This window comes from Micromonospora sp. NPDC005087, from assembly GCF_042872965.1.
Taxonomy (GTDB): Bacteria; Actinomycetota; Actinomycetes; order Mycobacteriales; family Micromonosporaceae; genus Micromonospora.
Window position 1 is genome coordinate 73,769 of record NZ_JBIALB010000006.1, and the last position, 56,874, is coordinate 130,642.

47 protein-coding genes and 1 pseudogene (1 of these 48 running past the window's edge) are annotated in these 56,874 nt (G+C 72.8%); 27 read left to right on the plus strand and 21 right to left on the minus strand.

The window, feature by feature from the left end:
• Positions 1–152 precede the first annotated feature (152 nt).
• Entirely contained in the window at positions 153–1,289 is a 1,137-nt protein-coding gene (locus tag ACFYPS_RS16300) for an 8-amino-7-oxononanoate synthase (protein WP_354963307.1), read from the minus strand.
• A 243-nt stretch (positions 1,290–1,532) separates the two neighbouring features.
• Between ACFYPS_RS16300 and bioB the strand changes: the two genes are divergently transcribed.
• From bioB to ACFYPS_RS16320, 4 genes are all read left to right on the plus strand, one after another.
• Entirely contained in the window at positions 1,533–2,528 is a 996-nt protein-coding gene (gene bioB, locus ACFYPS_RS16305; protein WP_074318140.1) for a biotin synthase BioB, read from the plus strand.
• Between the two features lie 5 nt (positions 2,529–2,533).
• Positions 2,534–2,728, plus strand: coding sequence for a hypothetical protein (locus tag ACFYPS_RS16310; protein WP_354963043.1), 195 nt, complete (start codon positions 2,534–2,536; stop codon positions 2,726–2,728).
• A 4-nt stretch (positions 2,729–2,732) separates the two neighbouring features.
• On the plus strand, positions 2,733–3,239 hold the full coding sequence (locus ACFYPS_RS16315) for a GNAT family protein (RefSeq protein ID WP_354963044.1): 507 nt from the start codon (positions 2,733–2,735) through the stop codon (positions 3,237–3,239).
• A 135-nt stretch (positions 3,240–3,374) separates the two neighbouring features.
• A complete protein-coding gene (locus ACFYPS_RS16320; RefSeq protein WP_354963045.1) occupies positions 3,375–4,595 on the plus strand; it encodes a YbfB/YjiJ family MFS transporter in 1,221 nt (406 codons plus the stop codon).
• A 45-nt stretch (positions 4,596–4,640) separates the two neighbouring features.
• Here the strand turns inward: ACFYPS_RS16320 and ACFYPS_RS16325 are convergent, their stop codons facing one another.
• From ACFYPS_RS16325 to ACFYPS_RS16335, 3 genes and pseudogenes are all read right to left on the minus strand, one after another.
• Entirely contained in the window at positions 4,641–5,627 is a 987-nt protein-coding gene (locus ACFYPS_RS16325) for a DJ-1/PfpI family protein (protein WP_354963046.1), read from the minus strand.
• A 60-nt stretch (positions 5,628–5,687) separates the two neighbouring features.
• Positions 5,688–6,215 carry a DUF488 domain-containing protein gene (locus ACFYPS_RS16330; RefSeq protein ID WP_354963047.1) on the minus strand — a complete coding sequence of 176 codons (528 nt, stop codon included), beginning with the start codon at positions 6,213–6,215 and terminating at the stop codon, positions 5,688–5,690.
• A gap of 51 nt (positions 6,216–6,266) precedes the next feature.
• Positions 6,267–8,888 (minus strand): annotated as a pseudogene (locus ACFYPS_RS16335) (glycoside hydrolase family 9 protein).
• A gap of 290 nt (positions 8,889–9,178) precedes the next feature.
• Here ACFYPS_RS16335 and ACFYPS_RS16340 point away from each other — a divergent pair.
• From ACFYPS_RS16340 to ACFYPS_RS16350, 3 genes are all read left to right on the plus strand, one after another.
• Positions 9,179–9,991, plus strand: coding sequence for an LPXTG cell wall anchor domain-containing protein (locus tag ACFYPS_RS16340; protein ID WP_354963048.1), 813 nt, complete (start codon positions 9,179–9,181; stop codon positions 9,989–9,991).
• Between the two features lie 337 nt (positions 9,992–10,328).
• Positions 10,329–11,894, plus strand: a complete 1,566-nt coding sequence (locus tag ACFYPS_RS16345) for an aldehyde dehydrogenase family protein (protein WP_354963049.1) — start codon at positions 10,329–10,331, stop codon at positions 11,892–11,894.
• An 89-nt stretch (positions 11,895–11,983) separates the two neighbouring features.
• Positions 11,984–12,382, plus strand: a complete 399-nt coding sequence (locus ACFYPS_RS16350; RefSeq protein WP_354963050.1) for a VOC family protein — start codon at positions 11,984–11,986, stop codon at positions 12,380–12,382.
• Between the two features lie 65 nt (positions 12,383–12,447).
• On the opposite strand, the gene ACFYPS_RS16355 is transcribed toward ACFYPS_RS16350, so the two are convergent.
• Both ACFYPS_RS16355 and ACFYPS_RS16360 read right to left on the minus strand, forming a co-directional pair.
• Positions 12,448–13,509 carry a GNAT family N-acetyltransferase gene (locus ACFYPS_RS16355; protein WP_354963051.1) on the minus strand — a complete coding sequence of 354 codons (1,062 nt, stop codon included), beginning with the start codon at positions 13,507–13,509 and terminating at the stop codon, positions 12,448–12,450.
• Between the two features lie 92 nt (positions 13,510–13,601).
• The gene (locus tag ACFYPS_RS16360) at positions 13,602–14,306 is read right to left on the minus strand and encodes an amino acid-binding protein (RefSeq protein ID WP_354963052.1); all 705 of its coding nucleotides are present in this window, start codon (positions 14,304–14,306) and stop codon (positions 13,602–13,604) included.
• Between the two features lie 141 nt (positions 14,307–14,447).
• Between ACFYPS_RS16360 and ACFYPS_RS16365 the strand changes: the two genes are divergently transcribed.
• Both ACFYPS_RS16365 and ACFYPS_RS16370 read left to right on the plus strand, forming a co-directional pair.
• On the plus strand, positions 14,448–15,527 hold the full coding sequence (locus tag ACFYPS_RS16365) for a phosphotransferase family protein (protein WP_354963053.1): 1,080 nt from the start codon (positions 14,448–14,450) through the stop codon (positions 15,525–15,527).
• Complete coding sequence (locus ACFYPS_RS16370; RefSeq protein WP_354963054.1) at positions 15,527–16,747, plus strand: acyl-CoA dehydrogenase family protein; 1,221 nt, start codon at positions 15,527–15,529, stop codon at positions 16,745–16,747. Before ACFYPS_RS16365 ends, ACFYPS_RS16370 begins: the two co-directional genes overlap by 1 nt.
• A 98-nt stretch (positions 16,748–16,845) precedes the next feature.
• On the opposite strand, the gene ACFYPS_RS16375 is transcribed toward ACFYPS_RS16370, so the two are convergent.
• From ACFYPS_RS16375 to ACFYPS_RS16400, 6 genes are all read right to left on the minus strand, one after another.
• The gene (locus ACFYPS_RS16375) at positions 16,846–17,892 is read right to left on the minus strand and encodes a LacI family DNA-binding transcriptional regulator (protein ID WP_354963055.1); all 1,047 of its coding nucleotides are present in this window, start codon (positions 17,890–17,892) and stop codon (positions 16,846–16,848) included.
• 82 nt (positions 17,893–17,974) lie between these two features.
• Positions 17,975–19,408: a GH1 family beta-glucosidase gene (locus ACFYPS_RS16380; RefSeq protein ID WP_354963056.1), complete on the minus strand. Its 1,434-nt coding sequence runs from the start codon at positions 19,406–19,408 to the stop codon at positions 17,975–17,977.
• Entirely contained in the window at positions 19,405–20,247 is an 843-nt protein-coding gene (locus ACFYPS_RS16385; RefSeq protein ID WP_354963057.1) for a carbohydrate ABC transporter permease, read from the minus strand. Before ACFYPS_RS16385 ends, ACFYPS_RS16380 begins: the two co-directional genes overlap by 4 nt.
• A gap of 10 nt (positions 20,248–20,257) precedes the next feature.
• Positions 20,258–21,229, minus strand: a complete 972-nt coding sequence (locus ACFYPS_RS16390) for a sugar ABC transporter permease (RefSeq protein WP_354963058.1) — start codon at positions 21,227–21,229, stop codon at positions 20,258–20,260.
• A 109-nt stretch (positions 21,230–21,338) separates the two neighbouring features.
• On the minus strand, positions 21,339–22,625 hold the full coding sequence (locus tag ACFYPS_RS16395; RefSeq protein ID WP_354963059.1) for an extracellular solute-binding protein: 1,287 nt from the start codon (positions 22,623–22,625) through the stop codon (positions 21,339–21,341).
• A gap of 298 nt (positions 22,626–22,923) precedes the next feature.
• A complete protein-coding gene (locus ACFYPS_RS16400; protein ID WP_354963060.1) occupies positions 22,924–23,487 on the minus strand; it encodes a plasmid pRiA4b ORF-3 family protein in 564 nt (187 codons plus the stop codon).
• 150 nt (positions 23,488–23,637) lie between these two features.
• Here ACFYPS_RS16400 and ACFYPS_RS16405 point away from each other — a divergent pair, with 150 nt between their 5' ends.
• The 13 genes from ACFYPS_RS16405 (at position 23,638) to ACFYPS_RS16465 (ending at position 42,536) form a co-directional block, all read left to right on the plus strand.
• Complete coding sequence (locus ACFYPS_RS16405) at positions 23,638–24,384, plus strand: pyrimidine reductase family protein (RefSeq protein WP_354963061.1); 747 nt, start codon at positions 23,638–23,640, stop codon at positions 24,382–24,384.
• Between the two features lie 162 nt (positions 24,385–24,546).
• The gene (locus tag ACFYPS_RS16410) at positions 24,547–26,298 is read left to right on the plus strand and encodes an ATP-binding protein (protein ID WP_089017047.1); all 1,752 of its coding nucleotides are present in this window, start codon (positions 24,547–24,549) and stop codon (positions 26,296–26,298) included.
• A gap of 16 nt (positions 26,299–26,314) precedes the next feature.
• A complete protein-coding gene (locus tag ACFYPS_RS16415; protein ID WP_354963062.1) occupies positions 26,315–27,463 on the plus strand; it encodes an exonuclease SbcCD subunit D in 1,149 nt (382 codons plus the stop codon).
• On the plus strand, positions 27,463–29,937 hold the full coding sequence (locus ACFYPS_RS16420) for an SMC family ATPase (RefSeq protein ID WP_354963063.1): 2,475 nt from the start codon (positions 27,463–27,465) through the stop codon (positions 29,935–29,937). The genes ACFYPS_RS16415 and ACFYPS_RS16420 overlap by 1 nt, the downstream gene beginning before the upstream one ends.
• Before the next feature lie 55 nt (positions 29,938–29,992).
• On the plus strand, positions 29,993–30,952 hold the full coding sequence (locus ACFYPS_RS16425; protein ID WP_354963064.1) for a hypothetical protein: 960 nt from the start codon (positions 29,993–29,995) through the stop codon (positions 30,950–30,952).
• 18 nt (positions 30,953–30,970) lie between these two features.
• Positions 30,971–31,828: a fused MFS/spermidine synthase gene (locus ACFYPS_RS16430; protein ID WP_354963065.1), complete on the plus strand. Its 858-nt coding sequence runs from the start codon at positions 30,971–30,973 to the stop codon at positions 31,826–31,828.
• 126 nt (positions 31,829–31,954) lie between these two features.
• Complete coding sequence (locus ACFYPS_RS16435) at positions 31,955–32,647, plus strand: sigma-70 family RNA polymerase sigma factor (RefSeq protein ID WP_354963066.1); 693 nt, start codon at positions 31,955–31,957, stop codon at positions 32,645–32,647.
• Positions 32,644–33,426: an anti-sigma factor family protein gene (locus ACFYPS_RS16440; RefSeq protein ID WP_387325262.1), complete on the plus strand. Its 783-nt coding sequence runs from the start codon at positions 32,644–32,646 to the stop codon at positions 33,424–33,426. Before ACFYPS_RS16435 ends, ACFYPS_RS16440 begins: the two co-directional genes overlap by 4 nt.
• A gap of 204 nt (positions 33,427–33,630) precedes the next feature.
• Entirely contained in the window at positions 33,631–34,278 is a 648-nt protein-coding gene (locus tag ACFYPS_RS16445) for a hypothetical protein (RefSeq protein ID WP_354963068.1), read from the plus strand.
• A 223-nt stretch (positions 34,279–34,501) separates the two neighbouring features.
• The gene (locus ACFYPS_RS16450; protein ID WP_354963069.1) at positions 34,502–36,565 is read left to right on the plus strand and encodes a DUF6541 family protein; all 2,064 of its coding nucleotides are present in this window, start codon (positions 34,502–34,504) and stop codon (positions 36,563–36,565) included.
• 348 nt (positions 36,566–36,913) lie between these two features.
• The gene (locus ACFYPS_RS16455; protein ID WP_354963070.1) at positions 36,914–38,719 is read left to right on the plus strand and encodes a stealth family protein; all 1,806 of its coding nucleotides are present in this window, start codon (positions 36,914–36,916) and stop codon (positions 38,717–38,719) included.
• Positions 38,716–39,702 (plus strand): hypothetical protein, encoded by a 987-nt coding sequence (locus ACFYPS_RS16460; RefSeq protein WP_387325265.1) that lies wholly within the window; start codon positions 38,716–38,718, stop codon positions 39,700–39,702. The genes ACFYPS_RS16455 and ACFYPS_RS16460 overlap by 4 nt, the downstream gene beginning before the upstream one ends.
• A complete protein-coding gene (locus ACFYPS_RS16465; RefSeq protein ID WP_354963072.1) occupies positions 39,699–42,536 on the plus strand; it encodes a stealth conserved region 3 domain-containing protein in 2,838 nt (945 codons plus the stop codon). Before ACFYPS_RS16460 ends, ACFYPS_RS16465 begins: the two co-directional genes overlap by 4 nt.
• 21 nt (positions 42,537–42,557) lie before the next feature.
• Here ACFYPS_RS16465 and ACFYPS_RS16470 read toward each other — a convergent pair whose 3' ends face one another.
• Positions 42,558–44,471, minus strand: coding sequence for a stealth family protein (locus tag ACFYPS_RS16470; RefSeq protein ID WP_354963073.1), 1,914 nt, complete (start codon positions 44,469–44,471; stop codon positions 42,558–42,560).
• A gap of 508 nt (positions 44,472–44,979) precedes the next feature.
• Here ACFYPS_RS16470 and ACFYPS_RS16475 point away from each other — a divergent pair.
• Positions 44,980–45,900: a DNA-3-methyladenine glycosylase 2 family protein gene (locus tag ACFYPS_RS16475; RefSeq protein WP_354963074.1), complete on the plus strand. Its 921-nt coding sequence runs from the start codon at positions 44,980–44,982 to the stop codon at positions 45,898–45,900.
• Between the two features lie 10 nt (positions 45,901–45,910).
• On the opposite strand, the gene ACFYPS_RS16480 is transcribed toward ACFYPS_RS16475, so the two are convergent.
• Positions 45,911–46,414, minus strand: coding sequence for a DUF1990 domain-containing protein (locus tag ACFYPS_RS16480; protein ID WP_354963075.1), 504 nt, complete (start codon positions 46,412–46,414; stop codon positions 45,911–45,913).
• Positions 46,415–46,511: 97 nt separating this feature from the next.
• Between ACFYPS_RS16480 and ACFYPS_RS16485 the strand changes: the two genes are divergently transcribed.
• Complete coding sequence (locus ACFYPS_RS16485; RefSeq protein ID WP_354963076.1) at positions 46,512–47,006, plus strand: GNAT family N-acetyltransferase; 495 nt, start codon at positions 46,512–46,514, stop codon at positions 47,004–47,006.
• Here ACFYPS_RS16485 and ACFYPS_RS16490 read toward each other — a convergent pair.
• Positions 46,981–47,403 (minus strand): SRPBCC family protein, encoded by a 423-nt coding sequence (locus ACFYPS_RS16490; protein WP_354963077.1) that lies wholly within the window; start codon positions 47,401–47,403, stop codon positions 46,981–46,983. The genes ACFYPS_RS16485 and ACFYPS_RS16490 overlap by 26 nt on opposite strands.
• Positions 47,404–47,518: 115 nt before the next feature.
• Entirely contained in the window at positions 47,519–47,731 is a 213-nt protein-coding gene (locus ACFYPS_RS16495) for a hypothetical protein (RefSeq protein WP_151490326.1), read from the minus strand.
• A gap of 135 nt (positions 47,732–47,866) precedes the next feature.
• On the opposite strand from ACFYPS_RS16495, the gene ACFYPS_RS16500 reads away from it, so the two are divergent.
• Both ACFYPS_RS16500 and ACFYPS_RS16505 read left to right on the plus strand, forming a co-directional pair.
• Positions 47,867–48,982, plus strand: coding sequence for an ATP-dependent DNA ligase (locus tag ACFYPS_RS16500; RefSeq protein WP_387325269.1), 1,116 nt, complete (start codon positions 47,867–47,869; stop codon positions 48,980–48,982).
• Between the two features lie 58 nt (positions 48,983–49,040).
• The gene (locus tag ACFYPS_RS16505) at positions 49,041–50,612 is read left to right on the plus strand and encodes an alpha/beta hydrolase (RefSeq protein WP_354963308.1); all 1,572 of its coding nucleotides are present in this window, start codon (positions 49,041–49,043) and stop codon (positions 50,610–50,612) included.
• On the opposite strand, the gene ACFYPS_RS16510 is transcribed toward ACFYPS_RS16505, so the two are convergent.
• Positions 50,539–51,051 (minus strand): potassium channel family protein, encoded by a 513-nt coding sequence (locus ACFYPS_RS16510; protein WP_354963079.1) that lies wholly within the window; start codon positions 51,049–51,051, stop codon positions 50,539–50,541. The two genes, ACFYPS_RS16505 and ACFYPS_RS16510, sit on opposite strands and share 74 nt — an antisense overlap.
• A gap of 73 nt (positions 51,052–51,124) precedes the next feature.
• Here ACFYPS_RS16510 and ACFYPS_RS16515 point away from each other — a divergent pair, with 73 nt between their 5' ends.
• Positions 51,125–51,577: a GNAT family N-acetyltransferase gene (locus tag ACFYPS_RS16515; RefSeq protein WP_354963080.1), complete on the plus strand. Its 453-nt coding sequence runs from the start codon at positions 51,125–51,127 to the stop codon at positions 51,575–51,577.
• A 63-nt stretch (positions 51,578–51,640) separates the two neighbouring features.
• Here ACFYPS_RS16515 and ACFYPS_RS16520 read toward each other — a convergent pair whose 3' ends face one another.
• The 4 genes in view from ACFYPS_RS16520 to ACFYPS_RS16535 are tightly spaced (at most 1 nt apart) and all read right to left on the minus strand, a layout consistent with a single transcriptional unit that may run on beyond the window.
• A complete protein-coding gene (locus tag ACFYPS_RS16520) occupies positions 51,641–52,399 on the minus strand; it encodes an ABC transporter ATP-binding protein (RefSeq protein ID WP_354963081.1) in 759 nt (252 codons plus the stop codon).
• The gene (locus tag ACFYPS_RS16525; protein ID WP_354963082.1) at positions 52,396–53,391 is read right to left on the minus strand and encodes an ABC transporter ATP-binding protein; all 996 of its coding nucleotides are present in this window, start codon (positions 53,389–53,391) and stop codon (positions 52,396–52,398) included. The genes ACFYPS_RS16520 and ACFYPS_RS16525 overlap by 4 nt, the downstream gene beginning before the upstream one ends.
• A gap of 1 nt (position 53,392) precedes the next feature.
• Positions 53,393–56,098: an FtsX-like permease family protein gene (locus ACFYPS_RS16530; RefSeq protein ID WP_354963083.1), complete on the minus strand. Its 2,706-nt coding sequence runs from the start codon at positions 56,096–56,098 to the stop codon at positions 53,393–53,395.
• Positions 56,095–56,874 carry the end of an ABC transporter permease gene (locus ACFYPS_RS16535; RefSeq protein WP_354963084.1) on the minus strand. It continues 2,403 nt past the right edge of the window, so the window shows 780 of its 3,183 coding nt (coding positions 2,404–3,183); its start codon lies beyond the right edge, outside the window; it ends in the stop codon at positions 56,095–56,097. Before ACFYPS_RS16535 ends, ACFYPS_RS16530 begins: the two co-directional genes overlap by 4 nt.

The window sequence follows — 56,874 nt, forward strand, 5'->3', positions numbered from 1 at the left end:
TGCGGGGCTCGCAACACCGGCTCACTCCTCGCGCTCACGGGGCCATCTCGGTTCGCGACTGCGGGGCTCGCAACACCGGCTCACTCCTCGCGCTCACGGGGCCATCTCGGTTCGCGACTGCGGGGCTCGCAACACCGGCTCACTCCTCGCGCTCATGGCGCGCACTCGACGATGACGTCCAGTGCCCGCTCGAAGGCCGGCCGGGACACCCCGGCGCTGACGGTGAGGCGCAGCCGGGAGCGGTTGTCCGGGGTCGACGGCGGCCGGAAGCAGCCCACCGCGACACCCCGGTCCCGGCAGTCGGCGGCCCAGGTCGTCGCCGCCTCCGGCCCGGGGGCGGTCACCGAGATCACGGCCGCGTCCGGCGCGGAGACGGTCAACCCGGCCGTACGCAGCCGGTCGACCGCGAGGGCCACCCGCTCGGCCAGCTCGGTACGCAGGTCATCACCGGCCCGGGCCAGCCGCAGCGCGGCGTGCACCCCGGCGGCGACCGCCGGCGGCAGCGCGGTGTCGAAGATGAACGTGCGGCCGGTCTCGACCAGGTGCCGGACGAACTCGGCCGGGCCGGCGACCACCCCGCCCGCGCCACCGAGCGCCTTGGACAGGGTTGCGGTGACCACCACGTCCGGTTCGCCGGCGAGCCCGGCGGCGGCGACCGCCCCGGCGCCGGCCGGACCGGTCACGCCGAGCGCGTGCGCGTCGTCGACCAGCAGCAGCGCGCCGTAGCGGCGGGCCACCGCGTGCAGCCGGGCCAGCGGGGCGAGATCGCCGTCGACCGAGAAGACCGACTCGGTGACCACCACCGCCGGGCGGCCCGGGGCCACCGCGAGCGCGGCGGCCACCGCCGTCACGTCGGCGTGGGCGGTGACCACGGTCTCCGCGCCGGAGATCCGGCAGCCGTCGATCAGGGACGCGTGGTTGTGCGCGTCGGAGACGAGCAGCGTCCGGGGTTGGACGAGGGCACGCAACGCACCCAGGTTGGCCAGGTAGCCGGAGGAGAAGACGAGGGACCGGTCGGTGCCCAGCCACTGCGCCAGCTCGTCCTCCAGCGCCTGGTGCGCGTCGGTGGAGCCGCGCACGAGGCGCGACCCGGTGGCCCCCAGCCCGTACGCCGACAGCGCCGCCGCGGCGGCACCGGTGACCTCCGGGTGGGTGGCCAGGCCGAGGTAGTCGTTGCCGGCCAGGTCGATCATGCCGTCGGCGGCGGGACGCGGGTGCAGCCGCCGGGTCAGCCCGGCCTTCGCCCGCAGATCCGCACGGCGGTCGAGCGCCGCCAGCCAGTCCGCCACCGTCACCCCTTCGCCACCGTCCGCGCCGGTCACGCCGACACCCGCCGGGCGAAATTACCACCCGCCACCACCGGCCCGACGGATCCACTCGGTACGCGAGGTCGACCGCACCGAACGTGAGCCTCGCGGCTGGGCCGATGCGACGGCTGCCGCGTACCGCTAGATCCCGACCACGCCGGCCGTCCCGCTCGCCCGGCCGGCGGGCCGTTCCGGCTGACCGGGGGGCCTTGTAGGGTACGAGCCATGCCAGAGATCCTCGACCAGGCCCGTACCCAGGTCCTGGGTGACGGCGTCGGCCTCGACGAGGCCGGCGTCCTCGCCGTGCTGAACCTGCCCGACGAGCACCTGCCCGCCGCCCTCCAGCTCGCGCACGACGTGCGGATGCGGTGGTGTGGTCCGGAGGTCGAGGTCGAGGGAATCGTCTCGCTGAAGACGGGCGGCTGCCCGGAGGACTGCCACTTCTGCTCCCAGTCCGGCCTGTTCACCTCCCCGGTGCGCTCGGTCTGGCTGGACATCCCGTCCCTCGTCGAGGCGGCGAAGCAGACCGCGAAGACCGGGGCGACGGAGTTCTGCATCGTGGCCGCCGTCCGCGGCCCGGACGCCCGGCTAATGAAGCAGATGCGCGAGGGCGTCGCCGCCATCAAGGCCGAGGTCGACATCCAGGTCGCCGCGTCGCTGGGCATGCTCTCCCAGGAGCAGGTCGACGACCTGGTCGACATGGGCGTGCACCGCTACAACCACAACCTGGAGACCTGCCGGTCGTACTTCCCCAACGTGGTCACCACGCACTCCTGGGAGGAGCGCTGGGAGACGCTGCGGATGGTCCGCGACTCCGGCATGGAGGTCTGCTGCGGTGGCATCCTCGGCCTCGGCGAGACCGTCGAGCAGCGGGCGGAGTTCGCCGCGCAGCTCGCCGAACTGAACCCGCACGAGGTGCCGCTGAACTTCCTCAACCCCCGGCCCGGCACCCCGCTGGGTGACCGCCCGGTGGTGGAGGGCAAGGACGCCCTGCGGGCCATCGCCGCGTTCCGGCTGGCCATGCCGCGCACCATCCTGCGGTACGCGGGCGGCCGGGAGATCACCCTCGGTGACCTCGGCACCCGCGACGGTCTGCTCGGCGGGATCAACGCGGTGATCGTCGGCAACTACCTGACCACGCTGGGCAGGCCGGCGACCGCCGACCTGGACCTGCTGGACGAGCTGAAGATGCCGGTCAAGGCCCTCTCCGCCACGCTGTGACGGTCATGACGACGACGGAGCTGTGGTGCGACCGGTGCGGTGAGCCGGTGGCGGCCGGCGGCGCCCACCCGGGCTGCGCGTCGGCCCGCCAGCTGGAGCCGCCGCGATACTGCCACCGCTGCCGCCGCCGGATGAAGGTGCAGGTGCTGCCGGTCGGCTGGTCGGCGGTCTGCGTCGAGCACGGCGAGATCCGGGGCTGAGCCGATGCTGCGGGGGCGGGCGGTGACTCTGCGACCGGCGACGGTCGCGGACGTGCCGGCCCTCGCGGCGATCCGCGCCGATCCTGAGGTGCGCCGGTGGTGGCGGGGCGGCGACGACCTGGTGGAAGCCGTTCGCGCCGACCTGGCCGACGACGAGCTGACCCTGTACGCCATCGAGCACGACGGCCGGGTGATCGGCGCGATCCAGTGGTACGCCGAGCCGGACCCGGACTACCGGCACGCCAGCCTGGACATCTTCCTCGACCCTGCGGTACGCGGCGCCGGGCTCGGCGTAGACGCCATCCGCACCCTGGCCCGACACCTCATCGAGGAGTACGGCCACCACCGGTTCACCATCGACCCGGCGGCGGCGAACAGCGCCGCCATCCGCGCGTACGCCAAGGTCGGTTTCCGGCCGGTCGGGGTGCTGCGCCGCTACGAGCGCGGCGAGGACGGGCGCTGGCACGACGGCCTGCTGATGGACCTGCTCGCCGACGACCTGGTGGAGTGAGCGGCGGCACCACCGCGTCCACCGCCGATGTCCCGATCCGAGGGTCACCGGTCCATCCGGCCGGCCACCGACCACCGGCAGTGCCGGGTTCCACCTGATCAGCGGGCCGACGAGCCCGCCGACCGAGGAGGAACCATGTCCCGATTCCCGTCCTGGCGGGAACCGCTGATCGCGCTCGGCCTGGCCGCCGGGCCGGTCGTGGCGCTCGGCTTCACCCGCTTCGCGTACGCCCTGCTGCTGCCCGCCATGCGCGGCGACCTGCACTGGACGTACGCCCAGGCCGGCGGCCTGAACACCGCGAACGCCGCCGGCTACCTGCTGGGCGCCGGCACGGCCGTGTTCTGGGCCCGCCGGTTCGGCGACCGGGCCGCGTTCCTGGGCACCCTCGCGGTGAGCGCGCTCATCCTGCTGCTCACCGCCGCGAGCGCGGACTACCCCGTGCTGGGCCTGCTGCGTTTCGTGGGCGGGGTGACCACGGCGGTCACCTTCGTGCTCGGCTCGGCGCTCGCCGCCCGGGTGTCCGCCGGGGGTGGGCAGCGGCGGGCCGCGACGATGGTGGCCCTCTACATGGCCGGGGTCGGCATCGGGGTGGTGCTCTCCGGTCTGCTGGTGCCGGCGGCGCTCGCGGTGGCCGGGGACGCCGGGTGGCGGGTCGGCTGGCTGCTGCTCGGCGGGGCCGCCGTGCTCGCGGTCGTCCCGGCTCTGCTCGCCGTCCGCCGAGTCGCGCCCGTGACCGGGGTCACCCGCGCCGGCATGCCCCGGGCGGACCTGGAGCGGCTCGCCCCGACCTTCGTCTGGTACGTGCTCTTCGGCGCCGGCTACGTGAGCTACCTGACCTTCGTGATCGCGCTGCTGCGCGACGAGGGGCTGCGCACGCCGGGGGTCGCCGCGTTCTTCGTGACGCTCGGCCTCGCGTCCGCGCTGGCCACGCTCACCGTGTGGGGGCGGCTGGTCAGCCGGCTGCCCGGTGGCCGGGCACCGGCGTTGGTGTCCCTGGTGGTGCTGCTCGGCGTGCTGCCGGTGCTGCTGCTGCCCGCCGGGCTGCCCGCGGCACTGCTCTCGGCGGTGGTGTTCGGCAGCGCGTTCATGGCCGGTCCGACGGCGGCCACGGTGCTGGCCCGCCGGGCCCTGCCGGTCGGCGGCTGGACCGCCGGCATCGCCCTGCTGACGGTGGCGTTCTCGCTCGGCCAGGCGGTCGGTCCGCTGGTCTCCGGCGTGCTGTCGGACTCCGGCGGGATCGCGGTCGGCCTCTGGCTGTCGGTGGCGCTGCTCGCCGTCGCCGCGCTGGTCGCCCTGCGGCAGTCTGATCCCGCGCCGGCGGTCGTCCCCGAACCCGAACTCGCCTCCGGCCGGTGATCCCGGTGGTCTCCGGTCGGGACGCCGGCCGGAGACCACCGCCGGTCACTGGTGGCCGGAGATGCCGGTGGTGCGGAAGCGGGACCGGTAGGCGCCGGGGTTGACACCGACGTACCGCACGAAGATCCGCCGCATCGTCTCCGGCGAGCCGAAACCGACTCGCCGGGCCACCACGTCCAGGGTGTCGTCGCCGCGCTCCAGCAGGCCGCGCGCCGCCTCCACCCGGATCCGGTCCAGGTACCCGGCCGGGGTGGTGCCCAGCTCGGCCCGGAACAGCCGGGCCAGGTGCCGGGGGCTCACGCCGCCGAGCGCCGCCATGCCGGCCAGGTCGTACGACCGGGCCGGGTCGCCGACCACCGCGTCCAGCACCCGGCGGAGCACGGCGTTGCGGGTGCCCTCCACGCTGGTCCGGACGCTGAACTGGGACTGCCCGCCCGGGCGTTGGATGAAGACCACCAGGTGCCGGGCGACCGCGCGGGCGATCTCCGGGCCGAGGTCCGCCTCGACCAGCGCCAGCGTGAGGTCGATGCCGGCGGTGATCCCGGCCGAGGTGATGATCCGGCCGTCGGTGATGAAGATCGGATCCGGGTCGACCGTGACCGCCGGGAAGTGCGCGGAGAGCTGGTCGGCCAGGTCCCAGTGGGTGGTCACCCGCCGCCCGTCGAGCAGGCCGGCCGCGGCGAGGGCGAACGCCCCGGCGCAGACCGACGCGGTCCGTCGCGCCCCGGCGGCGAGCCGGCAGATCTGGTCCAGCAGCGCCCGGTCCGCGGCCGCCGCCTGCCAGTCGGGCGCGCCCGGCACGACGAGGGTGCCCACCGGCGCGACGACGTCGGGCAGCGCAACGTCGGCGCCGAGCCGGGCGCCGGCGCTGCTGACCACGTCCCGGCCGTCGGGCGAGGCGAGCACCGACCGGTACGCCCCGCCGTGCTCGTTGGCGACGGTGAGGACCTCCAGTGGACCGGTGACGTCGAGCAGCCGCACCCCGTCGTAGACGACGAACAGCACCGTGTCATCGCGCTTCGGTGCCCGCACGGGTCGAGCCTAGCCAGCCGCCGGCACCCCGGTACGCCATCGGGTGCGACGGCCGGGCCCTCAACCGTCCCAGCACAGGTGCCCTTCGGGCAGCCGGCGGGCGCCTTCGGCCGTCCGGTGCGGGCTGAGCCGCCCGTCCGGCATCAGGTGCGCGACGGGCGTCCCGCGACCGAGCGCCGCGACGTCGGCGATGAGCCGGCGGTGGCAGCGCCACCAGAGGCTCTCGCTGCACATCACCGCGGTGGTCCGCGCGGCCGCGTCGGCCAGCACCTTGTCCAACGCCGCGTCGAACTCCGACGTGCGGGTGTACGCGGCGTACGCCCGGAACGCCGCGACCGTCCACCATGTGTCCGGCTCCGGCTCCCCGGCCGGAACGTGGCGGCGTCCGCCCAGGCGCGGCTCCCAGCGGTAGTCGATGCCGCACTCGGGCAGCCACCGCTCGAGTTCCTCCCGCCGGACGTCCGGGTTGGTGCGGCTGGCCGGGTACCGCCGCACGTCCACGACCAGGGCCACCCCGGCCCCGGTCAGCAGTTCCCCCAGCCGCACCCGGTCGGCTGTCCCGTGCCCGACGGTCAGCAATTCCCGCACAACGCTGGCTTGCCCCGAATCCCGCCGGGTTATCCCTCGTAGCGGTGGGCGTCAGGCGAGGGCGCAGGCGATCCCGTTGACGGTGAAGGCCGTCGGTCGAGGGTTGCTGCCGCTGTGCGTGCCGTTGAAGCCGAAGCTCACCGACGCCCCCGGGGCCACCGTGCCGTTGTAGGAGAGGCTGGTCGCGGTCACCGCCGCGCCGGTCTGGCTGACCGTCGCCGACCAGCCCTGGTTGTGACGTTGTCGGTCGACGCCGCCCAGCTCAGGGTGAGCCCCGTGGCGGTGACCGCCGAGGCGACCGGGGCGCCGGGCGGGCTGGGCGCGGTGGTGTCGGCGGTGTCTGCCGGCGGCGTGGTCACGCTGAGCATCGGCGAGGCTGCCGACGAGTTGCCCGCCGTCCCGGGCCACGACCGTGAACTGGTACGTCCGCTCCGGCAGCAGCGTCGAGACGGTCAGTGCGGTGCCGGTGACGGGCCGGATCACCAGCTCGTTGTCCACCGCCAGTGGATAACTACGGTCCGTCCTCCGCCGGTTACCCACCACGTCGTTGCCGACCAGGAACTCGCGAACCTCGTAGCCGGCCAGCCCGCTACCGCCGCTGTCGGTGGACGCCGCCCAGTTCAGGGTGACCGACCTCGGGGTCAGCTCGGACGCCACCGGCTTACCCGGCACGGTCGGAGCGGTGGTGTCCGGCACGGCCGGCCCCGGCTCGTCGCCCCAGATCCGGGTGCCGCCGGAGTAGAGCGGCACCTTCCGGTTCGGCCCGGCGGTGGCCTGGTACGACGGGTCGTTGGTCGGATCCCAGGTACCGCCCTCCGGCACCCCGATCTTGAACTGGACCTCCATCCGGTGCTGTGACTGCCCGGCCGGGGCGATGGTGTGCCCGGTGCAGTCCACCTCGACGTACCAGATGTCGCCGCTGAGCTGCCTCGCGCTGGTCGGGGACGGGCAGCCCTGGGTGTAGCCCGGGGTGACCTGCACCGGCCCGACGCCGTCCGGGCGGAAGTAGTAGCGGAACCGGGCGTCGGTCAGCGCCCGGGCCGGGTACGCGGACCTGTTGTAGATCATCGTTTTGAGACCGGTCGCCCGGGGCTCGGCCTGCATCACCGTGGTCTCCACGGTCACCTCGTCGAGGTCCGGCGTCTCGGCGACCGGGAAGCCGGCGAGCGGGGTGCCGCCGTACTCGGAGACCAGCCGGACCAGCGCGGAGGTGAAGCCGGCGTTGTAGTCGGTGGCCACCTCGTTCATCACGTAGTCCGACCGGCTGTCGGTGTACGCGTCGTTGGCCGCCGACGGCCCGCCGACCAGCGCGCCGTAGAGGGTGTGCCGGGTTTCGACGGGCACGGTCTGGCTGTCCCACCAGGAGCCGTGCGCGGTGCGGTGGTGCGGGTTGCGCGGCGAGTTGGCGCCGAACCCGATGACGTAGCTGGAGTTGCGCGGGTTGTCGCCGAGCGCGTAGTTGATCTGCCGGACGGCGAAGTCGTGGTAGCGCGCCTTGCGGGTGGTGTCGGTGGTCTTGTCGCTGTAGACCAGCGCGGCGAACGAGGTGTTGGCGGCGTAGCGCAGCGCGCCCCAGGAGTCGAGCACGGCCATGCCGCCCGGCGAGTACGGCACCCGCTGCCCGTCCACGCCGACGGTCCAGTAGTCCAGCCAACGGTTGGCGTCGTCGACGTACTTCTGCTTGCCGGTCAGGTTGGCCAGCAGCACGTACGCCCCGAACTGCTTGTTGTCCCAGGCGATGGTCCACTTGTAGGAGCGGGTGGTGGACTGGTTCTCGGTGCCGAGCTTGTCGTACTCGCTCTCGGCCTTGGCCAGGTAGCTGGCCTCGCCGGTGGCCCGGTGCAGCCAGATCGCGGCCCAGACCAGCTCGTCCTGCCAACCGCTCCACGAGCGGTAGAAGCTCGTCGCGTCGGTGATGCACTCGTGGTAGGACTTCCGCACCGTGTCGGCGAAGGTGTAGAGCTGCCGGGCGTGCCCGACCAGACGGTCGGCGTAGGCCGCGTCGGTGGGCCGGAACACCATCGAGGAGGCGGCCATCGCAGCCGCCGTCTCCCCCGCCAGGTCCGCGCCGCCACAGCTCGCATCGATCTTGTACGCGGGCCGCGCCATCGGCAGCACCTCGGCCGGGCCCCACCACTTGTGGTCGTCGTCGCCCTTGCCGACCTGTCCGTAGAGGACGTTGGCCGACGGGTGCGCCTTGATGAAGTAGTCGTTGACGAAGCGCAGGTTGTTCAGCAGGTGCGGCAGTTGCCCGGAGGCGGTGTAGCCGCTGCGGTATTCCACCGCGCCCCACGCCAGCATGGTGGCGCTGAACGCCATCGGGAAGCCGAACTTCACGTGGTCACCGGCGTCGTACCAGCCGCCGGTGAGGTCCAGCCCGACGTCGGCCCCGTCGGTGAGCGCGCTGTCGCCGCGCCAGGAGACCCGGTTCCAGTCGGGCAGCCGGCCGGACTGCTGCGCCTCGTAGAAGAGCAGCGACTTCTGCAACGCCTCCGCGTAGTCGAAGGCCGGTGCGGCGGACGCGGGCCCGGACGGCGGTGCGGCCACCGCCAGGGCGAGCCCGGTGAGCAGGGCGACGCCGGCGGCGAGCAGTCGCCGTGGCCAGGGTTGGTCGGCGACCGGTGATAGGGACCGGTCCGGGCGGCCGGGCGACGGCCGGGTGGGATGGGGCATGGCGGGCTCCTGTCGGTGGCGGAGTCACCACGGGGATCCACGGAAGCGCTCCCATGGATAGTCGACAATGTAATGTGAGCACTGCGGGTTGGGAAGCCCGCCGGAGCGCGCGGAGCGTCGCGGCGGCGGTACGTGTTACGGCGACACGCGCAGGAAAGCCGCAGAAGTTGGCCCGAATCCTGTTCCTGTCCGGCACGTCGTCCCAGCTCAGGCCGATCGACCGATGTCGCCAAAAGATCCCGTACATGGGATCATGTGCCGTCCCCTCGGCCAATCTCGGAGGAATACTCATGCCACAGCGTCGGCGCCTGGTGCGCGCGGCCGTCTGCACGGCCGCCGCCACGGCCGGTCTCGCTCTCGCCACCCCGGCTTGGGCATCGACCACCGTCACCAATCCCGTCCTGCACCAGGACGGCGAGCACATCCTGGCGGCGGACAACGGCTTCAACCAGGGCTTTGGCAAGTGCGCGGCAGGCCAGCAGGCCGACCAGGACGTCTGGGTCTTCATCTGGCCCGGCAAGGGCGTCGAGAGCGTCGACGCGGTGCGGATCGGCTGGGATACCGACAACAACGGCACCGCCGACACCTACAAGACCCTTGCGGACGGCCACTTCACCACCGACAACGGCGCCAAGAAGGTCTGGTTCGCCACGCCGTCCGGCTGGAAGCTGGAGAGCGGCGAGTCGACCATCCACGGGCAGGTTCCGCAGAACTTCTTCAACCTGACCCACACGTGCGCCGGCACCGGGGGCACCCAGTCCCCGAGCCCCACGCCGTCGAGCTCCGTCTCGCCGTCGACCTCGGCCTCGCCGTCGACCTCGGTCTCCCCGTCGGACTCGGTCTCGCCGTCGGACTCGGTCTCGCCGTCGGACTCGGTCTCGCCGTCGGACTCGGTCTCCCCGTCCGACTCGACCGCACCCGAGGGCTCCGTCTCGGCCTCGGCCAGCACGGGAGGCGGCGCGGGTGGCACCGACAATGGCGGCGGTCTGCCGCTGACCGGTGTGGCCGTGACCAGCCTCGCGCTGGGCGGCGTCGCCCTGATCGGCGGTGGCGCCCTGCTGATGATGCGGCGCCGTCGCGACCGGATCACCTTCACCAGCTGATCCCGCTCGGCCCCGCGGCCGGCCGCCGGACCCTGTCCGGCGGCCGGCCGCCGTCGTCGGTGGCGGTTGATCCGTTGCGGATGCCGATCCGTACCGACGGGTAACCCGGTCGACGGCGCCTGGAGATAGCTCACATCATCGACGGCAATAAATAGCTGGCAGACTTACCCGCAGTTCAGGCCGGTCAACGCCGCGCGCAACGTCCGACGAGCGCGCCTCGGGGCATCCAGCCAGACAAACGTACTGTTGCTGACCCGCTACCCGGCGCGGGACAGTACCGATCACCAGCGGTGCCATCGACGCCGCCGCTCCCCCGGTCAACCCTGAGGAGAACGCGATGGCACTACGACTCGCCGAGGGCACCGCATGGTCCGACGTACTCGCCCGCGCGGTGGCCGCCACCCCCGAGGCGTTCGGCGCCGAGGTGGACGGTGTCACCACCCTGCACAACCTGGTCGAGGGCGAGTGGCGGGCCGTCGGCCGCCCCGCCCCGGTCCGCACCCCGGTGGACAACACCGTGGTGATCAACCTCCCCCGGCTCGACGCCGACACCGCCCGCGCCGCCGTCGCGCACGCCGCCGCCGCGCACCGGGCCTGGGCCCAGACCCCGCTCGCCGACCGCAAGGCGCGGGTCATCGACGCGCTGGACGCGCTCACCGCCCACCGCGACCTGCTCGCGCTGCTGCTGGTCTGGGAAATCGGCAAGCCGTGGCGGCTGGCCTGCGCCGATGTGGACCGGGCATTGGACGGCGTCCGCTGGTACGCGGGCGAAATCGACCGGATGCTGGCCGACGGCCGCGAGCCGCTACCCGGCCCGGTCAGCAACATCGCCTCGTGGAACTACCCGATGAGCGTCCTCGTGCACGCCGAACTGGTCCAACTACTCGCCGGCAACGCGGTCATCGCCAAGACCCCGTCCCAGGGCGGCGCGGTCTGCCTGACCGTCGCGCACGCGCTGATGCGCCGGGCCGGACTGCCCGCCACGCTGGTCTCCGGCGGCGGCGAGGAACTGTCCGAAGTGCTGGTCCGGGCACCCGAGATCGGCGCGGTGGCGTTCGTCGGCGGGCGCTCCAACGGGGGCAAGGTGGCCGCCGCGCTGCTCGACAGCGACAAACGGCACTTCATCGAGCAGGAGGGCCTGAACGCCTGGGGCATCTGGAACTTCTCCCAGTGGGACATGCTCGCCGCGCACCTCAGGAAGGGCTTCGAGTACGGCAAGCAGCGCTGCACCGCGTACCCCCGGTTCGTCGTACAGCGTGACCTGGTCGACGAGTTCCTCGACATGTACCTGCCGGTGGTCTCCTCGATCCGATTCGGGCATCCCCTCGCGGTCGAGGAGACCTGGCGGCCCGGCGACCCGCTACCCGAGCTGGACTTCGGGCCGCTGATCAGCGCCGCCAAGGCCGAGGAACTGCGCCGGAAGGTCGACGAGGCGGTCCGCGGCGGCGCGGTGCCGCTGCACCGGGGCAAGCTGACCGGCGCGCCGTTCCTGCCCGGGCAGGACACCTCGGCGTACGTGGCGCCGTCGGTGCTGCTCGCCCCGCCCGGACGGTCCCGGCTGATGCACGCCGAACCGTTCGGGCCGGTCGACACGATCGTCGTGGTGGACACCACCGACGAGTTGCTGGCCGCCATGAACGCCTCCAACGGCGCACTCGTCGCGTCGCTGGCCTGCGACGACACCGACGAGGCCGGCAAGCTCGCGGTGGACCTCCAGGCGTTCAAGGTGGGCATCAACAAGCCGCGCTCGCGGGGCGATCGCGACGAGCCGTTCGGCGGGCGGGGCGCCTCCTGGAAGGGCGCGTTCGTCGGCGGTGACCTCCTCGTGCAGGCCGTCACCGTCGGCGGCGACAGCCGGCTCTACGGCAACTTCCCCGACTACAGCAGCTACCCCACCACCTGACCGAGATGTAAGGAAGGGCCCCTTGTTAACGCCTGGTGCATAGCAAGGGGCCCCTCTTAACACCGGGCCTGGCGGCGTACCGTAAAGAGATGGCGATCATCGCGCAGCTTTCCCTGGGCGTGTCCGACGCCGACCGGGCGGGAACGTTCTGGGCCGCGGCCCTCGGCTACCGTCGTCGGGCGCCCCGATTCGAGGGCGATGACTGGATCGTGCTGGAGCCACCGCCCGGGGCGCCGGGCTTGGCCATCGCGATGGACCTCAGCGAGAGCCCGGTGCAGGAGTTCCCTCGGTTCCACATGGACCTCGACGCCGGCGAGCGCAGCCTCGACGAGGAACTCGACCGGCTGCTCGCCCTCGGCGCCCGGCGGGTGGAGTGGGGGCACTACCCCACCGACCCGCATCCGACGGAGCCGCCGTACGTGGTGCTCGCCGACCCCGAGGGCAACCGGTTCTGCGTGTGCGGCCAGCGCGAACCGCCCGCGCGTTGACACGTCCGCGCTCCGTCCCCGGGTGAACCTCCGCGAGCTGCCTCGTTGTTAACAAGGGGCCCTTCCTATGCACCAGGCGTTAAGAAGGTGCCCTTCCTTTCCGCGGTGAGCGGGACGGTGAGACTGAGCAGGGTCCCGTCACGCTCGGCCGAGCTGGGCCGGTTCAGCCGGCGCAGGGTGCGCAGCATCGGGGTGTTCTCGGCCTGTACGTGCAGCACCAGCGCCGCGTACCCGGCCCGGTCGGCGTGCCGGGCCAGCCGGCGTAGCAACACCGAGCCGAGCCCACGCCGCTGCCAGTCGTCACGCACCAGCAGCGCCACCTCGGCCTCGTCGCCCTCACCGAGCAGGTTCGCCATCGCGACCACCGACTCCACGCCGCCGTCGTCGGTGGCCGTGGCGAGCAGGGTCAGCCCTCGGCTCGGCTCCAGCAGCCTGCGCAACCGGGCCTGCTGCGGCAGCGCCGCCCCGCTCAGGTAGCGCCGTTGCCGGGTGCGTGGCGAGCACCCCTCGTGCAGCTCCAGCACGCCGGGCAGGTCGTGCGCGCAGGCCGGTCGGACGGCCAGCTCGGCGCCGTCGGGCAGCACCACGGTGACCTGTTCGGCGGCCCGGCGCGTCACGGTGGCGGCCAGCTCGACCAGGGCCTGCGCCCGGGCGTACTCCGCCGGAGTGAAGGCCGGCGCGGCCCGGCGTAGCGCGAACGAGCCGCCCGCCGGGTCCGCCAGCAGCATCCTGGTGCCGATGATCCCCCGGTCGACGCTGGTCGACGCGGGCCGCCAGCTGACCGAGTCGGCGCCGAGCAGGGTGGACAGCGCCTCGCCGGTCGCGTCCGGGTCGCGCACCAGCCGGCTGGCCAGCCCGAGCACCCGGGTGGGCTGGTCGGCCAGGCCACGCGCCTCGCTGCGCGCCACCCAGCAGTCCCGGCCCCGCCCCCGCTCGACGGCGGCGAGCAACTCGGCCTCGTCGAGCGCGTCCGGCGCGTCGACGAGGAAATCGTCCACCGCGCCGTGCTCGGTGGGCTGCACCTGCACGGTGAGGATGTTGACTCCGCGCAGCGCGAGGCTCGCCGTGAGGACCGACAGGTAACCCGGCCGGTCGTCCACGGTCGCTCGGATCCGCCACAACGTCATGGTTGGCTCCCTTCCCCGGTACGAGCCTCGTCCCGGGCTGTTGCCACCCGGTTGCTCGCCGGTGACGGCTCGGGAACTCCTCGGGCCACCGCTCAGGGGCCGGCGATCACCGGGGGCGCGCCGACCAGGTCCAGCCGGTCGCCGAGGATCACCGCGCTGGCCCGGACGAGCTGGGTGAGCCGGTCCACCTCGGTGCTGTGGAACGCGGCGGCGGAGAGGGTCCCGCTCTGCTCGCGGGCCACCACCAGGACCAGGCCGGCCCGCCCGAACGGCGCGATCGCGTGGTGGGTGCCGTCGGGGGTGGTCATCGACCGGCCGCGCAGCGGGGTCACCTCCGGAAGTCGCGGCGGTACGGGGGCCCGCCAGCTGGCGTGCCCGATGGTCGCCCCACCGGTGCCTCCGGCCCGCGAGGCCCAGTCCACCGGCACCACGGCGGCGACGGCCCAGTCGGCCGCCAGCAGCCCGGGTACCGCGTCGACCAGCGTGGCCAGCCCGTCGGCCGGGTTCGCGGCGACCTGGGCCAGCAGCTCGGCGTCCTGACCGGTGGTGGTGGGCGCGCCGATCGCCCGCCACACGCCGTCGACCCGTACGCCCGGGATCGCCGCGAGCCCGGCCAGCAGCCGCTCCACCCGGGCCGCGCCCGGCCAGACCACCGTGAAGTCGTCCACCGCGCGCCCGCCGAGCCGCTCCAGGACGACCACCTGGACGATGTCCGCACCGGACACGCCCAACGTGCGGGCGACCTGGCCGAGGGTGCCCGGACGGTCCGGCAGGGTGACCCGAACTCGCAGCAACATGTCTGTCCCTCCGCTCGGCGGGCCGGCGCCGGCCGGCTGGTCACAGCCTGGGCGTTGACCATTTCGTCCCTGTTGCAGAGGCATGTCCCTAGGGGAAAATCTGACCTTGACAACGTGAGCGGGCTGCCATCAACTAGTCGGATGACCGATCCGGCCGTCGATGCGCTCCGGCCGGGGGCCCTTCCGGCGTCCCCCGCCGGTCTGGACCTGGACCGGCTCGCCGGCTATCTGGCGGAACACCACCCCGAGCTGGCCGTCGGGCCACTGCGGGCACAGCTGATCGCGGGCGGCAAGTCCAACCTCACCTACCTGCTGAGCCTCGGCGACCGCGAGGTCGTGCTGCGCCGGCCACCGCTGGGGCACGTGCTGGCGACCGCGCACGACATGGGCCGCGAGTTCCGGGTCATCTCGGCGCTGGCGCCGACCGAGGTGCCGGTGCCGGGTGCACTGCTGCTCTGCACCGAGCCGGAGGTGATCGGCGCGCCGTTCTACCTGATGGAGCGGATGCCCGGCGAGGTGTTCCGCACCCGCCGGCAGACCGATCCGCTGGGCGACGAGCGACGCCGCGCGCTGGCCATGGCGATGATGGACACTCTCGCGGCGCTGCACACCGTCGAACCGGCGGCGGTCGGGTTGGGCGACTTCGGCCGCCCGAAGGGCTACCTGGCCCGGCAGGTCCGCCGGTGGGCCGGGCAGCTCGACCGCTCACGCAGCCGCCCGCTGCCGGGCATCGACGAGTTGCGGGACCTGCTCGCCACCACCGCGCCGGAGGGCGCGAACGCCGGCCGCATCGTGCACGGCGACTACCGCCTGGACAATCTCCTCGCCTCGGCCGACCCGGTCGCCGTGCACGCGGTGCTGGACTGGGAGATGGCCACCCTCGGTGACCCGCTGGCCGACCTGGGGCTGCTGTTGACGTACTGGGACGTGCTGGGCGACAGCGAGACGGCCGCCGGCAACCCGGTGGCCGACGGGCTCGGCCCGCGTGCCGGCTTCCCCACCGGCGCCGAGCTGATCGACCGGTACGCGGGGCGCAGCGACGTCGACGTCGGGCCGCTGCACTGGCACGTGGCGCTCGGCTGTTTCAAGCTCGCGGTCATCTGCGAGGGCATCCACTACCGCCACTCGCTCGGGCAGACGCTCGGCGAGGGCTTCGACCGGATCGGCGAGATGGTGGCACCGCTGGTCGCGCACGGGCTGACCGCCGCCAGGGAGCGGTGATGGACTTCTCGTACGACACCCGGACCGAGGAGCTGCGCGACGAGCTGACCCGGTTCCTGACCGAGCACGTCTATCCGGCCGAGGCGGTGCACGCCGAGCAAGTGGCCGCCGGCGACCCGTGGTCGCGTACCCCGGTGCTGGCCGAGCTGAAGGCGGAGGCCCGCAAGCGCGGCCTGTGGAACCTCTTCCTGCCCGACCCGCGCTACGGCGCCGGCCTGACCAATCTCCAGTACGCTCCGCTCGCCGAGCTGACCGGGCGCAGCCCACACCTGGCGCCGGAGGCGGTCAACTGCGCGGCGCCGGACACCGGCAACATGGAGCTGCTGGCCGAGTTCGGTTCGCAGGCGCAGCGGGAGCGCTGGCTGATGCCGCTGCTGGAAGGCGAGATCCGGTCCGCGTTCTGCATGACCGAGCCGGACGTCGCGTCCTCCGACGCCACCAACATCGCCACCCGGATCGTCCGCGACGGCGACGAGCACGTCATCAACGGCCGCAAGTGGTGGTCGTCCGGTGCGATGGACCCGCGCTGCGAGATCTTCATCGTGATGGGCAAGACCGACCCCGGCGCCGACCGGCACCGCCAGCAGAGCATGGTGCTGGTCCCCCGGGACACCCCGGGCGTGACGGTGCGCCGGGGCATGACCGTCTTCGGCTACACCGACGGTTCACACGGCGGGCACGCCGAGATCGACTTCACCGACGTCCGGGTGCCGGCGGAGAACCTGATCGGCGCCGAGGGCACCGGCTTCGCCATCGCCCAGGCCCGGCTGGGTCCGGGCCGGATCCACCACTGCATGCGGCTCATCGGGATGGCCGAGCGGGCGTTGGAGCTGCTGTGCCGGCGGGCGAACGAGCGCGTCGCGTTCGGCCGGCCGCTGGCCGAGCAGGGCGTCGTCCGGGAGTGGATCGCCGAGTCGCGGGTGCGCATCGAGCAGTCCCGACTGCTGGTGCTCAAGACGGCCTGGCTGATGGACACCGTCGGCAACAAGGGCGCGCACACCGAGATCCAGGCGATCAAGATCGGCACCCCGGCGATGGCGGAGTGGGTGATCGACAAGGCCATCCAGGGGTACGGCGGCGCCGGCGTCAGCCAGGACACCCCGCTGGCCGCCCTGTGGGCGCAGACCCGCACCCTGCGCCTCGCCGACGGCCCCGACGAGGTCCACCGCTCCTCCCTCGCCAAGCGCGAACTCCGCCGCTGGACCCCCACCCCCGCCTGACGGCGCACCGCGCACCGCGCACCGCGAGATCGTGGCGGTGGCCGTGGGCCGGGGCCGGGGCCGGACTGGGCTGGGGACGGCGGGGACGGGGCCCAGGGCTAGGCGGAGGTGCGGTGGATCAGTTGGGTGTCCAGGAGGATGTGGGGGGCGGGGAGGTCGTCGCCGCGGATCCGGGCGACCAGCAGCCGGGCCATCTGCCGGCCCATCTCCTCCACCGGCTGGAAGACGGTGGTCAGTGGCGGGTCCGCCTGCCGGGCGATCGGCGCGTCGTCGAACCCGACCACCGCGACGTCCTCGGGCACCCGCCGGCCGGCCTCGCGCAGCGTCCGTAGCGCGCCGAACGCCATCAGGTCGGACGCGACGAAGACCGCGTCCAGGTCCGGGCAGGCGTCCAACAGCCGGCGCATGCCGGCCGCGCCGCTGCCCTCGCTGAAGTCGCCGTACGCGATCAGGTCGGGGTTGACGCCGGTCCCGCTGGCCTTGACCGCCTCGGTGTAGCCGGCCAGCCGGGCCAGGCCGGCGCCCATGTCTTGCGGGCCGGCGATGGTGGCGATGCGTCGCCGCCCCCGGCCGGCCAGGTACTCCACCGCCTGCCGGGCGCCGCCCACGTTGTCCACGTCGACGAACCAGGCCGGCTGGGCGCCGGGTTGCAGCATCCGGGCCGGCCGACCGCCGAGCACGGCGGGCAGCCCGCGCTCCTCCAGCAGGGTCGGCAGCGGGTCGGAGTCGTGCAACGACAGCAGCAGGACGCCGTCGACGTGCTGGTTGGTCAGGTGGTGCTCGACCCGCTCCCGCTCCACCGCCGACTGGGCCATGGCCAGCCAGAGCTGCATCGGGGTCTCCAGCAGGGCGGAGCTGATCCCCCGCACGATGCCGGCGAAGAACGGCTCGGTGAAGACCCGTTCGCCGGATTCGGACACCACCAGCGCGACGGAGTCGGTCCGCTGGGTGACGAGCGCGCGGGCGGCTCGGTTCGGCACGTACCCCAGCTCGGCGATGGCCTGCTGGACCGCGGCCCGGGCCTCCGGGCTGACCTGGGGCGAGCCGTTGACCACGCGGGAGACCGTGCCCCGACCGACGCCGGCGCGCGCCGCGACCGCGTCGAGGGTCGGGCGCCCGAGCGACCGGGTGCGCTGCGTTGTCATCGTCTGCTCCTCCGACGGCGGGCGGGCCCGGTGCCACCTGTGGGACGTGGACACCGGGACCGCCCTGATGGCTGGCCCGAGCCTATTGTGCGGCCAGACCGTTGCGTCGGATCACCGAGGCGTACCACCTGGCACTGGACTTGGGGATGCGGACCTGGGTTTCGTAGTCGACGTGGATCATGCCGAACCGCTTGGTGTAACCCCAGGCCCATTCGAAATTATCCATCAGCGACCAGGCGAAGTATCCCCGCAGGGGCACCCCGGCGCTGATCGCCTCGTGCGCGGCGCGCAGGTGGGCGTCGAAGTAGGCGAGCCGGTCGACGTCGTCGACCTCCCCGTCGACCACCGTGTCGACGAACGCCGAGCCGTTCTCGGTGACGTAGAGCGGCAGGTCGGTGTACTCGTCGTGCACCCGGCGCAGCGTCTCGACCAGGCCGGGGGCGTCGATTTCCCAGTTCATGTCCGTGACCGGGACGCCTCGGGTGACGAACCGGACGTCCTCGCTGCCCGGCCAGCAGGAGGGCGCCCGCCAGTACGGCTCCGGCTCGGCCCCCTCGACCGGGGCGGCGATCACGTGCCGGCTGTAGTAGTTGATCCCGACCAGGTCCAGCGGCGTGGAGATGGTGGCAAGGTCACCATCGCGTACGTGATCGAAGTCGGTCACCGCGCTCAGGTCGGCCACCAGGTCCTCCGGGTACGACCCGCGCAGCAGCGGGTCGAGGAAGAACCGGTTGGCCAGCCCGTCGATCCGCCGGGCGGCGTCGACGTCGCCGGGCGCGTCGCTGGCCGGGTCGACGGGGTAGAGGTTGACGGTCACCCCCACCTCGGAGCCGGGCCGGGCGGCCCGCAGCGCCTGCACGGCCAGGCCGTGCCCGAGCATCAGGTGGTGCCCGGCGCGGACCGCGTCCGCTCCGTTGGACCGGCCGGGGGCGTGCACCCCGGAGCCGTAGCCGAGGAACGCCGAGCACCACGGCTCGTTCAGCGTGGTCCAGTAGCGCACCCGGTCGCCGAGCGCGTCGGCGACCAGCGTGGTGTAGTCGGCGAAGCGGGCGGCGGTGTCCCGGGCCGGCCAGCCCCCGGCGTCCTCCAGCGGCTGCGGCAGGTCCCAGTGGTAGAGGGTGAGCCACGGCTCGATCCCGTGCGCCAGCAGCTCGTCGACGAGCCGGCGGTAGAAGTCCAGGCCCTGCGGGTTGGCCGCGCCGGCGCCGCCGGGCTGCACCCGGGGCCAGGAGACCGAGAAACGGTACGACTTGAGCCCCAGCTCCGCCATCAGCGCGACGTCGCCGCCGAGCCGGTGGTAGTGGTCGCAGGCCACGTCGCCGGTGTGCCCGGCGACCACCCGGCCGTCGGTGTGGCTGAAGGTGTCCCAGATCGACGGGGTACGGCCGTCCTCGGCCGCCGCCCCCTCGATCTGGTACGCCGCGGTCGCGGCCCCCCACAGGAAGCCGGGCGGAAAGGTCAGCCCGGGGCGCTCGTCGAGGACGCCGACGGCGGGCGGGCTGGCGGGGTTGCTCACGACTTGACGGCACCTTCCATGATCCCGCCGATGATCTGGCGGCCGAACACGATGAACACGATGACCAGCGGAACGGTACCGATGGCCGTGGCGGCGAACACCTGGGAGTAGTCGGTGTAGTAGGCGTACGAGAGGAAGGAGAGCGAGACCTGCAGGGTCGGGTTCTCCGGGGTGAGGATGGCGTACGGCCAGAGGAACGAGTTCCAGGTCTCCATGAAGGTCAGCAGACCGAGGACGCCGGCGGCGGGACGCAGCGCGGGCAGCACGATGCTCCAGTAGATCCGGAACGTGCTCGCCCCGTCGACGCGACCGGCCTCGATCAGCTCGTCGGAGATCGCCTGGCTGGCGTACTGCCGCATCATGAACACGCCGAAGGCGGTGACCAGGAATGGCACGGTGACCGCGTAGAGGGTGTCGTACCACCCCAGGTCCTGCATCATGCCCCAGAGCGGGATGAGCCCCATCTGGGTCGGGATCATCATGGTGACGATGATCGCCAGCAGGAGGGCGTTGCTGCCCTTGAACCGCAGCTTGGCGAAGGCGAACCCGGCCAGCGAACCGGTGAGCACCACCGACAGGGTGACCACCGAGGAGACGATGATCGAGTTCATCATGCCGGTGAGGAAGTTGGCGGCGTCGTTGTCGAGCACCCGCCCGAAGTTGTCACCGAACGCTCCGCCGGGGGTCAGCGGCGGCGGCACGTCGTTGATGGATTCCAGGCTGCGAGTGCCGATCACCATCATGTAGTAGAACGGGTAGATCGACAGCAGCGCCGCGAGGACGAGCGCCATGTAGGTCAGCGGGCTGGTGCGCCACAGGCGCTGGGAAGCCGAGATCATCGATCTCTCCTCACTTTGCCGAGCGGCGGACGAGTAGGAAGTTGAACACCGACACCACAACGATGATCATGAAGATGGCCCAGGCGACCGCGGCTCCGTAGCCGGCGGTGTTCAGGTTCACGATGCCCATCTCGTACATGTACATGGCCAGCGTCTGGAACTCCCGCTGGTTGCCGCCGATGATGTTGCCGTTGCCGAAGAGCAGGGGCTCGGTGAAGAGCTGCATGCCGCCGATCGTGGACAGGATGACCACGAAGATGAAGGTGGGCTTGAGCATGGGCAGGGTGATCTGCCAGAACTGCCGCCACTGGCTGGCGCCGTCGATCGCCGCGGCCTCGTAGAGGTCCTTCGGGATCGCCTGCATGCCGGCGAGCAGGATCAGGGTGTTGTACCCGGTCCACCGCCAGTTGACCATGGAGGAGATGGCCATCCAGGAACTCCAGCGGTGCCCGTCCCAGTCGACCGGGTCGACACCGACGAAGCCGAGCAGCCAGTTGAACAGGCCGAACTCCCGCTGGAACAGCATCCCGAAGACGATCGCGACCGCGGCCACCGACACCACGTTCGGCATGAAGATGGCCATCCGGAAGAAGGTCTTGGCGCGCAGGAAGGTCCGGTTGAGCAGGTTCGCCAGGAAGAGGGCGAGCAACAGCTGCGGGATGGTCGACAGGGCAAAGATGCCGAACGTGTTGACCAGCGCGTTCCAGAAGTACTCGTCGGACGCTAGCCGAGTGTAGTTGTCGAAGCCGATGAACGAGCGGTCGCCGATCATGTCCCAGTCGTGCAGCGACATCCAGGCGGTACGCAACATCGGGTACAACCCGAACGCGCCGAAGATCAGGAAGAAGGGGGCGATGTAGAGGTACGGCGAGTACTTGACATCGAGGCGGTTGAGAAACCTTCCCCGGCTACGTCGGGAAGAGACGTCGGGAGAAGGCGGTGCTGCTGGCGACGGCGGTGCGGTCGTGGCCGACAGGCTCATGCGAATTTCCTTTTCCGGCGAGGCCCGGGGGCCCTCGCGCAGGGAGCTACGCGGAGGGGACCGGCCGGTGGCGTCCGGGTACTCCCGAACGCCACCGGCAGGGAATCACTCAGAAGGCACCCTGAGTCTTTGCGTCCTTCGTGAACTGCTCCCAGGCCTTCGCCTTGTCGGCCTGCCCGTTCTCGAACGCCCGCAGGGCCGGCTCGAGCGCGTTCTCCTTCACCGCCTGGTGCTTCGGACCCAGGTGGATCGGCTGGATCTTGGCGACGCTCTCCCCGAAGATCTTGCCGGTCGGCGCGTTGCTGAAGTACTCGTTGGTGTAGCTGAGGAACGCGTCGTTCTTCAGCGCCTCCAGGTTGGTGGGCAGCGGGCCCTTGAGCTTGAAGGCGTCCACCTGGCTCTTCGCGTTGGTCAGGTACTCGGCGAGCTTCGCCGCCTCCTTCGGGTACTTGCTCTGCTCCGGAACCGCGAGCCACGAGCCGCCCCAGTTACCGCCGCCACCCGGCACGGCCGCGACATCCCACTTGCCCTTGTTGGCCGCACCGGAGTTGTCCGAGACGATGCCGAGCATCCAGGACGGGCAGAAGGTGGCCGCGAAGGTGCCCTGCTTGAAGCCACCCGACCACTCCGGCGACCAGGTCTGCGCCTTGGCGGAGATGTCCGCCATCGAGGTGGCGGTGTCCCAGGCGTTCTTCACCGCGGGGCTGGTGTCCGCGATGATGTTGTCGTCCTTGTCGTAGAACAGATCACCGTTGCCCTGGAAGAGCACGCCGTTGGAGACGGCGGTGATCGAGTCGATGAACGCCTTGCCGCCGCTGCCCTGCTTGTACTTCAGGCCGGCCTCGTGGAAGCCCTTCCAGTCCGTCCAGAGCGCCGACACCTGGTCGCGCTCGGTGGGCAGGCCGGCCGCCTGGAACAGGTCCTTGCGGTAGCAGACCGCGAGGCTGCCGACGTCGGTCGGCAGGCCGATCAGCCGGCCGTCCGATGCCTTGCCCAGCTCCCACTTCCAGGGCAGGTACTCCTTGGAGTGGTCGGCGACCAGCGGCGTGAGGTCGGCCCAGTTGCGCGGGTTGGGCTTGAACTCGTTGAGGATGCCCTCTTCCAGGGCGGTGACGTCCGCCGCGCCCTTGCCGGTGGCCAGGTAGCGGACCAGCTTCGGCCGGTACTCACCGAGCTGGGCGGTCTTGCGCAGCTCGACCTTGATTCCGGTGTCCTTCTCGTACTGCTTGACGATCTCGTCGTAGCCGAACTCGCCGAAGGTGTCGACGACCAGCTTGGCCGGCTTCTCGCCGGCCGCCGGCTCGTCGTCGTTGCCGCAGGCTGCGAGACCGCCGATTGCGGTGATCGCGGCCAGGGCAGCGGCCGCCAGGCGGGTACGCCGCGTGGTGACACTCATTCGCTGACCCCTCTTTCCGGTGGTGAGGCTGGGTGGTTTGTGGTGGGGGGTGCTTGCCGCGCCGGGTCGGCGCCGGCGGTGCCGGCGGCCGGATGGAGGAGCGTGGGTGACCCGCGCCACCTCCGGGAGCGCTCCCATGAGATTGCCGGCGGGTAACGGGGGTGTCAATAGGGCGATGGGAGCGTTCCCAGATCGTTACCGCCATCGACCCCGGTGGCAGGTCACCCGAAAACGCGAAAATCCCGGCACCTCGGCCGGCGACTCACCACGGTTGCCCACTGCGGCGGGCGACGCGGGGTCAGCAGAAGCGGCGCAGCAGAGTGCCGGCGCGGTCGACGTCGAAGCGGGCGGGGTCGAATGTGGAGCCCGCCCAGTCGAGCAGCAGGGCGTGCGCCGGGTCGGCGACGTCGGCCGGATCGCCCTGATCGCCCAGCGCCACCAGCAGCGCCCGGTAGCCCGACGGGCCGCCGATGCCCTCCGGCGGGCAGGCCCGCTCGCCGTCCAGGCAGACCGGGTACCGCTCCTCCGGGTCGGCGGTCAGCGCGTCCTCGACCACCAGGTCGTGCTCCCACCAGTCGCCGAAGTCGTAGGTGTAGGAGAACCGGCTGCCCTTGCCGAGCACCGCGTCGAGCCGCACGTCCAGCTCGTCGTGCAGCGCCAGCTCGCCGTCCGGGTCGGGCTCGCCGTACTGCACCGCGTCGATCTCGAACGAGTGCAGGTGGCAGTCCCGCCAACCCATCGCGTGCTGCACCACCCGGTGCAGCCGATCCAGCGTGTAGCCGGCCGGAACGAGCACCCGGCGCCAGACCGGCGGACGGACGCCGGCGAGGGACATCTTCAGCTGGAAGATCTGACGCGGCATGCTGTCCTGTCCTCCCGCGGCTTAGGCTGCCAGCATGATCTGCCGAGCGTGCCGGGCCCGGCGACACGACGACTGCCCGGGCCGGAACTGGTGCGACTGCCAGCACCGTACCGCCCGACCGACCCCTCCGGTCACCGGTCCGGCCAGCGAATGACCGTCGGAATCCCGATCCGGCGGCTCTGGCCCGAGCCGGCGGCGCAGCCGCTGGACGACGCCGCGCTCACCGCGCTCTACGGCCGCGCCGACCAGCCCCGCCTGCGAGTCAACTTCGTGGCCAGCCTGGACGGCGCGGTCACCGTGGACGGCTACTCCGCCGGGCTCTCCGGCGAGCCGGACAAGCGGGTGTTCGGCCTGCTGCGGATGCTCTGCGACGCGCTGGTGGTGGCCGCCGGCACACTGCGCCACGAGGGCTACCGGGCGGTCCGGCTCGACGAGCGCCGCCGCGCCTGGCGCCGCGAGCACGGGCTGGCCGAGTACCCGACGCTGGTCGTCGTCTCCGGTTCGCTCGACCTCGACCCGGCGCAGGCCGCGTTCGCCGACGCCCCGGTCCGCCCGGTGGTGCTCACCCACGCCGGCGCCGAACCGCAGCCCGGGCTGACCGACGTCGCCGACGTGCTGCGCTGCGGCACCGACCGGGTCGACCTGGCCGCCGGCCTCGACGAGCTGCACAAGCGTGGGCTGACCGAGCTGCTCTGTGAGGGCGGCCCGCAGCTGTTCGGCGCGCTCACCGCCGCCGACCTGGTGGACGAGCTGTGTCTCACCGTCGCGCCGTTGCTCGCCGGGCCGGGCCCGGGCCGGATCATCGCCGGCGACGCCGCGCCACCCCGGCAGCTGCCGCTGCGGCACGTGCTCGCCGCCGACGACGGCGTCCTCATGCTCCGCCACGCCCGCGAGTGAACCCCGGGTCGGCAACGGCCCGTCGCTGACCCGGCACCCAGCGTCGCGTGCCTGACTGGCGATGGTGTCGTCCGCCGCGTCGCGTGGCAACCTGTCGTACTCCTCGGGCAGGATGCACCTCATGCGCGCCGACCGTGATGCCCGACCGACCCGAGTCGCCCGATGACCGACGCCGGCCTCGACACCCCGGGCGAGCCGGTCGGCCGGGTGCTGGGCACCGCCGACGCCACCCCGTTGCAGTTCTGGACGGCCGTGGCCCCCGGCAGCTACCTCCAGCTCGACGACGTGGTGGTGACGCGGCGTGAGCTGCCCGACCGCGAGCCGGTGACGATCGCCGGGGTGGTCACCCAGGTCCGGGCCCGGCACGAGGGCGCCCAGTTCGACTCCGACGTCTTCGCCATCGCCGACGGCACGCTGCCCGCGCAGGTGCAGGAGGCGGCCGAGGTGACCACCACCCGGGTCGACCCGGAGTTCTACGTGCCGCCGACCCCGGGGGCGGTGGTGCACCGGGCCGAGGGCGACGCCCGCGCCCGGGCGCTGCACTTCGACCGGATGGAGCGGCGCATCCCGATGGGGATGGGTCGCGACGGGGTGCCGGTCTACCTCAACGCCGACTTCCTCGACGGCAGCCGGGGCGCGCACGTCTCCATCTCCGGCATCTCCGGCGTGGCCACCAAGACCAGCTTCGCCACCTTCCTGCTCTACTCGGTCTTCCGTTCCGGGGTGCTGGGCGGCGACGCGGTCAACGCCAAGGCGCTGATCTTCAACGTCAAGGGCGAGGACCTGCTCTTCCTCGACCATCCCAACACCCGGCTCGACGAGCCCACCCGCGCGGCGTACGCGAAGCTCGGGCTGACCGCCGGCGCGTTCCCCGACGTCCGGGTGTACGCCCCGCCCCGGGTCGGCGACTCGGCCGGCACTCCGGACGTGAGCAGCCGGCTCACCGGCGTCGACGCCTTCTACTGGACGCTGAGCGAGTTCTGCGCCGACCGGCTGCTGCCGTACGTCTTCGCCGACGCCGACGACGAGCGCCAGCAGTACACGATGGTGGTCCACTCGGTCACCGCGCACCTGGCCCGCTACGCCCAGCCCGCCGACGGCGGGGTGAGCATCGACGGGGTCCGGCTCGGCTCCTACGGCGACTTGGTCGACCACATCGTCGACCAGCTCAACGACGACGAGACCCGCTCCGACTGGGCTGGCAGCGCGGTCGGTCTGGGCACCGTCAACGCGTTCGCGAGGCGGTTGATCGGCAGCAAGAAGGACCTCGCCCGGCTGATCCGCGGCGACCTCGCCACCCGCCGCCCGCACTCGATCAACACGAGCGAGTCGGCGCAGGTCACCGTGGTCGACCTGCACAACCTTCCGGACCGCGCCCAGCGGTTCGTGGTCGGTGTGACGCTCAAGAGCGAGTTCGAGCGCAAGGAGAAGTCCGGAACCGCCAAGCCGCTGCTCTTCGTCGTCCTCGACGAGCTCAACAAGTACGCCCCCCGCGAGGGCTCCTCGCCGATCAAGGAGGTGCTGCTGGACATCGCCGAGCGGGGCCGCTCGCTCGGCGTGATCCTGATCGGCGCCCAGCAGACGGCGAGCGAGGTGGAGCGGCGGATCGTCACCAACTCGGCGATCCGGGTGGTCGGCCGGCTCGACCCGGCCGAGGCCTCCCGCCCGGAGTACGGTTTCCTGCCGCCGGCGCAGCGGCAACGGGCGCTGCTGGCCAAGCCGGGCACCATGTTCGTCAACCAGCCCGACATCCCCGTGCCGCTCTGTCTGGAGTTCCCGTTCCCGGCCTGGGCCACCCGGGTCTCCGAGGCGGGCCGCGCGCCATCGGAGACGCTGCGCTCGATCACCCAGTCCGCCGACCCGTTCGCCGTCGTGGGCTCCGGCGGCGGCACCGACGACGACATCCCGTTCTAGGGGGGCCAGCGCAGCCATGAAGATCCTGCACACCTCGGACTGGCACGTCGGCAAGGTGCTCAAGGGGCAGTCCCGGGCCGAGGAACACAAGGCCGTGCTGGCCGGGGTGATCGACATCGCGATAGCCGAGCAGCCGGATCTGGTCATCGTCGCCGGTGACCTCTACGACACGGCCGCGCCCACCTCCGAGGCCACCCGGCTGGTCACCCGGGCGCTGACCGCGCTGCGCCGCACCGGCGCGGACGTGGTCGCGATCGGCGGCAACCACGACAACGGCCCGGCGCTGGACGCGCTGCGGCCGTGGGCGGAGGCTGCCGGGATCACGCTGCGCGGCGGGGTACGGGAAAACCCGGACGAGCACGTGATCGACGGCACCACCGCCGGCGGCGAGCGGTGGCAGTTGGCCGCGCTGCCGTTCCTGTCCCAGCGGTACGCGGTGCGCGCGCTGGAGATGTACGAGCTGACCGCCGCCGAGGCCAACCAGACGTACGCCGACCACCTGGGACGGGTGCTGGGTCGACTCACGGAGGGCTTCACCGAGCCGGACCGGGTGCACCTGGTCACCGCGCACCTGACGGTGACCGGCGCGACCACCGGCGGCGGCGAGCGGGACGCGCACACCGTGCTCGGCTACGCCGTGCCGGCCACCGTCTTCCCGGCCACCGCGCACTACGTGGCGCTGGGCCACCTGCACCGGGCGCAGCGGGTCATCGGCCCCTGCCCGGTGCGCTACAGCGGCAGTCCGCTCGCGGTCGACTTCGGCGAGCAGGAGAACGTCCCCTCCGTGACCGTGGTCGAGGTGACGGCGAGCACCGCGGCCCGGGTCCGCGAGGTGCCGGTGACCGCGGCGAGCGCGCTGCGCACCGTGCGGGGCACCCTGGCCCAGCTCGCCGAGATCGAGGCGCCGGACGCCTGGCTACGGGTGTACGTGCGGGAGCAGCCCCGCGCCGGCCTCCGCGAAGAGGTCCAGGAGCTGCTTCCCCGTGCCCTGGAGATCCGGATCGACCCGGAGCTGCTCGCCGCGCCGGGCAGCGGCGCCCGCATCGCGCAACGCTCCGGGCGCTCGCCCCGGGAGCTGTTCGCCGACTATCTGGACAGCCGGGGGCACGCCGACGAGGGCGTCCGGGAGCTCTTCGACGAACTCTTCGAGGAGGTCGAGCACTGATGCGTCCGATGCGGCTGGACATGGCCGGTTTCACGGTCTTCCGGGACGAGACGACCGTCGACTTCACCGACGCCGACTTCTTCGCCCTGATCGGCCCGACCGGCTCGGGCAAGTCCACCGTGCTGGACGCCATCTGTTTCGCCCTCTACGGCACGGTGCCCCGCTGGGGCGGCACCCGGGGGCTGGCGAACGCGCTCGCGCCGTCGGCGACGGAGGCCCGGGTTCGGCTGGTCTTCGAGTCCGGCGGCGCCCGGTACGTGGCCACCCGGGTGGTGCGCCGGGACGGCCGGGGCAACGTCAAGACCGCGAACGCCGGGTTGCAGCTGATGCCGGCCGGCTTCGACGTGACCAAGCTGGACACCGGCCTGAGCCCGGAGGACCTCGGCGAGGTGGTGGCCGGCACCCCCGCCGAGATGGAGCAGGCGGTGCTGGAGGCGGTCGGGCTGCCGTACGAGCAGTTCACCAGCTGTGTGGTGCTGCCGCAGGGCCAGTTCGCCGACTTCCTGCACGCCAAGCCGGCGACCCGGCAGCAGATCCTGGTCAACCTGCTCGGCCTCGGCGTCTACGAGGACGTGCAGAAGCGGGCGACCGCGCGCGCGGCGCAGGCGGAGGCCCGACTGGACGCGGTCGACCAGGTGCTCGCCGGGCTCACCGGCGTGGACGACGAGGCGCTGGCCGAGGCCGACGCCCGGGTCGACCGGATGACCGAGCTGGCCGCCGCGGTGACCGCTGCTGTGCCGGAGCTGGCGGCGGCCCGGGCCGCGGCGCGCGAGGCGGCGGCGGCGCTGAGCGCCCTCGACGACGAGCTCACCGTGCTGACCGGGGTGCGCGCGCCGGGCGGCGTGGCCGAGGTGGCCCTCGCCGTGACCATGGCACGGGCCGACGCCGAGGCGGCGGCCACCGGCGTCTCGCTGGCCGAGGAGCGGGAGGAGAAGCTTCGCGGCGAGCTCGCCGGCGCCGGGGACGAAAGCGCGCTGCGGATGCTGCTGCGGGCGTACGACGACCGCGACCGGCTGACCGGCGAGGCCGAGACGGTCCGCGCGACGGTGACCGCGGCGAACGGCGAACACGCCGCGGCGGTAGCGTCGCTGGCAGCCGCCCGCGCCGACGCCGAGCGGGCCGAGGCCGAGCTGGAGGCGGCCTTCCGGGCGCACGAGGAGGCGAAGGCCACCGACCTGGCGGTCGGCCTGCGGGTGCACCTGCATCCCGGCGCCGCCTGCCCGGTCTGCGAGCAGCCGGTGGCCGAGGTGCCGGCGGTGCCGGCCGACTCGGCGGTGGCCGCCGCCACGGCGGCCGGCAAGGCGGCGCGGGCCGCAACGAAGGCCGCCCAGGCGGTCGTGCAGCAGCGGGACGCGGCGGCGCGTGACCTGGAACGGCTGCTGGTGCAGGCCCGGGCCCGGCAGGAGCAGCTGGACGCCCGGTTGGCCGAGCTGGCCGGGCAGCTCTCCGGGGCGGCCGAGCCGGCCGTGTTGCGCCGGGAGTTGGCCGAGCACGCCCGGCTGCGGCGCGCGCTGGAGGAGGCGGCGACCGCCGTTCGGGCCGGCCGGGACGCGGCCCGAACGGCCCGCGCCGGGGTGGACGCCGCCGAGGAGCGGCTGCGGGCGGCCTGGCGGGGCTTCGACACCATCCGGGACGGGCTGGCCCGGTTCGGCCCTCCCGCGACCGACCGGGACGACGTCTCCGCCGCGTGGGCGGCGCTGACCGGTTGGGCGGCCACCGAGGCGGACCGGCGCCGCGCCGACCGGGCCGGTCGGGCCGCCGTGGTCGCCGAGGCCGAGGGGGCGGCCGACGCGGTGCAGCGGAGCATCGCCGGCATCTTCGCCGCCGCGGACGTGCCGGTCGCGGACGATCCGGTGCACGCCGCGACCGTGGCGGTGGAGCGGGCCGAGGCCGACCGGCGTCGGCTTCGGGAACGCCGCGAGCAGGCCGGGACTCTGCGCGAGCAGCGCGCCGGTCACGAGCGGGAGGCTCAGGTGGCCCGCGCGCTGGCCGGGCATCTGCGGGCCAACAACTTCGAACGGTGGCTGCTGGCCGAGGCGTTGGACCTGCTGGTCGACGGTGCGTCGGGCATCCTGCGGGAGCTCTCCGGCGGGCAGTACGAGCTGGTGCACGACAAGGGTGAGTTCTTCGTGGTCGACCACCACGATGCCGGGCTGCGCCGGGGCGTGCGCACGCTCTCCGGCGGCGAGACGTTCCAGGCGTCGCTGGCGTTGGCGCTCGCGCTCTCCGAGCAGCTGGCCGGGATGTCGACCACGGCGGCGACCCTGGAGTCGATCGTCCTGGACGAGGGCTTCGGCACGCTGGACGCGGCCACCCTGGACACGGTGGCGGCCACCCTGGAAAACCTGGCCGCCCGGGGCGACCGGATGGTCGGCGTGGTCACCCACGTGCCGGCGCTGGCCGAACGGATCCCGGTCCGGTTCGAGGTGCGCAAGGATGCCCGCTCGGCGCGCGTGGAACGGACCGGCCGGTGAGCGCGAGGAGTGCAGCGCAGCGGAGCCCCGCAGTCGCGAACGAAGGCGCGACTCCGTGACCGACGCCGCGTTCTTCGTCGACTCGTGGGACCCGGCGTACGGTGCGTCGTTCGAGGCGTCCGCCGCCGGGCCGGCCACGCCGAGCAGCGCGCAGGTCGACGCGGACGTGGAGCTGCCGGCCGTGGACTGGCGGGCGATCGGGGTACGGCCGGGAGTGCGGGCGCCGGACGTGGTGCTGCTGGTTGACGGGGTACGCCGGATCGACGCGAGCATCTGGACGGCCGAGGCCGACGGGGGGTCGTTCCCCGGGTTGGCCGCCTCGTACGCGGCGGGGGTGGTCCGCTGCGACCTGGGCCGGGGTGCGGCGCAGCTGGCCGGCGCCCGGGTGGGCCGGGGCCTGTTCACCGCGAGCCCGTCGGCGCAGGACGTGGTGGCGGGGGCGATCCGCTACCCGGTGCACCGGGTGGGCGGCACCGGTGAGCTGGCCAAGTTGCCGGCTGCCGTGCAGGGCCCGCTGACCGCGCTGGAGGTGGCGGTCTCCGACGCCGCCCGGGTCGACGGCGATCTGCTGGTGGTGGACGGCCCGTTGCGCAGCCGGCGGCAGTTGCCGCGCACACTCGGTTACATCAAGACCCAGCACAGCCAGTACCTGGAAGCCCGGCTGACCGCGGTGGTGACCACCCTGGCGCCGGGTGAACGTTCGCCCGTGTTCCGGCTCGGCACGGCGTGGGGCGGCTGGTCGTGGTATCTGCGGCTGCCGGTGGCTGTCGGCGCGCCGTGGGCCGGCATCGTCCGGGTGGAGTGCTCCGCCGACCTGCCCGTCGAGGCGGCGATCGAGCTGGCCGACCTGTCGCTGGTCACCCTGCCCCGGTTCGCCTCCACCCCGTACAAGGACCCACGGGCCCCGCAGAACCTGATCCCGATCGCCGGCCTGGAGCGCCGGCTGCGGGCCCTGCTCGGCGACTCCCGGTTGTTGCACCGTGCGCTGACGGCCGCGGCCCGAGCGGGCCGCTGACCGCGGATACTGGTCGGGATGGGACGCAAGCGGGCGGGTGACCGGGTGGTCGAGCAGGTGGACACCGGGCAGGCCGAGCTGATCCCGGATCCGGACCGGCCCGGTTCGTGGACGCTGCTGCTGGACGGCGCCCCGCAGTCGCACGTCGACCTGAACGACCCCACCCACCTGGAGTTCGAGTACGTCCGGCGGCTGGCCGCGGCGATCGACCTGATCGCGCCCACCGGCGAGCCGCTGCGGGTGCTGCACCTCGGTGGTGGCGCGTTGACCCTGCCCCGGTACGTCTCCGCCACCCGGCCCGGCTCCACGCAGCGGGTGTCCGAGGTGGACGGCGCGTTGGTGGAGCTGGTCCGCCGGGCGCTGCCCTGGCCGGCCGATGCCCGGCTGCGGGTCCGGGTCGAGGACGCCCGCGCCGTGCTGGCCGCCACCCGGGACGCCAGCTACGACGTGGTGGTCGCCGACGTCTTCGCCGGCGCTCGCACCCCGGCTCACCTCACCTCGGTGGAGTACGCGGCCGAGGTGGCCCGGGTGCTCCGGCCGGCTGGCTGGTACCTGGCGAACCTCGCGGACGGCCCGCCGCTGCGGCACGCCCGCGGGCAGGTCGCCACGGTCCGCTCGGTGCTGCCCCGGGCCTGCCTGGTCGGGGACGCGGCCGTGCTGCGCGGCCGTCGGTACGGCAACCTCGTCCTGGTCGCCGGGCGGACCACGCCTCCGGTGGCCGAGCTGACGCGGCGGGCGGCCGGCGACTGGTTTCCCGGCCGGGTGGTGGCCGGCGACGAGCTGGACCGCTTCGCCGGTGGTGCTCCGGTGGTGCGGGACGCCGACGCCACCGGCTCCGACCCGCCACCGCCGGGCCTGTTCTCCGTCCGCCGCTGATCTGTCCGCCGAGCGGCAGCGCAGAACTTTTTTCGCGGTTTGTTGATCCGCTCGGGGCGGCGCTGCGTACCACCGGGCGGCCCGCCTGGTGGGCGGCGTTGGTCAACAGACACCCCGGAGGTCTGCATGCATGCGGTGGCGGCCGGTTGGCATGGCGACGCGATTCGCGTGGACTGGATGTCCGCACGTCCCTCGTCGCGGCCGACCTCGTCTGCCCGGGGGGTCGACGGACGACCGCCCGCTCGCCAGAATGGTCCGGTGACGCCGCGACCGGCGCCCGGGCGCCATCAGGCGACGTCAACCGAGGCGAGCCACTCCGACCAGTTGATCCGGCTGCTCTACGCGGAGCACGCCGGTCCGTTGCTGATGTTCGTCATGCGGCTCACCGGGGGGGACCGGCAGCGCGCGGAGGACATCGTCCAGGAGACGCTGCTGCGGGCCTGGCGCAACGCGCACCGCCTCGGCGCGCAGGGGCAGGGGTCGTTGCGGCCCTGGCTGGTCACCGTGGCCCGCCGTATCGCGATCGACGAGCATCGCAGCGAGCAGGCCCGGCCGCCGGAAACGTACGACCGGGACCTGACCGCGTTCGCCGAGGCGGACAGCACCGACCGGGTGCTGCGCACGATGACCGTGGCGGACGCCCTGCGTACGCTGAGTCAGTCGCACCGCGAGATCCTGATCTCGACGTACTTCCGGGGGCGGACGGTGCCGGAGGCCGCCGAGGAGTTGGGGCTTCCACTCGGCACCGCCAAGTCGCGGGTCTACTACGCGCTGCGCGCGCTTCGCACGGCTCTGCAGGAGCGGGGGGTGACAGAATGAGCCGGCCAGACCACATGGACGTCGCCGCGTACGCGTTGGGCGTCCTCGACGAGCAGGACACCGAGCGGTTCGAGGAGCATCTCGCCACCTGCTGGGCCTGCGCGGCCGAGCTGGAGACGATGGTGCCGGTCGTCGGGCTCCTCTCCGGCATCGACGGCGAGACGATGATGGCGCTGGAGCAGGCCGCGACCGACCCGGCGCTGCTGGACCGGACGCTGGTCGCGGTCCGCGCCGATCGACGACGCACCCGGTTCCGCCAGTTGCTCGCCACCGCCGCGGCGGTGGTGGTCTTCGGTGGCCTGACCGCGGTCGGTTTCGTGAGCGTCACCGACGACGAACCGCCGGGGGTGCTCGCCGAGCCGACGCTGAGCGCGCCGGGGAACGAGCCGCCGACGAGTGCGCCGACCGGGGCGCCTTCCGGCCCGGGGGTCGGCGGTAACGAGGAGGAGGGTGACCAGGTCGACGCCACCGACCCGACCACGGGTGTGCAGACGACGATGTTCCTGGTCACCAAGGACTACGGCACCCGGATCAACTTCAGCCTTCAGCGGTTGCCCGGCCCGCTCATCTGCCGACTGGTGGTGCAGCGGAAGAACTCGACCACGGAGGTCATCTCGACCTGGTCGGTGCCGCCTGGCGGCTACGGCACCAACACTCGCCCGCAGGGCCTCGAGTTGAGCGCTTCGACGTCGGCCCAGGTCGCCGACATCAAGCAGATCCAGGTGCAGTCGGTGAACGGTAACGGGGTGGCCAGTCCGCTGGTCACGGTGCCCATGTAGGTTCGCGTACCGCATCGGCGTCGGCCATTATGACAATGGCCGGCGCCGATGCGTCGTTGCATCGGAGCGGTCCGCGCTCGGGCACACGCACGGGCACCCGGATCGGTTCAATCAATTCACGTGAAATTGACCACTGTTACTCCTTCAACCTTGACAGCTCTCCTGCCGTACCTATGGGTGAACTGCCAAGAATGAGGAGGGCACGTGGCACAGATGAAGCGGACCGTCATCGTCGCGAGCGCGATGGTCGCACTAACGGCCTGCGCTCCTGCGGGTTACGACGGGGCGAACTCGAGCGCGGCCGAGCCGGTCGCCGTCGCCGCGGCCGAGCCCACCGCGGCGGCTGAACCCGAGGCCTCGGCGTCCGCGGAGGCTCCCGCCGACGCGCCGCCGCCCGCGGACGTCGACCTGACCGAGCAGTTGATCGGCAAGAAGGTCGCCCGGATGGGCAAGGTGGTCACCGATCAGGACGGCTGGATCCTGTACCGCTTCGACAAGGACACCGCCGACCCGCCCGCATCGAACTGCGTGGACAAGTGCGCGCAGGTGTGGCCGCCGGCGCTGACCGACGGCAACGCGCAGCTCACCGGCGTCTCCGACGACAAGGTCGGCAGCGTGACCCGGCAGGACGGCACCCGCCAGCTCACTGTCGGCGGCTGGCCGGTGTACCGCTACATCGGTGACAAGAAGCCCGGCCAGTGGAAGGGCCAGGCCGTCGGCGGCACCTGGTTCGTGGTCCAGCCGGACGGCAAGAAGAACCTCAGCTGCCTGCCCACCTCGACGCCGAAGGCGGTCGCCCCGCCAGCGGACAGCGGGTCGAACGACGCCGGCAGCTCGGGCTACTCGTACTGAGCCCGGGCGCCACGAGAGCGCGGTGGTCGGTCGCAGCCGGGGAGGGCGCGGCCGGCCACCGTCGTATCGAGGGGCTTCCGGGCTCAGCGGCATGACCCGTCCCGACGGCGGCGCCGACGCCCGGCAGGCAGGCAGGCAGGCAGTGGGTACCGCCCACCGGCCCTTGTTCCGGTAACCTTCCGGCCGCTGCCGCTCTGCGGTAACCACCGGGAGGTAAGAAATCTTGACCACACTCATCGCCCTCCTCGTGGCCGTCGTGCCTGGGGCGCTGCTCGGCTTCGCCCTTCCGCCGGGGCGCTACCGCTGGGTTGCCTGGGCGGCCGCCCCCGCCCTGACTCTGGGCCTGATCGCGCTGACGATGGCCTGGCTGCCCACGCTCGGGCTTCCCGACAGCGCCCTGGCGACGCTCGTCGTGGAGCTGCTCGTGGCCGGCGCCGCGGTCGCGCTCTCCCGGCTGCTGTGCCGGCGCACCGCCGACAACCAGCGGCCGACCGCCGAGCGCGGCGCCGAGCACACGAACGACGACCAGCGCCGCTCACTGGCGTCGCGCCTCCGGATTCGGCCCGTCCTGCCGCGTCGCGCCGACCTGATCGGGGTCGCCGTGCCGTCGGTGGTGAGCGTGGCGTACGGCTGGGCGATCGTGGGGCGACTCGTCGCCACTCCCGGCTGGGACGCGATGAACCACGGCTACATGGCGAGACGCATTCTCGACACCAACAGTGTCGACATCACCTCGGCGTGCAGTTCGGGTTCGACCGATACGGTCACCTCGTGCGAGTTCTATCCGCTGGCGGAGAACGTCGCCTGGGCGCAGGCGACCCACCTGTCCGGCGGGCTGATGAGCACGACGATGACCGCGTGGGCGATCGTCATCGGGCCGCTCGCCCTGGTCGCCGGCATCTACGCCGCCGTCCGGATCCTCCGCGGGGGACCGGTGATCGCGGCCGCCGCCGCCACCGCCCCGGTCTTCCTGGGCCCGATGTGGACCTCGCTGATCTCCGGCCGGGTCAACGAGCAGACCGCTCCCTGCCTGGCCGGTGGGGTCGCCCTGCTGCTCGCACTCGCTCTGCGCGGCCCACACCCGGTACGGCTCGGCCTGCTGGCCGGTCTCGGGGGCGCCGGCATCGTGATGACGCACTCGTACGACGTCCTCTTCGTTGGCGTTCTCGCGCTCGGTGTACTCCTGGTGGCGAGGGGGGCGCTGACCTGGCGCCGCAGCGCGGCGGGCGTCGGGGCGGCCGCCGTCGCGGGCCTCGTCTCGCTCGTGCCCCTGCTCGGCGTCATCCTGGGCGCCGGCGGTGAGCGGATCACCGAACCGCCCGACCTGCTCGGCCAGTGGGGCAAGGCGATCGAGTACTGGGTCACCGATGCGCAACGCTACGTGCTGTGGGCCTACCCGTTGCCGGACAGCTCCAAAGTCCAGATCCACGGGCTGGCCGTTCAGGTTGGCCTCTGGATCGCCATCGCCTGTCTGCTCGCGTCTCCCCTGTCGCTGGTGCTGCCGCAGGTGCGCTGGGCCCGCCCGTGGCTGCTGGCCGGCGTGCTGTTCACGCTCGTCGGGATCTGGACCGTCGCGTCGGGTTCGTCGGCCGCGCGGGCCCTGGCCAGCCTCTGGTACGGCGACAGCGAACGACCCCGTGCGATGATCTTCCCGGTCTACGGGGTGCTCACCGTGGCGGGCGCGATCGTCATCGGGTTGGGAGTCCAGTGGCTGCTCGTGCGGCTCGTCGCCCGCGCCGGGACGCTGCGCGGATCCGCCGCCCCCGCCGCCGTCGCGGCCTCGGTCGTGGTGCTGAGTTTGGCGTCGCTCGCCCTGGTGCCCGACACATGGCGTCCGCTGCGGAAGGCGATGGTGCAGCGGGCGCCGGTCGGGCAGGAGTACCCCCGGGCCTTCGAGTGGCTGGCCGAGCACACCCCGCCGGGCAAGGTGGTCGCGTACGACCGGCACCGGCAGTTCATGAGCTGGTCCTACGCCGACTACGGCACGCCCACCCTGTTCGGCATCCCGCCGCTCGAGAAGGTGGGCCGGGAGAACTACACCGACCGGTGGCGGGCCTTCAGTTGGCTGGTCAACAACAAGAAGGCGCCGAAGAACCAGGGCTGCACGGTACGCCGGTTCGCCATCGAGTACCTGGTGGTGGGCGGCCGCGACTACAAGGGTTGGCCGGCGAACTACGAGCAGGAGCGGCTCGACGACAGCGACCGGCTGACCCTGGTCCACCGGGAGGGCCACGTGCGGATCTACCAGGTCACCGAAGCTGGTCGGGCCTGCTCGTCCGGCCAGTGACGGTTCGCGACCGGCACCGACGGAACGTCATGGATCGCAAAGGCACCATTTGCCCGATGTAATCCGAACGGACAGTTACCCCGAGGTGAGGAGAGGGTGTTCGGGCGGAGATCGCACTGGTACCTTTCCGCTGCGCGACCGGCGTGGTGAGCCGGCCGCCCGTGCGGCATGCCCGCACAGGCGATGGGACGACGTCGACCGCTCACCGGTCGGCGACAGGAAACGGGGGCAAGGCGTGGGACGCAGGGTGATCGTTGCCCTTCCGTGGTCGGGACGGAGTGGCCCGGCCCGCCCGCGCCGCCGGATCGCGAATGACGCGCGTACGCGTCGGAACGGCGGTCGAGGATGATGCTGCGCCCACACCGTATGGTGCCGAAGGCGTACCGGGAGCGACTCATCCAGCTCGTGCCGCCCCAACGGCAGCTCTGGCTCGTCCGTCGGCTGACCCGGGTCACCGTCCGCCGATCCCGGACCGCGCCCGGTGAGGTGCGTCAGGTCCGGGATGTCGACGGCCTCCGGGTGGATGCTCGGGTCGTCGAGGAGGCGACGCCGCTGGCCCTCCGGCAGCGCAACCTCGACCTGGTGACCCGGGCGCTCGACGAGGCCGGGATCGACGGTTTCCACGTGCGTCACGCCGACGACCTGCGCAGCGCGATCGCCGTGTCGCGCAAACACAGGGCGACGGTGCTCAAGGTGCTCGGCCGGGCCACGTCGACCGACGGGGTCACCCTGCGCTTCATCGACGCGGGTCGCCGCGAGGTCGGCGCCAACCACCCCGATGCGATCGCACAGGTCTTCCACGCGGTCACCGACCCCTTCGGCCACACCGTTCTCGGCAGTGCCTTCGCCTGTGAGGTCGAGTTCTGGCGCACGGTGTCGCCGCAGGAGAAGCCCGAGGCGGACCTCGTCGCGCCGCGCGGCAACCAGGTCGCGGCGGCCGTGCCGGAGACGGGCGAGACGATCCGCGTCCCGGCGTCCCAGCTCAGCCGCTTCGTGCCGGCTGGCGGGCCGGCCACCTACCGCACCCGGGCCGAGTTCGCCGGCCTCGGCCACGAGCACATCACCTTCCCGATCGACGTCGTCTACACCTGGGTGGACGGTGACGACAGCGACTGGCAGGCACGGAAGAACGCGGCCCTGCGCGAGCACGGGCAGGCCGAGATCAATCTGGTCGGCGCGCACGCCTCCCGCTACGCCAGCCGCGACGAGCTGCGGTACTCGCTGCGCTCCGTGGTGTCGTTCGCGCCGTGGGTCCGGCAGATCTACCTGGTGACCGACGACCAGGTCCCGCCGTGGTTGGACGTCGAGCACCCGATGGTGCGGGTCGTGCGCCACCGCGAGATCTTCGGTGGCACCGGTCAGCTGCCGACCTTCAACTCGCACGCCATCGAGTCCCGGCTGCACCTCATCCCGGGCCTCAGCGAGCACTTCATCTACGTCAACGACGACATGTTCTTCGGGCGCCCGCTGCTCCCGACCACGTTCTTCCACGCCAACGGCATCGCGAAGTTCTTTCCGTCGCCGGCCCAGTTGGACGTCGGCCCGGCGACCGTCTACGACGCGCCGGTGACCGCAGCCGGCAAGAACAACCGCCAGCACCTCGAGGAACGGTTCGGGCGCACCATCACGCAGAAGATGCGGCACGTCCCGTACCCGCTGCGCAAGAGCGTGCTGGAGGACATCGAGCGACACCTGCCGGCCGAGGTGGTGGGCACCGCCGGGCATCAGTTCCGGCACCCGCAGGATCTCTCGATCCCGTCCTCGTTGCAGCACTACTGGTCGTTCTTCTCCGGCCAGGCGGTGCCCGGGTCGATCCGGTACACGTACGCCGACCTGGCCCACCCGTCTACCCCGGTGAAGCTGGCCAACCTGCTGGCACGGCGGCACTGCGACGTGTTCTGCCTCAACGACACCGACTCGGGCGAGGTCCTCCTCTCCGAGCAGGTCGCCATGCTGACCGACTTCCTTTCGGCGTACCTTCCGTTCCGGGCGCCGTTCGAGCTTCCGCCCGAGGTCGAGGCGGAGCGGGCGAGGATGACGGCGACGGCCCGGGCGGCGACGTACCTTCCGGAGGCCGCCGCGATTCCCAGCTGGCAGGCCCCCACGCCCGGCGGTGTCGACCCGGCGAGCGACGAACCCGGGTGGGTCCGATGAATCCGCCCAACCGGTTGGCACAGCCCCGACTGCTGCAGGCGGTACACGGTGCCCGTCGCCGCGCCGGTCTGGTCACCGACCGGCTCGTCGAGCGGGTCATCCGCCTGCGGCACGACCCGGTCGCCGGGCTGCCACCGGCCGACTGCGACTTCTTCGCCGTGCTCGACGGGCGCACGCTGCACGTGCACGCGGTGCTGCCGGCCGACACCGACCCGGCCGACCGGGCCGAGATCTTCTTCGTTCGCGAGGGCGACACGCTCCGCTGCCCGGCGACGGTCCGGCGGGAGGACGGTCGGCTCGCCGTGGAGGTGGTGGCCCGTCTCGGTGACTCCGCCGACGAGATCGCGCTGGGCAAGGGCACCTGGTCGGTGGGGCTCGCGGTGGACGCCGGCGCGGCAGGTGAGCGTCGCTTCTCCCTGACGGTCGACGAGACCCCGGAGCGGGACGGACCGACCGTGGGCAACCCGCCGCACCCGGTGTCCGGGTGGCTGTACCGGCCGGGGCGCAGCGGCGACGGGCTCGCCCAGCTCACGGTCACCGGCGCGCGCGCCCGGGCCGAGGTGGTCCAGCTCGCGACCGGCCACGCCGAGGCCCGGATCCGGGCCCGGTTCGTCGGCGTACGGCCGCAGGACGCTCCGGCGGTGGTCTTCACGCCGCGGGGCGGTGGCGCCGACGTGGTCGTGCCCATCGCACCGGTCGACGACGGCTTCGAGTTCGTCGTACCCCTCGCCGACCTGGCGCCGGACCGGCCGGGCGAGGAGGTCATCTGGGAGGCGTGGGTGCGCACCTCCGCGACCCGGGTGGTCCGGCTCGGCCGGTTCCTGCACGACCTCACCGACCCACGTACGGTCCTCCGCGTCAGCCGGGCCGTCCTGCCGCTGGACGGCGACCAGTTCGTTGGTTACCGCCCGTACTACACCGCAGCCGGCAATCTGGCGGTGGCCTGCCTCCGCTTCACACGTTTCACGGGGACACCGAGTTGAAGATCACCTTCCTCCTGCTGACCGCCGATGCCATGGGCGGCACGGAACGCGCCATCCTCACCCAGGCCGATCACCTCTCGCGGCGGCACACGGTCGAGGTGATCAGCGTCTACCGCACCAGCGACGAGGGCTTCTTCCAGGCCGACGAGCGGGTGCGGATGCGCTACCTCGTCGACCTGACCGGCCCGACGCCGCGACCGACCCGACCGTCGAGCGTCGACGACGAGACGTACGAGGCGCTGTACCGCAGCCGGAGCCGGTTGATGCCGGCTCGTTGGGAGAAGCAGGGCAGCCGCCTCGCCGACCTGGAGATCGACCGTGCGCTGCGGTCGCTCGACACCGACGTACTCGTCTCCTCCTCGCCGGCGCTGATGGCCATGGCCGTCACGCTCGCGCCGCCCTCCGTGGTCACGGTGCACCAGGAGCACCGGCCGTCGCAGTTGCGGGGCGGGACCGGCGAGCCGCTGTTCCAGTTCGCGCCGCGACTGGACGCGCTGGTGGTGCTGACCGATCGCACCCGGGACTGGTTCGTCGACACCTTCGCGACGTCCTGCCCGCGGATCGAGGTCATCCCGAACAGCATTCCCGACGGGTTCCGGCCCCGGTCCAGCCTCCGCAACCCGGTGGTGAGCGTGGCGGGTCGGATGGTGTCGGAGAAGCGCATCGACCACGCCATCCGCGCCTTCCGCACGGTCGCCGACAGGTATCCGGACTGGACGCTACGGGTCTTCGGCGGCGGTCCACTGCTCGCGGAGATGCGCAGCCTGGCCGCCGACCTCGGTCTGAGTGACAAAGTGCAGGTGCTCGGGCCGACCGGCCGGATGGTCGAGGAGTGGTCGAAGACCAGCATCGCGCTGCTGTCCTCGCGCGACGGTGAGGCGCTCCCGCTGGTGCTGCTGGAGGCGTTCGCGGCCGGCGTCCCCGCGGTGGCGTACGACATCGTGACCGGACCAGCGGAGATCATCACCCACGGCGAGAACGGCTTCCTGGTCAGCTCCGGCGACATCGACGGTCTGGCCGACGCGATGATGAGACTCATCGCGGACGAGCGGCTGCGGCAGGACTTCGGGGCCGGCGCGCTGCGCGCCGCCGAGGACTACCGCATCGAGCCGATCATGCGGCGCTGGGAGGAGCTCTTCGCGGAGCTGATCGCGGCGCGCGCTGACAACGAATCGGCCGGCGCCGACCGGCTCGCCGCGTGGGTCGGACGCACCGGCGGATCCGGCTTCGCTCCCGCAGCCTCCCTCCCCGGCCAGATCACCAGCGGGCCCGACGTGGCGACCATCGAGGGGCGTATCCAGGAGACGGTCGCGGGATTGGTCCGCTCCGGCGGCCGCCTCAGCGTCGTCCGGGACGACCTGACGCCCGCTGACGCCGCCCACGCCAACTTCACCGCGGTGACCGATCTCCTCTGGAGACAGGCCATTCCCTACTGGGTGCCGCGCGACCACGGCATCCGACACCGGGTGGTGGTCGCCCTGGAGCATCGCGACGCGGTGCTCGCCGCCCTCGCGGAGGAGTTCTCCGCCGCGCCCTTCTACGCCGAGACCCTCACCACCGACGCCAAGGTCACGGCCGTGACCCTCGCCGCGTGCCTGACCGCCGAGAGCCGGGCCGCCGAGGCCGTCGGCCTGCGGCTGTTCCGGCCGGTGGTGTCGTCGTCGCGGACCCTCCGGTACGGGCCCGCGCTCGGCTGTGACCTCGAGTTCTGGACCCCGTCGCAGGACGGCTCGGCGCTGGTCGCCACCCGCACCACACTGCTCGGCCCGAGCGTCCCGGTGGCGGCCATGACACCGGCCACCCTGACGGTGCGGGGGCGGCAGCATCCCACCATCGAGCCTTTCAACCACCGGCTGATCTCCGACCTGGACTTCCCGGTCGATGTCGTCTACACCTGGGTGGACGGGGACGACCCGCAGTGGCGCGCGGCCAAGGACCGCGTCCTCGCGGAGCTGGGGCGCGACCCGCTCGCGGCGGCGGACGGGTCGGCCCGTTTCCGGGATCGGGATGAGCTGCGATACTCGTTGCGCTCCATCGACATGTACGCCCCGTGGGTGCGCAACATCTACGTGGTGACGGCGGGGCAGACCCCGACCTGGCTCGACACCGACCACCCCCGGGTCAGCGTCGTGGATCACCGCGAGCTGTTCGGTGGACGCGGCATCCTGCCGACGTTCAACTCACACGCCATCGAGTCGCAACTGCACCACATCGACGGCCTCGCCGAGCACTTCATCTACTTCAACGACGACTTCTTCCTGGGCCGCCCGATCCGGCCGACGGTGTTCTTCGATCCGACCGGCCGGGCGAGGTTCTTCCTCTCGCCGACGCCGATTCCGATGCTCGACGTCGACGCGGAGGACGACTTCAACTTCAGCGCGGCCAAGAACAACCGCCAGCTGATCCGGAACGCGTTCGGTCGTACGCTGACCCATGGCCTGCTGCACGCGCCGTACGCGATGACCCGCAGCGTCGGCAACGAGCTGGATCGGCAGTTCGCCGACGAGGTGAAGCTCACCGCCGCGTCCCAGCTGCGGTCCCACTCCGACGTCTCGGTCGCGTCCTCGCTGCATCACTACGTCGGCTACCTGACCGGGCGGTCCGTGCCGGGCAGCATCCGGATGAGCTACGTCAACACCGGCGAGCCGTTGGAGCACCCGCAGCTGACCCAGATCATGACGACCCGGGGCTACGACTCGTTCTGCCTCAACGACACCCACCACGGTCAGCTCGACGCCGAGGAGCAGGGCCGGATCGTCATGACCTTCCTCGAGAGCTACTTCCCCGTGCCCAGTCAGTTCGAGCGGGGCAGCATCCGCAACCGGGCCCGCTGAGCGGGGACCGCGACACCGCCCCTAACGCGGCGGAAGGTCCGGTCCCCGACGGCGCTCCTCCGCCTGGTGGTCGGCAGGTCGGCCGGCAGCGATGCGGCCGGAGGGCAGGGTGGGCGCGTCCAGCCGGGGACCGACCCGGGGTTTGTGCACCACGGCCGCGTCCGCATGCCTGCCGACCCGGAGTGCGGGTGTCGTCGGCGCGTCCAGCTGCCTGCCGCGCCGGTCGGCACCGCGAGCCTGTCGCCACAGGTCGGTGGCCCCGATCTTCCGGCGTTCGGCGATCACGTCGTCGGGCAGCTCGAACGGGGCCGGGAAGGGCAGGTAGCGCGGCAGGAAATCGGCCAGCATGCTCTCCTGCTCCTGGAACGCGTTCGGGTCCGAGTCGGTGTCGTTGAGGCAGAAGACGTCGCGGTGCCGACGAGCGAGCAACTCGGTGAGGCGGGCGGGCGTCGAGGGGTGACCGAGGTCGGCGTACTCGTACTCGATGTCGCCGGGGACCGCCTGCGCGGTGAGGTACGCCCAGTACTGGTGCAACGACGACGGGATCGAGAGGTCGCCGTGGTGGCGGAAGCGGTGCTGCGCGGTGGCCGTCACGTCCGCCTGCAGGGTGACCTCGATCTGCCGCATGATGCTGCGCCGGAGCACGAATGGCGTGTGCTTCATCTTCTGCGTGATCGTGACGCCGAACTGCCGCTGGATGTGTCGGCGGTTGTTCTTGCCGGCAGCCTTCACCGGCGGGTCGCTCGGCTTCGCCTCGCCCAGCCCGAACTGCGCCGGTGACAGGAAGAACTTCGCGATCCCGTTGGCGTGGACGAAGTGCGTCGGCGGCAGCGGCCGACCGAGGAAGACGTCGTCGTTGAGGTAGAGGAAATGTTCGGCCAGACCGTCGATGCGGTGCAGCCGGGACTCGATGGCGTGCGAGTTGAACGACGACCGACCGCCGAGGTCGGCGAAGAGGTCGGTGTGCGACACGACGGTGACCATCGGGTGGCTCGGGTCGAGCCAGCTGGGCAACTGACTGTCGGTGATCAGGAAAATCCGGCGTAGCCACGGTGCGAAGCTGTGCAGCGAGCGCATCGAGTACCGCAGCTCGTCCCGGTTGTGGTAGCGCGACGTGTTTGCCGCGATCGCGTGCAGCGGGCCATCGGGGGTGCCGAGTGCGGCCATCTTCCGCTGCAACCACTCCGGGTCGGACCCGTCCACCCACGTGTAGACGGCGTCGATCGGGAAGCCCACCCGGTCCGGCGCCCGGACAGCCAGGTCGCGGCGGGTGCCGTAGCTGTGGTCGTCGGCCTCGGGGACGAAATGGCTCAGCAGTGCCGCGGCGACCCGGACCCGTTGCGCCTCGGCGGGCGCCTCGTCGACCACGCCGTTGCGCCGGGGCGCGCGGACCACGTCCCCGTGCCGGCTCCAAAACTCGATCTCGCACGCGAACTGGACGCCGAGGACCACGCCGGCGCGGAAGTCGGTCACCGGGAACCAGACCTGGAACACCTCGGTCGGCACGGCGTCCGGCTGGTCCCGGCCGGGCTTGACCTGCACCACCCGCACCTGGGCGCCCGACAGCGCCGGCGCGGAGCGGATCAGGCGTCGCACCGCCCCCCGCTGGTCGTCGAGGACGGCGACCGTGCTGCGCAGGTGGTCGTCGTTGCGGATGCAGTGGTATTCGATGCCAGCCGACTCCAGGGCGGTGGTGACGGCGGTGAGGTTGCGGTGCCACTGCCGCAAGGGGGTGGCCTTCGCGACCACCTCGGCGCGGGTACGGATGCCGCCGTCGGAGACCCGCACGTGGGCGCCCAGCGGATGCACGGTGTCGGCACCGCGCCGACGGGAGAACGTGCGCACGAGGCCCATCCGCCGGTGCGCGGGCAGCATGCCTAGCAGGGCGCGGCGTACGGGCTGGGGCATCAGGCGGTAGATGCGCAGGGCGATCATGCTTCGGGCCGTCCCGCCGGGGTGGCCACGTCGTTCGCGGCCACCGTCAGCGCTGCTGCGGGACCGTGGCGTCGACCGCCACCCATTCGGACCGGACCAGTACGTACGCAGCCATCACCGCATGCCTTTCCACAGCTCCCCCGTTACGCCGCGCGACGAGTCGACGCGGTAAGGGGACGCTGTGATCAGCAGCGTACGACCCGCAACCGCACCCGCCTCGCTGGCCAGCCAACCCCGCTCCGGTATCGGGACGGAGGGGCCGCGCAGGTGGCCCCGAGCAGCATATTCACCTGCGTGCCATCAAAGAAGCACAGGACGGATACATGGCATACAAGCGATAGTCGCATAAGAATGATTTGCGCCGATCCGCCCGACTAATCCTGGCCGTTCAGCGGGTACGCCGACACCGGGACGGCCGACTGAACGTGCCGTCATGCTTCTCCCCGCGCGGACACGTAGCCGGTATGGCGGTCCGCGGCGGCGATCCGTCACCTGGCAGAGTGGCGGAGTGACCGAGACCGAGCCCGCCGCGACCCGGGTGCTGCACCCGCCGGCCGGCTACCGGCTCGCCGCGTCGGTCCGGTCGCTCACCTTCAGCCCGTACGACCCGTGCGCGCGCATCGCCGCCGGCACCTTCTGGTGGGCAACCCGCACTCCGGACGGGCCGGCAACGCTGGCCCTGCGGCCGGCCGGCGGCGAACTGGTCGCCGAGGGCTACGGGCCGGGCACCGGGCACGTGCTGGCCCGGGCCGACTCGATCGCCGGGCTCCGCGACAACCTCACCGGCTTCGCCGAGCTGGCCGCGGCGCACCCGCTGGTCGCCCGGTTGGCCCGGGAGCACCGCGGCCTGCGGATGCCGGCCACCGGGCAGCTCTTTCCCCGCCTGCTGCGCGCGGTCTTCGAGCAGAAGGTCACCGGCAAGGAGGCGTACCGGGCGTACGCGGCGACCGTGCGGCACTTCCGCGAGCCGGCGCCCGGTCCACTGCAACCGCTGCTGCTGCCACCCGAGGCCGCCGCGGTGGCCGCCACCCCGTACTGGGTGTTCCACCCGTTCGGGGTGGAGCAGCGCCGGGCCGACACGCTGCGCCGGGTCGCCGCGGTCGCCGACCGGTTGGAGCGCTGCGCCGACGCGACCGAGGCCACCCGCCGGCTGACCGCCGTCGCGGGTATCGGCCCGTGGACCGCCGCCGAGGTGATCCGCACCGCCTACGGCGACCCGGACGCGGTCAGCGTCGGCGACTACCACATACCGAACACGGTGGCCTGGGCGCTCGCCGGCGAGGCACGGGGCGACGACGCCCGGATGCTGGCGCTGCTGGAGCCTTTCCGGGGCCACCGGGGCCGGGTCTGTCTGCTGCTGGAGGCCGCCGGCATCCGGGCACCGAAGTACGGCCCCCGCGCGCCGATCCGCTCGTTCGCCCGGTTCTGACCGGCGGCGCTCAGCGGCCGGCGCAGAGCCGGCGCAGGGTGCGGCCGAGCCACCAGGCGTACCCGTGCTGCACCGCCCGGACGGCTGGGCCGGCGGCGAGCGTGAACCAGCGGTCCGGGCGGCTGAACGCGCGTACCTCGAACCAGACCGCGCCGGTGTCGTCGCGGCCGACCACGAACGCCTCCTCACCGCGCTCCGGGTGCCCCGCCAGGGTGCCGTAGCCGAAGCCGGCGAGCCGGGGCGAGTCCTCGCTCCAGATCACCCGGCAGGGTCCCCAGATGCGGGCCGGACCGATGCCCAGACCGGCGCTCACCACGACTCCCTCGGTGGCCCGCGGGGCGTCGGTGCGCATCCGCACCCCGGCTTCGCGGTGCAGCCGCCAGCTCAGCACGGCCTCGGCCGCCGCCTCGAAACAGCCGGCCGGTAGCGCGAACCGGTGGCGCAGGTGGTGGTATCCGCCGGGCAGCGGCCCGTGCCGCGTGCGTCCCACCTCCGGGTACGTCAGCTCGGCCACCACTCCCCCTCGTCCTCGTCTCGGACAGGGGCCAGGGTACGGCCGGCGCGGGCGGGCCGCCGGTCGAGGACGGCGGCGGCTGTGGTGTGCTGCCCGGATGAGCGTCGAGGCGAGCATCGTCCCGGCCGGTGTCGCGGACGCCGGCGAGATCCTCACCGTGCAGCGCGCCGCGTACCTGACCGAGGCGCAGCACTACACCGACCCGTTCCTGCCGCCGTTGACCGAGACACTGGACGAGATCGCCGCGGTGCTGGCCGGTCCCATCACCGTCCTCGCCGCCCGGGTGGGGCAGCGGCTGGTCGGCTCGGTGCGGGCCCACCTGGACGGCGACACCGCGCACGTCGGGCGGCTCTCGGTCGCCCCGGACCAGCAGGGCCAGGGTGTCGGCGGACGGCTGCTCACCGCGATCGAGGCGGCCTGCGCCGGCCGGGTGGCCCGGCTCACCCTGTTCACCGGCGCGGACAGCGCCCGCAACCTGCGGCTGTACCAGCGGCACGGCTATCGGATCGTGGCGCACCGGCCGGACCCGAACGGCATCCGGCTGGCGGTGCTGGAGAAGCCGGCGGTCAGCCCTGTTCGCACCGACGCCTGAGCCCGTCGGCCTCCAGCCGCAGATAGCGGCGCAGCAGACCGCCGTAGAGCCAGCCGACCGGCATGGCGAGCGGCCCGGACTGGGTGATGGCCAGCTCGACCCGGGTGGGCCTGCCGGGCAGCGGCAGCAGTCGGTGCTCCGCGCGGGTGCGCACCCCGGGCGTGTCGGAGATCCAGGTGAAGGCATGGTCCTCGGTCAGCTCGGTTACCCGCCAGACCGCCGGCCGCAGCTTCGGCTGGTCCAACCGGACGGTCGCGCCGACGGTGAGCGGCCCCGGCTCCCCCCGCTGGGCCTGGCGTACCGAAGCCGTCCACTCGGGCCACCGCTGCACGTCGACCAGGACCGCCCAGACCCGCTGGGGGTCGGCGGCGATCTCCGTGCCGGCTTCAAACCGCATCGCGTCTCCTCCCCGGCGACGCCGCCCGGCGCCGCCGCGCTATGGAGACGAGGCTGCCCGTGGATCGTGACGGTGGCAACCGCCGGCCGGCCCGTGGGGGCGGCGCCGCCGGGAGTCAGGCGGCTTCGTGCAGGTCGGCCAGGCTCAGCGGGGTACGCCGGCGCAACAGTTCCTCCAGCTCGGGCACCGAGCCGACCTCGCCGAGCACGTTCCGGCCGCCGCCGAACCGCTCGGGGTAGCGCCGGGTCAGCCGGTACCGGTAGCGGCCCCGGATCAGCTCCACGCTCACCCGCCACCGCCCGCAGCAGTCACAGACCCACTCGGACATCCCGTGAAACTAGCTCTGACCTGCGGTTATCTGATTCGCCCGGACAGGACGAGCGGCGCGGGGGCGGACACGCCACCCCGCCGCCCACGGTGATCTGCCTCACGACTGTCGGCACCGTCTGATTGACTGGTCGCCGTGGACCTGCCGATCAACCCCCCGGTCGAGCCGATGCTGGCCAAGAGCGTCCCCAAGCTGCCCACCGCGCCCGGGGTGACGTACGAGCCCAAGTGGGACGGGTTCCGGTGCATCGTGTTCCGTGACGGCGACGAGGTGGAGCTGTCCAGCCGGGGCGGCAAGTCGATGACCCGCTACTTCCCGGAGGTGGTCGAGCAGGCCCTCCGGCAGTTGCCCGAGCGGTGCGCGGTCGACGGGGAGCTGATCGTGATCCGGCGGGACGGCCCGGACGGCCAGCCCCGGCTGGATTTCGAGCTGCTGGCCCAGCGCATCCACCCGGCCGCGTCCCGGGTGAAGCTGCTGGCCGAGACCACCCCGGCCGACTTCGTCGCGTTCGACCTGCTGGCCATCGGCGACGAGGCGCTGCTCGACCAGCCCTATCCGCGCCGCCGGGAGCGGCTGGTCGATGCGCTGGCCGGGGTCCGTCCGCCGGTGCACGTCACCCAGGTCACCACCGATCCGGAGACCGCGCGCCGCTGGTTCGACGTCTTCGAGGGCGCCGGGCTGGACGGGTTGATCGTCAAGCCGGCCGACCTTCCGTACGAGCCGGGCAAGCGGCTGATGGCCAAGGTCAAGCACGCCCGCACCGCGGACGCGGTGGTGGCCGGCTTCCGCTGGCACAAGTCCGGTCCGGTGGTCGGCTCGCTGCTGCTCGGCCTCTATGACGACGCGGGGGTGCTGCACCACGTGGGGGTGAGCGCGTCGTTCAGCATGGCTCGGCGGGCCGAGCTTCTCGACGAGCTGGCGCCCTACCGGGACATTGGCGGCGAGCACCCGTGGGTGCACGGCGACCACGAGCGCGGCCAGCGCATCCCGGGCGGGGTGAGCCGGTGGACCGGCACGAAGAACCTGGAGTGGGAGCCGCTGCGCCCGGAGCTGGTGGTCGAGGTGGGCTACGACGCGATGGAGGGCGACCGGTTCCGGCACACCGCACAGTTCGTCCGGTGGCGACCGGACCGCGACCCCCGCTCCTGCCGCTACGACCAGCTCGACCGCCCGATCCGCTTCGACGTGGACCAGGTGCTGCGCGGCGATCCGGCGGCCACCGTGGACCGGGCCGCCACCGGCCCGGCGTAGCCTGGCCGTCGACCCGATCCCGGAGGACCACGTGATCCGCACCGCCGACCAGCCTCGGATGGCGACCAGTCGCCGGGTCCGTCGTCGTCTCGCCGCCTTCGCCGTGGCCGCGCTGCTCACCGCCGGCTGCACCCTGCCGGCCTTCGCGCCGCGTACCGAAGTGGAGGGCGAGGCGGCGCCGGCCGGCGGGACGCCGACCTGGCGGGCCTGCCCGGAGGTCGCCGACGAGTTGGTCGGGCGGGGCGCCCCGAACATGCGCTACGAGTGCGCCCGGATTGCGGTGCCGCGCGACTGGGGCACCGGCGGCGGGGCGACCGCCGGGCCGGGCGCGGGGCAGACCTTCGAGATAGCTCTGCTGCGGGCCCGGTCCACGAAGCAGCGGGCCCGGGTCGGCTCGCTGGTAATCAACCCGGGCGGCCCCGGTGGCTCCGGCGTCGACACCGCCGTCTACCTCTCCTTCGGCACCCAGTTCGGCGGGTTGCCCACCACGATCACCGAGCGCTTCGACATCGTCGGCTTCGACCCGCGCGGGGTGAGCCGGTCCAGCCCGGTCAAGTGCATCTCCGACGCCAACCTGGACGCCAGCTTCGGCTACGACCCCGATCCGACCAGCCAGTCCGCGTTCGACGGCTTCGTGGGGCTCAGCCAGCGGATCGGGCGCGGCTGCGGCGACCGGTACGGCGACCAGTTGCCGCTCTACGGCAGCGAGCAGGCCGCCCGGGACATGGACGCGGTCCGCGCCGCCGTGGGCGACGAGAAGCTCACCTACCTGGGCTACTCCTACGGCACGCTGCTCGGCGCCATCTACGCCCAGCTCTACCCGCAGCGGGTGCGGGCGCTGGTCCTGGACGGCGCGGTCGACCCGCGGCAGCGGCTGGTGGCCGGGTCGGAGAGCCAGGCCCGCGGCTTCGAGCGGGCCTTCGGCAACTTCGCCCGCTGGTGCTCCGCCAACGCCGCCCGCTGCCCGATCGCCCCGGACGCGCGCGCCGCCGTCACCACGGCGATCGACAAGGCCCGCGTCTCGCCGGTGCGCGGCGACGACGGGCGGGAGGCCACCGCCGGCTGGGTCTTCTACGCGGTCATCTCCTCGCTCTACACCGAGTCCGGCTGGCAGGAGCTGGCCCGGGCGATCGACCGGCTGGCCAAGGGCGACCCGAAGGACGTGTTCCGGCTCGCCGACGCGTACGCCGGCCGGGGCGACGACGGGCACTACTCGAACCTGTTCGACGCCAACCTCGCCATCAACTGCGCGGACGAGACGGAAAAGCCGAGCCGGGAGCAGATCCGCCAGTTGCAGTCGCAGTGGCGCACGAAGTATCCGCTATTCGGGCCGGCGCTCGCGGTCGGCATGCTGAGCTGCGTCGAGTGGCCGGGCGGGAGGGACGCGTACCCGACCGGCCAGGCGGCCGGCGCGCCGCCGATCGTGGTGGTCGGCACCACCGGCGACCCGGCGACGCCCTATGAGCAGACCGGTCGGCTCGCCTCGATGCTCGGCGTCGGCCGGGTGCTCACCTGGGAGGGTGAGGGGCACACCGCCTACCCGCAGACCTCCTGCATCACCGCCGCGGTCGACGCCTACCTGATCGACCTGACCGTTCCCAGGGAGGGGCTGCGCTGCCCGGCCCGGTGACCGTCCCGGTCCGCGGCAGCGGCGGCAGCTCGATGCCCTGCCGGGCGGCCAACTCCTCCAGCAGCGCCCGCATCCGGCGTACGTCGGCCTTGAGCTGCTCCTGCTCCTCGTGCTCGAAGGCGTCGTCGTCGACGATGAGCCGGCTGGCGAAGTGCGCGGTGATCAGCGGGATGACCAGCAGGACCATGGTCGAGATGAGCAGCGCGGCGAGCGTGCGGCCCGCCCAACTGGTCGGCGAGATGTCGCCGTACCCGACGGTGGACGCGGTCACCACCGCCCACCAGACGGCGTCGGCGGGGCTGCGCTGCTCGACCTCGCCATAGATCACCCCGGCCACCACGATCATCAGCAGGTACGACGTGATCAGGGTGCGCGGCGAGTTCGCGAACCACACCAACGCCCGGTAGATCCAGCGGAACGGCAGCAGCAGGGCTTCCATGCCGCCCATGCTGCCCCGCACCGGCAAGCGGCACCGACCCATCCGCCGATGTCGTTGTGCCAGGCTCACCGGCATGACCGATGTGATCTACCGCGAGGCCATCCGGGCCGACCTGCCCGCCGTCATCACCCTGCTCGCCGACGACGTCCTGGGCAAGGCCCGCGACTTCACCGAGGTCGACGAGGCGTACGAGCGGGCGTTCGCGGACATCAGCGCCGACCCCCGTAACCAGCTGATCGTCGCCGAGCAGGGCGGCGAGCTGGTCGGGTGCCTTCAGATCACCTACATCCCGGGGCTCGGCCGGCACGGAGCCGAGCGCTCCCTGATCGAGTCGGTCCGGGTCCGCTCCGACCGACGCGGCCAGGGCCTGGGCCGCGATCTGATGACCTGGGCCGTCGACCAGGCCCGGCAGCGCGGCTGTGCCCTGGTGCAGCTCACCACAGACAAGAGCCGCCAGGACGCGCACCGCTTCTACCTGGGCCTTGGCTTCGTGTCCAGCCACGAGGGCATGAAGCTCGCGCTCTGAGGTCCCGACGGTGGTGTCCCGCGCGACGTCAGCCCTCACCCCACGAGGCCACCACCGCCCGGATCACGCCTGGACCAGCTGACCGTCGCGCAGGTTGAGCACCCGGTCGGCGAGGTCGATCAGGGCCGGGTCGTGCGTGGCCACCAGGGCCGTCATGCCACGGGCGTGCACCACCGCGCGAAGCAGGTCCATGATCGACCGACCGGTCTCCGAGTCGAGCTGACCGGTCGGCTCGTCGGCGATCAGCAGGTCCGGCTCGTTGGCCAGCGCGCGGGCCACCGCCACCCGCTGCTGCTGCCCGCCGGAGAGTTCGTACGGTCGCTGCGCCGCATGCCCGCCCAGGCCCACCAGCTCCAGCAGCACCGCGACCCGCTGCTCCCGCTCGGCCGCCGGCACCTGGGCCAGCCGCAGCGGCACGCCCACGTTCTCGGCGGCGGAGAGGATCGGCACCAGCCCGAAGGTCTGGAACACAAAACCGACGGTGCCCCGGCGCAGCTGCAACAGCTCCGCCTCACCCGCCGCGGTCACCTCGTGCCCGGCCACCACCACCTGACCGCTGTCGGGCCGGTCCAGCCCGCCGATGAGGTTCAGCAGCGTGGTCTTGCCGGCGCCGGAGCGGCCCCGGATGGCGACCAGCTCGCCACGGTGGGCGCTGAACGAGACGTCCCGCACCGCGTGCACGGCGTGCTCGCCCCGGCCGAAGGTCCGGCTCACGCCGCTGACCCGGACCACCTCGCCGGGCGCGGACCCGGTCCGCCCGTCGGCCCCGGCCGCACCACCGGGCCAGGCCGCTCCCGCCACCACCATGTTCCGACGGCTCACGCCCGTGCCTCCTGCCCACCCGTGGCCCGGTCACCGGGCCGTACCTGCACATGGTCCGGCTCCAGGTCGAGCCGAACCCGCTCCCGCAGCGCCAACGCGTCGACGAAGGCGGCCGGCAGCTGCATCCGGCCGTTCCGGTCCAGCACCGCGTACTCCTCGCTGACCAGCTCGGTGCTGCCGTCCGCGCCGACGCGCGCGGTCCGGCGTACCTCTGAGGCGGTCCGGCCGTCGCGGATCGCGACGGTCCGGCGGACCTGCGTGGCCACGGCGTGGTCGTGGGTGACCACCACGATGGTCACGCCCAGCTCGGCGTTGATGGTGCGCAGCGCCCCGAAGACCTCGGCGCCGGTCGCCTCGTCCAGCTCTCCGGTCGGCTCGTCGGCGAAGAGCACCTCCGGGTCGTTGGCCACCGCCACCGCCACCGCGCACCGTTGCTGCTCGCCGCCGCTGAGCTGCCCCGGTCGCCGGTCCGCGCAGTACCCCACCCCGACCATGTCGAGAAGCTCCCGGGCTCGTTGCCGCCGGGCCCGCCCGGAGCGCTTGCCCGCGAGCTGCATCGGCAGCTCGACATTCTCCAGCGCGGTCAGGTACGGCAGCAGGTTGCGGCCGGTCTGCTGCCAGACGAACCCGACCAGCTCCCGCCGGTAGCTGAGCCGCCGCTTGGCCGACAGCGCGAGCAGGTCGTAGTCGGCCACCCGGGCGATACCGGCGGTCGGGGTGTCCAGGCCGGACAGGATGTTGAGCAGCGTCGACTTGCCCGAGCCGGAGGCACCGACGATCGCCACCAGCTCACCCCGGTCGATGACCAGGTCGAGCCCCTGCAGGGCGACCACCTCCACCCCCTCGGTCTTGAAGATGCGCACCAGGCCGTCGCAGACGATGTGCCCACGGAGCCGGTCCTGGCCGCCGGCCCGCTCAGCGGCGCGTTGCGCGGCCCGCTGTTGCAGGGCGGCCAGGTCGGGCACCAGTGGAGTCTGGGCGGTAGCGGTCATCTCAGCTCTCCTCTCCGAGCCGAAGCACCTCACCGAGGCGCAACCGGCGGTTGTTCAGGGCTTCGACGGCGACCGCGAAGCCGAGGGCGACCGCCCCGAGCACGAGCACCGCGGCGACCAGGCTGGGTTCGAAGGCCACCCGGACCGGCATACCACTGGTGAACGCGGACAGGCCGAGCACCGGGTTGAGCAGCAGGGGCAGCACCGCGCCGACCAGCGCGCCGGTCAGCACCGACACCGCGACCAGCGGGGTCAATTCGACCAGCAGCAGCCCCCGCCACTGCCGGCGGGACAGGCCGAGGGTACGCAGCCGGGACAGCACCTGGCCCCGGGCTCGCGCACCGGCCAGCACGGTGAACGCGATGGCCAGCAACCCGAGGACGGTGCCGCCGACGGCGCCGGCCACGAACCCGAAGGCCAGTACGCCGTTCGCGCCACCGTTACCGAGATCCCGCCGGACGCCCGCCCGGGTGTCGACGGTGACCCCGATCGGCCGGTCCTTGCCGGTCACCGCCCCGGTGCGCTGGTACCGCTCCTGTCCCTGGTCACCGGCCTGGCGCAGCGCCTCCGGGTCCAACCGGTCGCCGGCGACCAGCAGGCTGGTCGGGACGGGCGTGGTGTTCCGCGCCGGCAGCGCCTGCCAGGGCAGGATGACGAACCGGCCGCTGTTCGACGACAGCAGCGGGAAACTCTCCTCGGTGCCGGCCACCCGGAACTCGTACCGCTCGCCCTGCACCAGGATGAACGCGGAGTGGTCCAGCTTGGCCTTGGCCAGGTCGGCCGCGACCGCCGGGGAGACGATCGCCGGCAGCGGCCCCGGTCCGGGCCGAGCGGTGCGCAGCGCGGCCGGGACCGACAGGTCCACATCGGATTCTCGGGCCACCGTGTCCAGTCCCAAGCCGTCGACCAGCAGCACGGTCGTCTGCGCGACCCGCGCGTCGGTGCCGAGTTCGTCCACCGCAAGTCGCTCATCGGACTCGAACAGCACCCGCGTGACGGCTCGCACCCCCGGCAGACGGCCCAGCTCGTCGACGGTGTCGGGTGCGAAGCGCTCCCCGCGGATCACCGCGTCGGCGGGCACCACCTGCTCGGCGGCCCGTTCCCGGCTCGCGCCGACGCCGGCGGCGACCACCGCGCAGAACGCCGCGGTGCCGATCGCCAGCACCACGACGACCAGCGGGGCGGCGACGGCCGACCGGCCGGCCCGCGCCGTGCCGAGGAAGGCCACGCTGCCCCGGGTCCGCGCGGCCAGCCGGCTGACCAGCAGCAACGGCCAGGGGTACGCCCGCAGCGCGAGCACCGCCGCCGCGACCGCGAGCAGCACCGGCACCGACACCAGCAGCGGGTCCACCTCGCCGAGGGTGAGGCCGCGCCGGCGCAGCAGCACCGCGGCGAGCCCGGCGAGCAGCAGCAGGGAGACCTCGACGGTGAGCCGGCGGGCCGACGGGCGTACCCGGATCAGGTCACGACGGGCCGCCCCACCGGCCGGTACCGCCAGTGTCGCCAGCGGCAGCGCCAGGGTGACCAGGACGGTCGCCGCGGCGGCGTACGGCGCGGTCGGGTCCGGAACGCCGGGGAACAGGGTGCCCAGCCACCAGCCCACCGCGGCGGCTATCGGCACCACCAGCAGTGACTCGGCCAGGCTGCGGCGGGCACCGGCGGTGGCGGCGCCACCGCGGGCCCGCAGCAGAACGAACTCCGAGCGACGCCGCCGGGTGGCGAGGGTGGCCGCGAGCACGATCAGCCCGGCCAGGGTGGCCAGCACGCCGGCCGCGATCACCGCGAGCAGGGTACGGGCGGCGTTGACCTGGGCGGCGAACGCGCGCAGCGGAACATCGACACCCTGGGTCAACGTGAGGCTCGACGGTTTGCTGCGCTGCGTCTCCTGCAGGCCGTCGATCAGCTCATCCACGTGGCGCGCGTCGATCCGGTCGACGCCCAGCCGGTACCGCCAGTCGGACCGCACCGACCAACCGGCCGCAGCCCGCTTGTTGAGGGCCGACTCGGCGATCACACCCACGACGATCAACGGCTGGCCGTCCCCGATCGGTTCGATGATCCGCTGTAGCGGTGGCAGCCCGTCCCAGATGCCGTTCGCAGGGTCGACGGGACGGAACAGCCCGACCACCACCACCGGGGCCGCGTCGGTGAGACCGGTTTGGGTGGCGTTACCGATGCGCAGTTGGCTGCCGGTCCGCAGGTTGAGCTTGCGGGCCACGTCGACGTGGAGCGCCACCTCGATCGGCCGACCGGGGACGTACGTCTCGTTCGGCCACGCCCCCTCGACGAGGGTGCCGGCCTGCTGGATGCCGGGGACGGAACGCAGACTCAGGTCGACCAGCAGTTTGCGGGCTGCCAGGTCGGGGCCGACCAGTCGGGCCGGCGCGACGTCCACGCTGAACCACTGCTCCTCCACCGCCGAGCGCACCGGCGGCGGCATCTGCTCGGCCAAGGCCTCGGACCGTCCACGGGCGTCGGCCATGACCGAATCCACCGGAGAGGCGGTCAGGAACTCGGAGGTGTACGAGAGGTCCCGGCGGGCGGCCGGCTCGCTGTTCAGCTGGGCGCGCAGCCCCTGTTCGGCGAGCCGGTTGACCAGCCGGGGCACCCCGCTGATGAGCAGCGTGACCACCAGGGTCAGCACCGCCAGGAGCAGGAACTGCCCACCGTACGCCCGGACCCGCCGGACGGCCGCGCCGACGCTCATCGTTCTCCCCCGATTCGCAGCTGCACCGCCGCCACCCGCTGTCGGATGCCGGTGGCTATGAACGCGCTGAAGGCGAGCGCCGCCAGCAGCAGACCGACCGCGGTCACGCCGATCGGCACCCAGGGCAGCGCGAACGTCGCCGGGGGAACCGGCCGGCCGGCGGCCGGGGTGAGGATGACCAGCGGGGCCATGGTGGCCCCGACCGCGGCGCCGAGCAGCAGCCCGACCCCCACGCCGATGCCGGCGAGGAAGGTCTGTTCGGCCAGCAGCGCCCGGGCCAGCAGCCGAGGCGTGGCGCCGAGGGTGTGCAGCACCGCGAACTCGCTCAGCCGGCGCCGCGCGGTGGCCCACACGTCCACCATGAGGCCGACCAGGGCGAGGAGCACCGCGCCGAGCGCCGCGGCGAGCATCCCGGTCCGGGACCCGCGCCAGTACGGGTCGTCGGCGGCCGACTCGATGACCGCCTCCCGGTTGAGCACGGTGACGCCCGGCAGCTCGCTGGCCGCTCGGTCGGCGGCCGTCGGGTCGTCGGCGCCGACCCACCACTCCGGTACGGGTCGCACCGCGCCGCCCCGAATCAGCGTGTCGACCGCCGCGGGCAGGTCGAGCAGCACCCCCTCCCCGGTGGTGGCCGGCACGGCGGTCAGCTCACCGACCAGGCGGACCCGGAGCGTCGCCCCGGAGAGCGTCAGGTCGACGGTGTCGCCGACGCTCAGGCTCAGTGCGTCGCGTACCCCGGGGGTCATCAGCACCGGCACGGGCGTGCTGTCGTCGGC

What these genes read in the sequence shown, in the direction of transcription:
- bioB (WP_074318140.1), top strand. Translation starts at nt 1,533, where the DNA reads ATGCCAGAGATCCTCGACCAGGCCCGTACCCAGGTCCTGGGTGACGGC.
- ACFYPS_RS16310 (WP_354963043.1), top strand. Translation starts at nt 2,534, where the DNA reads ATGACGACGACGGAGCTGTGGTGCGACCGGTGCGGTGAGCCGGTGGCG.
- ACFYPS_RS16315 (WP_354963044.1), top strand. Translation starts at nt 2,733, where the DNA reads ATGCTGCGGGGGCGGGCGGTGACTCTGCGACCGGCGACGGTCGCGGAC.
- ACFYPS_RS16320 (WP_354963045.1), top strand. Translation starts at nt 3,375, where the DNA reads ATGTCCCGATTCCCGTCCTGGCGGGAACCGCTGATCGCGCTCGGCCTG.
- ACFYPS_RS16340 (WP_354963048.1), top strand. Translation starts at nt 9,179, where the DNA reads ATGCCACAGCGTCGGCGCCTGGTGCGCGCGGCCGTCTGCACGGCCGCC.
- ACFYPS_RS16345 (WP_354963049.1), top strand. Translation starts at nt 10,329, where the DNA reads ATGGCACTACGACTCGCCGAGGGCACCGCATGGTCCGACGTACTCGCC.
- ACFYPS_RS16350 (WP_354963050.1), top strand. Translation starts at nt 11,984, where the DNA reads ATGGCGATCATCGCGCAGCTTTCCCTGGGCGTGTCCGACGCCGACCGG.
- ACFYPS_RS16355 (WP_354963051.1), bottom strand. Translation starts at nt 13,509, where the DNA reads ATGACGTTGTGGCGGATCCGAGCGACCGTGGACGACCGGCCGGGTTAC.
- ACFYPS_RS16360 (WP_354963052.1), bottom strand. Translation starts at nt 14,306, where the DNA reads ATGTTGCTGCGAGTTCGGGTCACCCTGCCGGACCGTCCGGGCACCCTC.
- ACFYPS_RS16365 (WP_354963053.1), top strand. Translation starts at nt 14,448, where the DNA reads ATGACCGATCCGGCCGTCGATGCGCTCCGGCCGGGGGCCCTTCCGGCG.
- ACFYPS_RS16370 (WP_354963054.1), top strand. Translation starts at nt 15,527, where the DNA reads ATGGACTTCTCGTACGACACCCGGACCGAGGAGCTGCGCGACGAGCTG.
- ACFYPS_RS16375 (WP_354963055.1), bottom strand. Translation starts at nt 17,892, where the DNA reads ATGACAACGCAGCGCACCCGGTCGCTCGGGCGCCCGACCCTCGACGCG.
- ACFYPS_RS16385 (WP_354963057.1), bottom strand. Translation starts at nt 20,247, where the DNA reads ATGATCTCGGCTTCCCAGCGCCTGTGGCGCACCAGCCCGCTGACCTAC.
- ACFYPS_RS16390 (WP_354963058.1), bottom strand. Translation starts at nt 21,229, where the DNA reads ATGAGCCTGTCGGCCACGACCGCACCGCCGTCGCCAGCAGCACCGCCT.
- ACFYPS_RS16395 (WP_354963059.1), bottom strand. Translation starts at nt 22,625, where the DNA reads ATGAGTGTCACCACGCGGCGTACCCGCCTGGCGGCCGCTGCCCTGGCC.
- ACFYPS_RS16400 (WP_354963060.1), bottom strand. Translation starts at nt 23,487, where the DNA reads ATGCCGCGTCAGATCTTCCAGCTGAAGATGTCCCTCGCCGGCGTCCGT.
- ACFYPS_RS16405 (WP_354963061.1), top strand. Translation starts at nt 23,638, where the DNA reads ATGACCGTCGGAATCCCGATCCGGCGGCTCTGGCCCGAGCCGGCGGCG.
- ACFYPS_RS16410 (WP_089017047.1), top strand. Translation starts at nt 24,547, where the DNA reads ATGACCGACGCCGGCCTCGACACCCCGGGCGAGCCGGTCGGCCGGGTG.
- ACFYPS_RS16415 (WP_354963062.1), top strand. Translation starts at nt 26,315, where the DNA reads ATGAAGATCCTGCACACCTCGGACTGGCACGTCGGCAAGGTGCTCAAG.
- ACFYPS_RS16420 (WP_354963063.1), top strand. Translation starts at nt 27,463, where the DNA reads ATGCGTCCGATGCGGCTGGACATGGCCGGTTTCACGGTCTTCCGGGAC.
- ACFYPS_RS16430 (WP_354963065.1), top strand. Translation starts at nt 30,971, where the DNA reads ATGGGACGCAAGCGGGCGGGTGACCGGGTGGTCGAGCAGGTGGACACC.
- ACFYPS_RS16435 (WP_354963066.1), top strand. Translation starts at nt 31,955, where the DNA reads ATGCATGCGGTGGCGGCCGGTTGGCATGGCGACGCGATTCGCGTGGAC.
- ACFYPS_RS16440 (WP_387325262.1), top strand. Translation starts at nt 32,644, where the DNA reads ATGAGCCGGCCAGACCACATGGACGTCGCCGCGTACGCGTTGGGCGTC.
- ACFYPS_RS16455 (WP_354963070.1), top strand. Translation starts at nt 36,914, where the DNA reads ATGCTGCGCCCACACCGTATGGTGCCGAAGGCGTACCGGGAGCGACTC.
- ACFYPS_RS16460 (WP_387325265.1), top strand. Translation starts at nt 38,716, where the DNA reads ATGAATCCGCCCAACCGGTTGGCACAGCCCCGACTGCTGCAGGCGGTA.
- ACFYPS_RS16470 (WP_354963073.1), bottom strand. Translation starts at nt 44,471, where the DNA reads ATGATCGCCCTGCGCATCTACCGCCTGATGCCCCAGCCCGTACGCCGC.
- ACFYPS_RS16485 (WP_354963076.1), top strand. Translation starts at nt 46,512, where the DNA reads ATGAGCGTCGAGGCGAGCATCGTCCCGGCCGGTGTCGCGGACGCCGGC.
- ACFYPS_RS16490 (WP_354963077.1), bottom strand. Translation starts at nt 47,403, where the DNA reads ATGCGGTTTGAAGCCGGCACGGAGATCGCCGCCGACCCCCAGCGGGTC.
- ACFYPS_RS16495 (WP_151490326.1), bottom strand. Translation starts at nt 47,731, where the DNA reads ATGTCCGAGTGGGTCTGTGACTGCTGCGGGCGGTGGCGGGTGAGCGTG.
- ACFYPS_RS16505 (WP_354963308.1), top strand. Translation starts at nt 49,041, where the DNA reads ATGGCGACCAGTCGCCGGGTCCGTCGTCGTCTCGCCGCCTTCGCCGTG.
- ACFYPS_RS16510 (WP_354963079.1), bottom strand. Translation starts at nt 51,051, where the DNA reads ATGGAAGCCCTGCTGCTGCCGTTCCGCTGGATCTACCGGGCGTTGGTG.
- ACFYPS_RS16515 (WP_354963080.1), top strand. Translation starts at nt 51,125, where the DNA reads ATGACCGATGTGATCTACCGCGAGGCCATCCGGGCCGACCTGCCCGCC.
- ACFYPS_RS16525 (WP_354963082.1), bottom strand. Translation starts at nt 53,391, where the DNA reads ATGACCGCTACCGCCCAGACTCCACTGGTGCCCGACCTGGCCGCCCTG.
- ACFYPS_RS16530 (WP_354963083.1), bottom strand. Translation starts at nt 56,098, where the DNA reads ATGAGCGTCGGCGCGGCCGTCCGGCGGGTCCGGGCGTACGGTGGGCAG.